The organism is Lentibacillus salicampi, assembly GCF_004565465.1.
GTDB lineage: Bacteria > Bacillota > Bacilli > Bacillales > Amphibacillaceae > Lentibacillus > Lentibacillus salicampi.
Map to the genome: position 1 here is coordinate 1 of NZ_SRHY01000006.1, position 57,671 is coordinate 57,671.

The 57,671-nt window shown below is 45.4% G+C and carries 56 protein-coding genes and 1 pseudogene; 10 read left to right on the plus strand and 47 right to left on the minus strand.

The window, feature by feature from the left end:
* Nucleotides 1–118 precede the first annotated feature (118 nt).
* The 26 genes from E4U82_RS06785 to E4U82_RS06910 form a co-directional block, all read right to left on the minus strand.
* A complete protein-coding gene (locus E4U82_RS06785; protein WP_342447722.1) occupies nucleotides 119–268 on the minus strand; it encodes a hypothetical protein in 150 nt (49 codons plus the stop codon).
* Between the two features lie 42 nt (nucleotides 269–310).
* Nucleotides 311–919: a low molecular weight protein arginine phosphatase gene (locus E4U82_RS06790; RefSeq protein WP_135109426.1), complete on the minus strand. Its 609-nt coding sequence runs from the start codon at nucleotides 917–919 to the stop codon at nucleotides 311–313.
* A gap of 193 nt (nucleotides 920–1,112) precedes the next feature.
* Nucleotides 1,113–1,667, minus strand: coding sequence for a manganese efflux pump MntP (locus E4U82_RS06795; RefSeq protein WP_135109428.1), 555 nt, complete (start codon nucleotides 1,665–1,667; stop codon nucleotides 1,113–1,115).
* A gap of 117 nt (nucleotides 1,668–1,784) precedes the next feature.
* Nucleotides 1,785–2,807 (minus strand): L-threonylcarbamoyladenylate synthase, encoded by a 1,023-nt coding sequence (locus tag E4U82_RS06800; RefSeq protein WP_135109430.1) that lies wholly within the window; start codon nucleotides 2,805–2,807, stop codon nucleotides 1,785–1,787.
* 481 nt (nucleotides 2,808–3,288) lie between these two features.
* Entirely contained in the window at nucleotides 3,289–3,690 is a 402-nt protein-coding gene (locus tag E4U82_RS06805; protein ID WP_135109432.1) for a GNAT family N-acetyltransferase, read from the minus strand.
* Nucleotides 3,691–3,778: 88 nt separating this feature from the next.
* Entirely contained in the window at nucleotides 3,779–4,402 is a 624-nt protein-coding gene (gene spoIIR / locus E4U82_RS06810) for a stage II sporulation protein R (RefSeq protein WP_135109434.1), read from the minus strand.
* Between the two features lie 101 nt (nucleotides 4,403–4,503).
* Nucleotides 4,504–5,379 carry a peptide chain release factor N(5)-glutamine methyltransferase gene (gene prmC / locus E4U82_RS06815; RefSeq protein WP_135109436.1) on the minus strand — a complete coding sequence of 292 codons (876 nt, stop codon included), beginning with the start codon at nucleotides 5,377–5,379 and terminating at the stop codon, nucleotides 4,504–4,506.
* Nucleotides 5,380–5,382: 3 nt separating this feature from the next.
* Nucleotides 5,383–6,453: a peptide chain release factor 1 gene (gene prfA / locus E4U82_RS06820; protein ID WP_135109438.1), complete on the minus strand. Its 1,071-nt coding sequence runs from the start codon at nucleotides 6,451–6,453 to the stop codon at nucleotides 5,383–5,385.
* Nucleotides 6,454–6,699: 246 nt separating this feature from the next.
* On the minus strand, nucleotides 6,700–7,323 hold the full coding sequence (locus E4U82_RS06825) for a thymidine kinase (protein WP_135109439.1): 624 nt from the start codon (nucleotides 7,321–7,323) through the stop codon (nucleotides 6,700–6,702).
* A gap of 312 nt (nucleotides 7,324–7,635) precedes the next feature.
* Nucleotides 7,636–7,881: a type B 50S ribosomal protein L31 gene (locus E4U82_RS06830; protein ID WP_135109441.1), complete on the minus strand. Its 246-nt coding sequence runs from the start codon at nucleotides 7,879–7,881 to the stop codon at nucleotides 7,636–7,638.
* 162 nt (nucleotides 7,882–8,043) lie between these two features.
* Nucleotides 8,044–9,321, minus strand: coding sequence for a transcription termination factor Rho (gene rho, locus E4U82_RS06835; protein WP_135109443.1), 1,278 nt, complete (start codon nucleotides 9,319–9,321; stop codon nucleotides 8,044–8,046).
* Between the two features lie 547 nt (nucleotides 9,322–9,868).
* The gene (gene glpX / locus E4U82_RS06840) at nucleotides 9,869–10,837 is read right to left on the minus strand and encodes a class II fructose-bisphosphatase (protein ID WP_135109445.1); all 969 of its coding nucleotides are present in this window, start codon (nucleotides 10,835–10,837) and stop codon (nucleotides 9,869–9,871) included.
* 114 nt (nucleotides 10,838–10,951) lie between these two features.
* Nucleotides 10,952–12,238, minus strand: coding sequence for a UDP-N-acetylglucosamine 1-carboxyvinyltransferase (locus E4U82_RS06845; RefSeq protein WP_135109447.1), 1,287 nt, complete (start codon nucleotides 12,236–12,238; stop codon nucleotides 10,952–10,954).
* Between the two features lie 247 nt (nucleotides 12,239–12,485).
* Nucleotides 12,486–13,130, minus strand: coding sequence for a fructose-6-phosphate aldolase (fsa, locus tag E4U82_RS06850; protein WP_135109449.1), 645 nt, complete (start codon nucleotides 13,128–13,130; stop codon nucleotides 12,486–12,488).
* Between the two features lie 301 nt (nucleotides 13,131–13,431).
* Nucleotides 13,432–13,791: a response regulator gene (locus E4U82_RS06855; RefSeq protein WP_135109450.1), complete on the minus strand. Its 360-nt coding sequence runs from the start codon at nucleotides 13,789–13,791 to the stop codon at nucleotides 13,432–13,434.
* Nucleotides 13,792–14,168: 377 nt separating this feature from the next.
* On the minus strand, nucleotides 14,169–15,776 hold the full coding sequence (locus E4U82_RS06860) for a CTP synthase (RefSeq protein ID WP_135109454.1): 1,608 nt from the start codon (nucleotides 15,774–15,776) through the stop codon (nucleotides 14,169–14,171).
* Between the two features lie 442 nt (nucleotides 15,777–16,218).
* Nucleotides 16,219–16,776 carry a DNA-directed RNA polymerase subunit delta gene (gene rpoE, locus E4U82_RS06865; protein WP_135109456.1) on the minus strand — a complete coding sequence of 186 codons (558 nt, stop codon included), beginning with the start codon at nucleotides 16,774–16,776 and terminating at the stop codon, nucleotides 16,219–16,221.
* A gap of 434 nt (nucleotides 16,777–17,210) precedes the next feature.
* Nucleotides 17,211–20,450, minus strand: coding sequence for a fused isobutyryl-CoA mutase/GTPase IcmF (gene icmF / locus E4U82_RS06870; RefSeq protein ID WP_135109458.1), 3,240 nt, complete (start codon nucleotides 20,448–20,450; stop codon nucleotides 17,211–17,213).
* 45 nt (nucleotides 20,451–20,495) lie between these two features.
* Nucleotides 20,496–21,116 (minus strand): TetR/AcrR family transcriptional regulator, encoded by a 621-nt coding sequence (locus E4U82_RS06875; protein WP_135109460.1) that lies wholly within the window; start codon nucleotides 21,114–21,116, stop codon nucleotides 20,496–20,498.
* A gap of 177 nt (nucleotides 21,117–21,293) precedes the next feature.
* Entirely contained in the window at nucleotides 21,294–22,433 is a 1,140-nt protein-coding gene (locus tag E4U82_RS06880; protein ID WP_135109462.1) for an acyl-CoA dehydrogenase, read from the minus strand.
* Between the two features lie 85 nt (nucleotides 22,434–22,518).
* Nucleotides 22,519–23,658, minus strand: coding sequence for an acyl-CoA dehydrogenase (locus tag E4U82_RS06885; RefSeq protein WP_135109464.1), 1,140 nt, complete (start codon nucleotides 23,656–23,658; stop codon nucleotides 22,519–22,521).
* 111 nt (nucleotides 23,659–23,769) lie between these two features.
* On the minus strand, nucleotides 23,770–24,621 hold the full coding sequence (locus tag E4U82_RS06890) for a 3-hydroxybutyryl-CoA dehydrogenase (protein ID WP_135109466.1): 852 nt from the start codon (nucleotides 24,619–24,621) through the stop codon (nucleotides 23,770–23,772).
* A 161-nt stretch (nucleotides 24,622–24,782) separates the two neighbouring features.
* On the minus strand, nucleotides 24,783–25,970 hold the full coding sequence (locus tag E4U82_RS06895) for an acetyl-CoA C-acetyltransferase (protein WP_135109468.1): 1,188 nt from the start codon (nucleotides 25,968–25,970) through the stop codon (nucleotides 24,783–24,785).
* 149 nt (nucleotides 25,971–26,119) lie between these two features.
* Nucleotides 26,120–28,225, minus strand: a complete 2,106-nt coding sequence (locus E4U82_RS06900; protein ID WP_135109556.1) for a (Fe-S)-binding protein — start codon at nucleotides 28,223–28,225, stop codon at nucleotides 26,120–26,122.
* A gap of 595 nt (nucleotides 28,226–28,820) precedes the next feature.
* Nucleotides 28,821–30,494 carry an arginine--tRNA ligase gene (gene argS / locus E4U82_RS06905; RefSeq protein WP_135109470.1) on the minus strand — a complete coding sequence of 558 codons (1,674 nt, stop codon included), beginning with the start codon at nucleotides 30,492–30,494 and terminating at the stop codon, nucleotides 28,821–28,823.
* Nucleotides 30,491–30,934, minus strand: a complete 444-nt coding sequence (locus E4U82_RS06910; RefSeq protein WP_135109472.1) for a YwiB family protein — start codon at nucleotides 30,932–30,934, stop codon at nucleotides 30,491–30,493. The genes argS and E4U82_RS06910 overlap by 4 nt, the downstream gene beginning before the upstream one ends.
* 156 nt (nucleotides 30,935–31,090) lie before the next feature.
* On the opposite strand from E4U82_RS06910, the gene mntA reads away from it, so the two are divergent.
* The 3 genes from mntA (at nucleotide 31,091) to E4U82_RS06925 (ending at nucleotide 34,273) form a co-directional block, all read left to right on the plus strand.
* Nucleotides 31,091–31,498 (plus strand): type VII toxin-antitoxin system MntA family adenylyltransferase antitoxin, encoded by a 408-nt coding sequence (mntA, locus tag E4U82_RS06915; protein WP_135109474.1) that lies wholly within the window; start codon nucleotides 31,091–31,093, stop codon nucleotides 31,496–31,498.
* Nucleotides 31,488–31,898, plus strand: coding sequence for a type VII toxin-antitoxin system HepT family RNase toxin (hepT, locus tag E4U82_RS06920; RefSeq protein ID WP_135109476.1), 411 nt, complete (start codon nucleotides 31,488–31,490; stop codon nucleotides 31,896–31,898). Before mntA ends, hepT begins: the two co-directional genes overlap by 11 nt.
* 311 nt (nucleotides 31,899–32,209) lie before the next feature.
* A complete protein-coding gene (locus E4U82_RS06925; protein WP_135109477.1) occupies nucleotides 32,210–34,273 on the plus strand; it encodes a transglycosylase domain-containing protein in 2,064 nt (687 codons plus the stop codon).
* Between the two features lie 461 nt (nucleotides 34,274–34,734).
* Here E4U82_RS06925 and E4U82_RS06930 read toward each other — a convergent pair whose 3' ends face one another.
* The 3 genes from E4U82_RS06930 to E4U82_RS06940 all read right to left on the minus strand — a co-directional run bounded on the left by E4U82_RS06930 (nucleotide 34,735) and on the right by E4U82_RS06940 (nucleotide 37,148).
* Nucleotides 34,735–35,256 carry a YwhD family protein gene (locus tag E4U82_RS06930; protein WP_135109478.1) on the minus strand — a complete coding sequence of 174 codons (522 nt, stop codon included), beginning with the start codon at nucleotides 35,254–35,256 and terminating at the stop codon, nucleotides 34,735–34,737.
* Nucleotides 35,257–35,326: 70 nt separating this feature from the next.
* Nucleotides 35,327–35,827: a YwgA family protein gene (locus E4U82_RS06935; RefSeq protein ID WP_135109479.1), complete on the minus strand. Its 501-nt coding sequence runs from the start codon at nucleotides 35,825–35,827 to the stop codon at nucleotides 35,327–35,329.
* The gene (locus E4U82_RS06940) at nucleotides 35,817–37,148 is read right to left on the minus strand and encodes an HD domain-containing protein (protein ID WP_135109480.1); all 1,332 of its coding nucleotides are present in this window, start codon (nucleotides 37,146–37,148) and stop codon (nucleotides 35,817–35,819) included. The genes E4U82_RS06935 and E4U82_RS06940 overlap by 11 nt, the downstream gene beginning before the upstream one ends.
* Before the next feature lie 90 nt (nucleotides 37,149–37,238).
* On the opposite strand from E4U82_RS06940, the gene E4U82_RS06945 reads away from it, so the two are divergent.
* Nucleotides 37,239–38,084, plus strand: coding sequence for a lipoate--protein ligase family protein (locus tag E4U82_RS06945; RefSeq protein WP_135109481.1), 846 nt, complete (start codon nucleotides 37,239–37,241; stop codon nucleotides 38,082–38,084).
* A 215-nt stretch (nucleotides 38,085–38,299) separates the two neighbouring features.
* Here the strand turns inward: E4U82_RS06945 and E4U82_RS20245 are convergent, their stop codons facing one another.
* The 8 genes from E4U82_RS20245 to pta all read right to left on the minus strand — a co-directional run bounded on the left by E4U82_RS20245 (nucleotide 38,300) and on the right by pta (nucleotide 43,570).
* Nucleotides 38,300–38,608, minus strand: coding sequence for a hypothetical protein (locus E4U82_RS20245; protein WP_245183530.1), 309 nt, complete (start codon nucleotides 38,606–38,608; stop codon nucleotides 38,300–38,302).
* The gene (locus E4U82_RS06955) at nucleotides 38,608–38,808 is read right to left on the minus strand and encodes a helix-turn-helix transcriptional regulator (RefSeq protein ID WP_135109482.1); all 201 of its coding nucleotides are present in this window, start codon (nucleotides 38,806–38,808) and stop codon (nucleotides 38,608–38,610) included. Before E4U82_RS06955 ends, E4U82_RS20245 begins: the two co-directional genes overlap by 1 nt.
* A 178-nt stretch (nucleotides 38,809–38,986) precedes the next feature.
* On the minus strand, nucleotides 38,987–39,505 hold the full coding sequence (locus E4U82_RS06960; RefSeq protein WP_135109483.1) for a DinB family protein: 519 nt from the start codon (nucleotides 39,503–39,505) through the stop codon (nucleotides 38,987–38,989).
* A 752-nt stretch (nucleotides 39,506–40,257) separates the two neighbouring features.
* The gene (locus E4U82_RS06965; RefSeq protein WP_135109484.1) at nucleotides 40,258–41,016 is read right to left on the minus strand and encodes an HAAS domain-containing protein; all 759 of its coding nucleotides are present in this window, start codon (nucleotides 41,014–41,016) and stop codon (nucleotides 40,258–40,260) included.
* A 4-nt stretch (nucleotides 41,017–41,020) separates the two neighbouring features.
* A complete protein-coding gene (locus E4U82_RS06970) occupies nucleotides 41,021–41,371 on the minus strand; it encodes a PadR family transcriptional regulator (protein WP_209300543.1) in 351 nt (116 codons plus the stop codon).
* 135 nt (nucleotides 41,372–41,506) lie between these two features.
* Complete coding sequence (locus E4U82_RS19820; RefSeq protein WP_167751351.1) at nucleotides 41,507–41,668, minus strand: hypothetical protein; 162 nt, start codon at nucleotides 41,666–41,668, stop codon at nucleotides 41,507–41,509.
* Between the two features lie 22 nt (nucleotides 41,669–41,690).
* Nucleotides 41,691–42,482 (minus strand): SDR family NAD(P)-dependent oxidoreductase, encoded by a 792-nt coding sequence (locus E4U82_RS06975; RefSeq protein ID WP_135109485.1) that lies wholly within the window; start codon nucleotides 42,480–42,482, stop codon nucleotides 41,691–41,693.
* Nucleotides 42,483–42,601: 119 nt separating this feature from the next.
* The gene (gene pta / locus E4U82_RS06980) at nucleotides 42,602–43,570 is read right to left on the minus strand and encodes a phosphate acetyltransferase (RefSeq protein WP_135109486.1); all 969 of its coding nucleotides are present in this window, start codon (nucleotides 43,568–43,570) and stop codon (nucleotides 42,602–42,604) included.
* Between the two features lie 314 nt (nucleotides 43,571–43,884).
* On the opposite strand from pta, the gene hemQ reads away from it, so the two are divergent.
* On the plus strand, nucleotides 43,885–44,625 hold the full coding sequence (gene hemQ / locus E4U82_RS06985) for a hydrogen peroxide-dependent heme synthase (RefSeq protein ID WP_135109487.1): 741 nt from the start codon (nucleotides 43,885–43,887) through the stop codon (nucleotides 44,623–44,625).
* A gap of 296 nt (nucleotides 44,626–44,921) precedes the next feature.
* Here the strand turns inward: hemQ and E4U82_RS06990 are convergent, their stop codons facing one another.
* Together E4U82_RS06990 and E4U82_RS06995 are read right to left on the minus strand one after the other, a co-directional pair.
* A complete protein-coding gene (locus E4U82_RS06990) occupies nucleotides 44,922–46,064 on the minus strand; it encodes an anti-sigma factor (protein ID WP_135109488.1) in 1,143 nt (380 codons plus the stop codon).
* Complete coding sequence (locus E4U82_RS06995; protein WP_135109489.1) at nucleotides 46,061–46,555, minus strand: sigma-70 family RNA polymerase sigma factor; 495 nt, start codon at nucleotides 46,553–46,555, stop codon at nucleotides 46,061–46,063. Before E4U82_RS06995 ends, E4U82_RS06990 begins: the two co-directional genes overlap by 4 nt.
* Nucleotides 46,556–46,822: 267 nt before the next feature.
* On the opposite strand from E4U82_RS06995, the pseudogene E4U82_RS07000 reads away from it, so the two are divergent.
* From E4U82_RS07000 to E4U82_RS07010, 3 genes and pseudogenes are all read left to right on the plus strand, one after another.
* A pseudogene (locus E4U82_RS07000) lies at nucleotides 46,823–47,241 on the plus strand (cell wall hydrolase).
* A gap of 21 nt (nucleotides 47,242–47,262) precedes the next feature.
* The gene (gene gerQ, locus E4U82_RS07005; RefSeq protein WP_135109490.1) at nucleotides 47,263–47,709 is read left to right on the plus strand and encodes a spore coat protein GerQ; all 447 of its coding nucleotides are present in this window, start codon (nucleotides 47,263–47,265) and stop codon (nucleotides 47,707–47,709) included.
* A 111-nt stretch (nucleotides 47,710–47,820) separates the two neighbouring features.
* Nucleotides 47,821–48,072 carry a hypothetical protein gene (locus tag E4U82_RS07010; RefSeq protein ID WP_135109491.1) on the plus strand — a complete coding sequence of 84 codons (252 nt, stop codon included), beginning with the start codon at nucleotides 47,821–47,823 and terminating at the stop codon, nucleotides 48,070–48,072.
* Nucleotides 48,073–48,120: 48 nt separating this feature from the next.
* Here E4U82_RS07010 and E4U82_RS07015 read toward each other — a convergent pair whose 3' ends face one another.
* The 4 genes from E4U82_RS07015 to E4U82_RS07025 form a co-directional block, all read right to left on the minus strand.
* Nucleotides 48,121–48,489, minus strand: coding sequence for a DUF423 domain-containing protein (locus tag E4U82_RS07015; protein ID WP_135109492.1), 369 nt, complete (start codon nucleotides 48,487–48,489; stop codon nucleotides 48,121–48,123).
* A 28-nt stretch (nucleotides 48,490–48,517) separates the two neighbouring features.
* Nucleotides 48,518–48,802: a DUF5327 family protein gene (locus E4U82_RS07020; protein ID WP_135109493.1), complete on the minus strand. Its 285-nt coding sequence runs from the start codon at nucleotides 48,800–48,802 to the stop codon at nucleotides 48,518–48,520.
* A 147-nt stretch (nucleotides 48,803–48,949) separates the two neighbouring features.
* A complete protein-coding gene (locus tag E4U82_RS19825) occupies nucleotides 48,950–49,090 on the minus strand; it encodes a hypothetical protein (protein WP_167751352.1) in 141 nt (46 codons plus the stop codon).
* A 133-nt stretch (nucleotides 49,091–49,223) separates the two neighbouring features.
* Entirely contained in the window at nucleotides 49,224–49,538 is a 315-nt protein-coding gene (locus tag E4U82_RS07025) for a phasin family protein (RefSeq protein ID WP_135109494.1), read from the minus strand.
* Nucleotides 49,539–49,800: 262 nt separating this feature from the next.
* Between E4U82_RS07025 and E4U82_RS07030 the strand changes: the two genes are divergently transcribed.
* Nucleotides 49,801–51,150 carry a YjiH family protein gene (locus E4U82_RS07030; protein WP_135109495.1) on the plus strand — a complete coding sequence of 450 codons (1,350 nt, stop codon included), beginning with the start codon at nucleotides 49,801–49,803 and terminating at the stop codon, nucleotides 51,148–51,150.
* 113 nt (nucleotides 51,151–51,263) lie between these two features.
* On the opposite strand, the gene E4U82_RS07035 is transcribed toward E4U82_RS07030, so the two are convergent.
* The 3 genes from E4U82_RS07035 to ku form a co-directional block, all read right to left on the minus strand.
* Nucleotides 51,264–52,094: a sugar nucleotide-binding protein gene (locus E4U82_RS07035; RefSeq protein WP_135109496.1), complete on the minus strand. Its 831-nt coding sequence runs from the start codon at nucleotides 52,092–52,094 to the stop codon at nucleotides 51,264–51,266.
* Nucleotides 52,095–52,124: 30 nt separating this feature from the next.
* Nucleotides 52,125–53,138 carry an acyltransferase family protein gene (locus E4U82_RS07040; RefSeq protein ID WP_135109497.1) on the minus strand — a complete coding sequence of 338 codons (1,014 nt, stop codon included), beginning with the start codon at nucleotides 53,136–53,138 and terminating at the stop codon, nucleotides 52,125–52,127.
* A gap of 133 nt (nucleotides 53,139–53,271) precedes the next feature.
* Entirely contained in the window at nucleotides 53,272–54,114 is an 843-nt protein-coding gene (gene ku, locus E4U82_RS07045) for a non-homologous end joining protein Ku (protein ID WP_135109498.1), read from the minus strand.
* Between the two features lie 99 nt (nucleotides 54,115–54,213).
* Here ku and E4U82_RS07050 point away from each other — a divergent pair, with 99 nt between their 5' ends.
* On the plus strand, nucleotides 54,214–56,007 hold the full coding sequence (locus E4U82_RS07050; RefSeq protein ID WP_342447724.1) for a DNA ligase D: 1,794 nt from the start codon (nucleotides 54,214–54,216) through the stop codon (nucleotides 56,005–56,007).
* A 153-nt stretch (nucleotides 56,008–56,160) separates the two neighbouring features.
* Here the strand turns inward: E4U82_RS07050 and E4U82_RS07055 are convergent, their stop codons facing one another.
* Nucleotides 56,161–57,555, minus strand: coding sequence for an L-cystine transporter (locus E4U82_RS07055; protein WP_135109500.1), 1,395 nt, complete (start codon nucleotides 57,553–57,555; stop codon nucleotides 56,161–56,163).
* Nucleotides 57,556–57,671 lie beyond the last annotated feature (116 nt).

Consider the following 57,671-nt stretch of genomic DNA (forward strand, 5'->3'; position numbering starts at 1 on the left):
ATATATTTCCATATCCCCGCCAAATGGATCCGAGATATCATAATTAATCAGACTGGATTCAAGTTTTTGAATTTTTTCCCAGTCATCCTGCAAATAGTCATGAAGTTGCTTTTCGAGTTCATGAGACATGCCAACGCCAGCGGATATATCTCCGTTTCCGGGAACAACCCGTATCCTCGTATTCAATAGCCAGTTCGTCAAGCAGTTTTTTTACCTCGTTTCGAATGCCATTGCCTGCGTGATCCCCTGTTATCATCACTTTCATCATGCGCCACCTCCTGATCAAAAACATCACTCATTTGATAAACCATCACGTGCCATTCAGCTCTTTAGCCAATTCGTTAATATGCTGTTTCAATTCTTTTAATGTTTTCCAATATATTTCCATATCCCCGCCAAATGGATCCGAGATATCATAATTAATCAGACTGGATTCAAGTTTTTGAATTTTTTCCCAGTCATCCTGCAAATAGTCATGAAGTTGCTTTTCGAGTTCATGAGACCCCATTTTGCCCTGATTGTGGTGAATAAACCGGGACCGCTTTTCCTCATAATCGGCATACTGCTTTTTCAAATCGTTCCAAATTTTCTTGTCGTTATTCGAAACATATTCCTTTAACGTATAATACTTTTCCTGAAAATCGGGATATTCGAGAATCAGTGACTGTTTGTGTTGCGTTGTCATCGTCAGCACCAGGTCCGCCCACTGCAGCAGTTTGCCCGTTACCGGCTGAGATGTGGAATCAAGCACGACGCCATCTTGTTGCAAGGCGTCCACCGCATGATCGTTCGGACGCTGATTGTTCACAGCAAAAATCCCCGCCGACTGCACTTCAGCCCCAGGTACTTTATGTTTTAATAATGCTTCTGCCATCGGGCTTCTACACGTATTTCCCGTACAAACAAACAATATCTTCATTGGTGACCCTCCGCATTCCGTGGGGGGGATATATTTACCCTAACTCAAATAATATCATAGAATGGTATGGTTGTCAGAAAAAATCAGAATATAAGTTGCAGAAAACAGCTGAGATGCCTTCTCCTTTGGTAAGTCGGTCCATTTCACAATTAAAAGACCCTCCACCGCCGGCAGAGAGTCTCCCAGTTTTTCATCATCCGAACAATATATTTAATCCAAACCCGCAAAGGATGCTGCCGCCCAATATTTCACTATAAACGCCGAGTAACCCGCGCATTTTCCGTCCTAAAATCATCCCTGCCCAAGTCAACATCATACTGGCTGCCCCAAATAACAAGAGGGCGATAACCGTCTTCACCTGCGACAGCCCAAGACTGAGGCCGACTGAAAAGCTGTCAAGGCTAACACTCAGCGCGAAAAAGATCAACCCGAATCCGACCGGCTCGGCCAAACGTTTCGCCTCATGATTAAACGCGGAAAAAACCATCTGTGCCCCAATCCCTACGAGCAAAAGCCCCCCTGTAAGTAATGCATATTGCCCGATTTGTTCAGAGATTGCTTGTCCCAGCAAAATACCAATAAACGGCATAATCATATGGAATAATCCGATTACGGCGCCCACAATGGCAATCCGCTTCAGCCTGAGGCGCTGCATCCCCATACCAAGACTGACGGAAAATGCATCCATCCCTAATGCTATTGCCATAAATACAAGTGATACAATTTCCCCGATCTGATAAACCGACATCCACAATCCCCCTCGGACATGCTATTAGACTATATGTTTGTCCAGGGGTGAATATGCAAGTCTTTCAGCAGAGATATGGAGGGGAATCAGGTTATCCACAACTACAAATTCAATACATCAATTATCCACATAAGCTGTCGCTGCTTTTTTCAGTCGGTTCATAATGGCCTGCCCAATGTCTATCTGTGGAAAAGTCTCGCACACAATCAGATCGACATCCCCATTTTTAAAAATACGTAAGGCATCGTACAGGCTCGCTGCAATTTCACGCAGATCTGAACCAAGTGGGATGATCTGGTCGGCCTGAAGTTTATCAGCCGTTTCCGTACTGGCCATGACCCCGACACGCTTCCGATTGTCTCGCTCTTTATCGATAACACCTTGGATTTTCTCAAGAGCTCCTTCCACTAGCCACATAGGAACTTCAGGTGCATAATGAGTGTATTTCATACCGGGTGCCTTTGGGCGATCAGCCGTATTTGCCAGTGCCGGGTCAACCATCACAGATCCGACTGCCGCTTGGAGCTGCTCCTTCGTGATGCCGCCGGGTCTGAGAACGACCGGTATATCCTGTGTACAATCGATGACAGTTGACTCCACACCAACGCCTGTCGGGCCGCCATCAACAAGACCGGCGATTTTTCCCTGCAAATCCGCCCATACATGATCTGCAGTTGTCGGGCTTGGTTTACCGGAAATGTTCGCGCTTGGGGCGGCAATCGGGAGACCACACGTTTTCAATAGTTTCCGAGCCACCGGATGTTCCGGAATCCGCACGCCAATTGTGGATAACCGGGCTGTTACATTATCAGCGCACACACCATTGCTTGGCAAAACAATGGTTAATGGCCCAGGCGTAAATAATTCCAGCAGCTTTTCAGCGACAGCCGGCAGCGTGCTGACCAAACCACGCAGCTGTTCTTTCGTGGCAACATGGGCGATCAGCGGATTATCTTCCGGCCTCCCCTTTGCTTTAAAAATGCCCGAAACAGCCCTCGCGTCGGTTGCATCCGCTCCCAGTCCGTAAACCGTTTCAGTCGGAAATGCCACCGTATGGCCATTCTGCAGCAATTCCGCCGCTTCCTGAATTGCCTGATGATCAGGCTGTTCCCTTTGTATGTTCCATCGTTTCGTCTGCATTGCAGTTATCCCTCTTTTCTATCGTATATCCCTTATCTAATGGACCGTAATCCCCGGATCATAAACGGGAGATAACTGTTCGTAAATGGCCGAATAAGTCCGGTTCTGCAGAACGCAGGTCCCGGGAGACATCGTTCGTGCTCTTAGCTTTGTTATTTATATCAACAGAAAAAAGCATCCCACTGCATGAAGTTTAATCGAACAGCGATTTATACGCAAAAAAATAAGCCTGATGGAACCTTTTCCACAGGCCATCCACAAGGTGAAAGGTGATATCAATGCTCCGAAACCGAAACATTTGTTCTATTCCTTTTAAGAAAGGCCGAATTTCGGGAACATCCTGCCATGACAGCAAAAGCGTGAACTTTTTGATAACTATTTTTACACAGCTTTTCCACAAGTATGTGTATAATTCGTGCTGTTATCCAGCTGTTTTAAACAAGTTACCCACAACATGGTGTGCATAACTGTTGATAAGTGTTTAAGAAACGTTATACGTCCACCAATTACCTTTATTATTCGGATAATTGGTCACAAATGTATTTTCTTTTTGTGGGTAAAACTGCAGTGCTTCAAGCAGCACATCAACCATTGGCTGGTGACTGTGGACAAATAATTGCTTCGCCTGTTTTTCTTTGGCCAACGTCAGTATGGATTCCAATAAAACGGGCAATGATGACGCGGCATTCTTGGTCACGTAAAGCTGTTTCAGCCAGTAATGATCCTGATCAACGGTATCAATGACAAAACAGCCCTCAATTGTTGCATTTAATTCAACAACATAACCTTTTTCCAGCAATATATTCCGTTTGACATCTTTGTTGCTTTCCAAAAAACGCTCCAGCTTCTCTTCTGTCACATGATTCGCTGCGATCAGCTCCATTTTTTCTCACCTCTATGTTTTCGGGTTAGGGTTCAAATTTCTGAACAACCTTTCTAGTACGTTATGCAGAAACTATAAAGTCTATGACCTAACTAAACCATTCAAAGAGAAAAAATTTGACCTCGGCCTCTTCCGTTTCTTCCTCATTTTCATCTTCCTGCGTTTCCTCATCTGCTTTATCCTCTTCCGCTTCTGCAACACTGGTTCCGTTCGAAAAATCAAGAAAGCAAAGCGGCGGGAAGAGCACACACCACCAGTTGGCCCCCTGGCCTTCTCCAAGGGTGATGAGTACCGCTTCATATTCACCTGGGGGATACAGGTAGGAACCGTATAATTTGGCGGGAAACGTAATGTTTTTTCCATATTCAACTTCAAGGGACTGCTGCTCACTTTCCTCTTCCAAAACATCTTCCGCAACAGCGCGGATTTTCGGAATGTTGGCTTCTATTAATTTTCGGGCTTCGTCGATATCGGTTAAATCCTCGACCCAATCAGTGATGACAGCATTCACCTCATCACGGACCTTGCGTTTTAAATCCTGATCATCCGGTTGATCACTGTTAGCCAGAATGCGCAGACGGATTGCTTCATCCGGAATCACCTGTATATCGGACTGGGAGCTGCTTGATTCAGCCTCTTCACTCATAATTTGAATCGGCATTGCTAGTATAATCATCATCAATATAATTGCAGAAATCATAAGCCGCTGCATCGAATAAAACCCCTCTCCAACCTGATTTATCAATCAGTATGGACGAGGGGGATCCTTTTCATACTATGAATCTATTAATTTTTCGGGTCACCGGGTTAAGCTCACTTTTCCGGAGTCGGCGCCTGTTTCAATACCCCACTGACGATGCGGTCTTTTCCATTGATATCCGGGATGATGGCCACGTCACTTTTCGGAAATACGTTTTGCAGCAGTGATTTGACCGCCTCTCCCTGCTGATGCCCAATTTCGAAAACAACCGACCCCTCCTGTTTGATCACATTTGGCAGCCGGGAAATGATCTGTTTGTATGCACCCAGTCCATGGTCGCCTGCAAACAGCGCGCGTTCCGGATCGAAGTTTTTGACCGTATCAGCCAGCCATAACTTCTCATCAGGTGCGATATACGGCGGATTGGAAACCACCATATCCGCTTGAATACGCTGTTCAATCAGCGGCTCCAGGTAATCTCCCTGCAGGAAAATAACCTTTGCACCCAGTTGCTCTGCATTTTGACGGGCGACATCAAGTGCTTCCTGTGAAATATCGGTTGCATAAACGGTCGCACTCGGAAACAGAAGCGCAAGTGTTACAGCGATAATGCCGCTCCCAGTTCCAATATCCACAATGGTCTGCGGCTCTTTGGGGACTGTCTGGTAAATATGTTGAATAAGTTCCTCTGTTTCCGGGCGTGGTATCAGGGTATGCGCATTGACGTGAAATTCCCTGCCGTAAAAGTAAGCGTGACCTGTTAAATGTTCAACCGGAACGCCGGTTTCCGCATGCTGCTTGATTGCCTGATGAAACGGCGTTAACACCGTTTCGGGGACAGGGTCGCGCATCATCATGAAAAACGTTGACCGTGACACGTCTAAATAATGCTGCAGAAGTAATTCCGCCACTTTGGCCTCGCGATTATTTTTTTCCAAAAAAAGCGAAGCCCGACGCAGGACTTCGTGTTGTTTCGGTTCATTTTCCATTGACTATTCACCAATTTCCTCGAGTTTCTTCGTTTGTTCTTCCAGCAATAGGGCATCAATGAACTCATCCAATTTTCCTTCCATGACCTGGTCAAGCTTTTGCAGTGTCAGGCCAATCCGATGATCGGTCACACGGGTCTGGGGAAAATTATACGTGCGGATGCGCTCAGAGCGATCCCCGGTTCCGACTGCAGATTTGCGGTTCTCATCAATTTCAGCCTGAGCCTCCTGCTGGAATTTATCGTAAATACGTGCACGGAGCACTTTCATCGCTTTTTCCTTATTTTTGATCTGTGACTTTTCATCCTGACAGGAAACAACAATCCCGGTCGGCTCGTGGGTCAGCCGCACCGCGGACATGGTCGTGTTCACACTCTGACCCCCGGGGCCGCTGGAGGCAAATGTATCCACACGAATGTCTTTTTCGTTCACATCAACTTCCACTTCTTCCGCCTCAGGCAAAACGGCTACCGTTGCAGTCGATGTATGAATACGGCCGCCGGATTCCGTCTCGGGGACACGCTGCACGCGGTGTGCGCCGTTTTCATACTTCAGTTTGGAGTAAGCCCCTGTGCCATTGACCATGAAAATAATTTCCTTATACCCGCCGACACCGGTTGACGTCGCTTCGATGACATCAATTTTCCAGCCCTGTGACTCAGCATATTTGCTGTACATGCGGTAAAGGTCACCAGCAAATAAAGCCGCTTCATCGCCGCCCGCTGCACCGCGGATTTCCATAAAGACGTTTTTATCGTCATTCGGATCTTTCGGCAGGAGTAGTATTCTTAAATTCTCTTCAAGCTCATGCTCTTTTTCGGAAAGCTCCTCCATTTCAGCTTTGGCCATTTCCTGCATATCATCATCTGATTCATCTTCCAGCATTTCTTTCGCATCTTTCAGTTGTTGTTCGATATCTTTATACGTTCGGTAGGCCTGCACAACCTGCTCAAGGTCAGACTGCTCCTTGGAGTACTCGCGCAGTTTTTTCGTATCACTTATAACTTCAGGATCACTTAGCAACTCGTTCAATTTATCATATCGGTCTTCCAGAGACTCTAAACGCTCTAACACAACGGTCACCTCATTTCGATTAACAGTGTAATTATAATATACTCGGTGGGGGAGGTCAAAGTTCGGTCGTGAGCATTGTGTCAACTTTTTTCGCGATATCGCCTTGGCATCAAAAGTCGCTCTAGTTTTTGGTCGCTTTTCTTGCCTGCCCGCGCTGCCGATTTTTGAATTATGCCAATGCGTGTTACCACGATTGAATCACACACTCCTCTTTGAAAATAAAAAAAGAGCGCCGCAACACTCTTTTCATTCTGAGAATTCAGTTATAGCTTGTTTGCTTTTATGACCGGGTTTACCCGGTACTTCATGATGATGGCGGCATCTGGGCTCATACGACTCCGAAGCCCCGACCAGGATAACCGGATCATTGAAGGAGGCAGGCTTGCCATCAATCAAACGCTGGGTCCGATTGGCTGGCGAGCCGCAGATCGGACAGATCGCATTCAGTTTCGAGATCGATTCGCTTTGAGCCATCATTCTTGGCATTGGCCCGAACGGTTCTCCGCGAAAGTCCGTATCAAGACCCGCAGCGATAACACGAATTCCTTTATTTGCAAGCTCATTCGCAACTGAAACGATGTTGTCATCAAAAAATTGAACTTCATCAATCCCGACCACATCGATATGATGATGCTGGAGATGTTCCAATATTTTATCCGAATTTTTGACAGAACGCGCGATGATCGAAGTCCCGTTATGGGAAACAACGGATTCATCGGAATACCTGTCATCAATAATCGGTTTAAACACACGAACCGACAGATTGCCGTAAGTCGCCCGTCGAACACGTCGTATCAGTTCCTCGGACTTTCCAGAAAACATGCTGCCGCAGATTACTTCAAGCCATCCGCTCTGGTTCATCACGTACATCAGCGGAAACTCCCTTCAAGGTTGTATCTCTATTATGTATGTTTTCATTAAACATTATTTTGGTCAAAAGTGGAAACATATCACGTATTAAAGTGAAAAAACAGGCAACGTGTAAATGAATTGCCTGTTTTCCATATGAATGAGGTATTGTCCCCTCAGCTAAATCCAGTCCAGCCTCCCAGGTGCTAATGGACTTCCTTCCCTTCCTTACAATAAGTCAACATCGATTCACTTACGCTCATCATGTTTCCTTTATCTCATACAGGTCAGTCCTGTCCATACGCCCCTAACCGGTCGGCTTCGCTTTTTAATTTATTTCATATTATATTTTTTCTTGAAGCGGTCTACGCGTCCGCCGACTTTATCAGCTTTTTGTTTACCGGTGTAGAATGGGTGTGAAGCTGAACTGATTTCAACACGGATAAGCGGATAGGTATTGCCATCTTCCCATTCAATTGTTTCTTCAGATGTCTGTGTTGAACCACTCAGGAATTTATAATCTGAGCTCGTATCTAAGAAAACAACTTTTTTGTATTCCGGATGAATGTCTTGTTTCATGTCTTTCCACTCCTTTTTGCCCTGAATCCTTATGCATTCAGAGTTAGTGTAAGAGCCGTTACAGGTCTCAAACGTCATTTGATTATCTTTAATCACACAGAAAGATTATAACAGCGTCCGGTTATGATTGCAATAGCCAATCATTACCATGCACCGTCATGACTACTTTGTCCCTTTTCGCTTCATTTCATCGTCCATCTGCTGGAAAAATTCTTCATTGTTTTCCGTTGACCGGAGCCGTTTCAGGAAGCGGTCAAGAAAATTATGGGAGTCCTGCATCGTTTTGCGGATTGCCCAAATTTTATCAAGATGGCTTTTAGAAACAAGCAATTCCTCCTTGCGTGTGCCGGATTTCAATATGTCTATTGAAGGGAAAATCCGTCGTTCGGCAAGGCTTCGGTCAAGGTGCAGTTCCATATTGCCTGTCCCTTTGAATTCTTCATAAATCACATCGTCCATCCGTGAACCTGTATCAACCAGCGATGTCGCCAATATGGTAAAGCTGCCGCCTTCTTCAATATTCCTGGCTGCCCCAAAGAAGCGCTTCGGACGGTGGAACGCAGCAGGATCGATCCCGCCGGAAAGGGTCCGGCCGCTTGGCGGTATGACCAGGTTATAGGCACGTGTCAGTCTGGTGATGCTATCCATCAGGACGATGACGTCACGTTTGTGTTCAACAAGACGCATCGCACGTTCCAGTACAAGCTCTGATACTTTAATATGGTTTTCCGGCACTTCATCAAATGTGGAGCTGACGACATCCACATCTTCATGGACCGAACGCTCGATGTCAGTTACTTCTTCCGGGCGCTCGTCCACCAATAAAATAATTAGTTTGGACTCCGGATGATTCGCTGAAATGCTATTGGCAATTTCCTTCAGGAGAACCGTTTTCCCGGCTTTTGGCGGTGCAACGATTAATCCGCGCTGGCCAAAGCCGACCGGTGTCATCAAATCAATAATGCGCGTGGACAAATTTTTGGTGTCACGCTCAAGTTTCATGAACCGATCAGGGTGCAGAGCAGTGAGTGCCGGGAAGTGAACCCGTTCTTTTGACGTTTCCGGGTCTTCCCCGTTTACCGCATCCACATGCAGCAAGCCGTAATAACGTTCGTTTTCTTTCGGCGGCCGCACTTTACCGGATACTTTGTCACCATTTCTTAAATCAAAGCGGCGGATTTGTGATGCGGAAATATAGATATCTTCTGCACTCGGGGAATAATTAATTGGACGAAGAAAGCCAAATCCTTCCGACGGGATAATTTCCAGAATCCCATCCATAAATAAGTAGCCGTCTTTTTCCGCTTGTGCTTTCAAAATAGCAAATATGAGTTCTTTTTTTGTTAGTTTCGAATAATACGATACTTTGTATTCCCGGGCCTGAGCATAAATATCTTTTAACGTTAATGTCTCAAGCTGGGAAATTGTTAATGATGCCATTAAATCACCACACCTATTCATTTTTAAAGGTTGTATGTTTTTGCATTGTGAAATCTGTGAATTATTTCTCTTTCTATGAATGGTTAGTATGAAACGATAGGAAGAGTTTGCAGGAAGCTAGAATGGAAGTTTTTCCAGTTAATAATTATCATTACCAAGTTCTCCTATTCATAAACATCTTTATCATACCTTTTTATCGTTCATTATTCAATACTATTCCGGAATATTTTTATCTACTGAATGGAATGTGTATGATAATAGTCTATGTTCAAAAAGAGGGATGAAAAAGACCGGCAGGCTATGCTATCGGGTGACAATCGCCAACACCTGTCCTCACACATCAATCGCGTCAAAGTTCGAAGCATCACAAGTCCCAGAGCACGGGCTTCTCGCGTGTCGCGGCACGTATTGCAGCTGGCGACTACTGTTTTAGCAGAACATTCTATCCCGACATGTCATTTTCAACAGTCTTTTTGAATAACCTCTAATAGTGAAGGAAGCCAAACGTTCATTTGGCTTCCTATATATTATTTATGATGAAGATCCGTTACGGCTGTATGACGAGATTGGGCTTTTTCTGCAGGCTGTGTTCGCCGTCAATAAAGCGGACTGTACCACTTTTGGCTCGCATGACGACTGTCTGTGTGGTTGCCTTTGCACCTTTGAATTGGACACCTTGCAGTAATTCGCCGTCGGTTACGCCGGTTGCGGCAAAAATCGCATCGTCACCGCCACAAAAATCTTCCATATAGTATACTTTTTCCAGATCCGCTATGCCCATTTTATGACAACGTTCAATTTCGTTATCATTAGACGGGACAAGCTTCCCCTGGATTTCCCCGCCAAGACATTTTAATGCTGCTGCGCTAAGGACACCCTCGGGCGCTCCGCCAATTCCCAGTAAAATATCGACACCAGTATCATCGAAAGCCGTATTAATGGCTGCGGCCACATCGCCATCCGGGATTAACTTGATCCGAGCCCCGGTAGCGCGGACTTCCTCAATTAATGCTGCATGACGCGGGCGATCCAGCACAATCACCACGAGATCCTCAACCGCTTTATTTTTGGCTTCTGCGACGGCTTTTAAATTATCCAGTGTCGAGGCGTTAATATCGACCTTCCCCACTGCCTCAGGCCCTACTGCAATTTTTTTCATGTACATATCCGGCGCATGCAGCAATGCTCCACCATCAGCTATGGCAATTACGGCCAGCGCATTCCACGTGCCTTGTGCAACGATATTGGTGCCTTCCAGTGGGTCAACAGCGACATCCACTTGCGGGCCGGCACCTGTGCCAAGCTCTTCACCAATATAGAGCATGGGTGCTTCGTCTATTTCACCTTCACCGATGACAACAGTTCCCTGCATCGGAATTGTATCAAAAACAGCGCGCATCGCTGAGGTCGCGGCGTCATCTGCTTCATTCTTTTTGCCACGGCCCATCCAGCGTGCAGATGATTGCGCTGCAGCCTCTGTGACGCGGACAATTTCCATCGTTAAGCTTCTTTCCATGTTCCCCTCTCCTTTTTTAAAAAATATCCTCATCCCAAAAGGATTTACATATAAAGGGGGTTCTTCTCTCTTTATCTCATTTCTCTTTAACTAAGCTATTGTCATCCGTTTTTGTTACGAATTCTGAAATTGCTCGATTTCGTGCTGGTTCATTTCTTCCCGCCACACATTGGCGCCGAGACTGTTTAATTTTTCGGTGATTTTTTCGTACCCGCGGTCAATATGTTCCACACCTGTTATTTCAGTAATCCCATTTGCCATCAAGCCGGCAATAATGAGTGATGCTCCGGCGCGCAAATCACTGGCCTTCACACGTGCGCCTTCCAGCTGGACGGGGCCGTTGACAATCACTGAACCGCCTTCAACCTTAATCATAGCATTCATCCGCCGTAATTCGTCAATATGTTTCAAACGGGCTGAATAGATCGTATCCGTTACAACGCCTGTATTCACGGCTTTTGTCAATAATGTTGTAAAAGGCTGCTGAAGATCAGTCGGGAACCCCGGGTAAACCAGTGTTTTCACATCGACACTTTTAAGCGGCTGCTTCGGTGCGATATATAATTGTTCATCGCCCTGTTCAATCTTAACACCCATTTCCTCCAGTTTGGCCAGGACAGACTCCAAATGCTGCGGAATCACATTGTCAATAATGACTTCGTTGCCTTGCGCTGCGGAAGCAATGGCATAGGTTCCTGCTTCGATCCGGTCCGGAATAATGGTATGCTGGCAGCCACTTAATGATGGGACACCTTCAATCCGAATGACATCCGTTCCGACACCTTTAATCTTAGCTCCCATGTTTGTCAAAAGTGTGGCAACATCAATGATTTCCGGCTCTTTGGCAGCATTTTCGATGATCGTCTTTCCTTTTGCTTTAACGGCGGCAAGCATGATATTAATGGTAGCACCAACACTGACAACATCGAGGTAAATTCTGGCGCCATGCAGCTGTTTGGCCCGGATATAGATGGCGCCCTGTTCATTGGTTACTTCTGCTCCCAGAGCTTCAAACCCTTTAATATGCTGATCAATCGGACGCGGCCCCAAGTGGCATCCGCCCGGCAGTCCAATGACCGCCTGATTGAATTTGCCAAGCATCGCACCCATAAAATAATAGGATGCTCTAAGCTTTTTGACTTTTCCATTTGGCAGCGGCATGGATACCATATTTTCCGGATCGATATGTACCGTCTGCTCATCCCAGCTCACGTTTCCGCCAATTTCCTCCAGCAATCCGCCAAGTGTATAGACATCTGATATGTTCGGCAGTCCCTCAATGGTAACATGTGAATCGGCCAGAAGTGCGGCAGGCAACAAGGCAACAGCGCTGTTTTTTGCCCCGTTGATCCGTACCTTGCCGTTTAATAAATGACCGCCTTCAATTAAAACCTTTTGCAAATGCAGCACCCCGCTTCCAGACGTTGAACAGTTTTGTCGTCAAACAGTCGTCTGCGCTTTTCTTTGGCTAGCTCCGGCTCCCAGCGACTAGCGCGACTTCCCTCACCTCCGTACGATAAGTCAACATCGATTCGCTCACGCTCATCGTGTTTCCTTTATCTCCTGCGGTTCAGTCCAGTCCGTACGTCGCTGATCAGTCGCCTTCGCTTTTCTTCTTATATTACACATTTTTTCCAGTTTTATGCGTTTAGTTTTTTTGTTTATTCCAATCGGCAAGGAATTTTTCGATTCCCTGATCTGTCAGTGGGTGTTTAACCAGTTGTCCGAGCACTTTATATGGGAGTGTTGCAATGTGCGCGCCATTCATTGCTGCATCCGTTACATGCAATGGATGTCTGATTGACGCGGCAATGATCTCGGCCTTTATATCGTGACGATCAAATATGGCGGAAATCGTAGCAATGAGGTCCATGCCATCTTGACCAATATCGTCCAGCCGTCCCAGGAACGGTGATACGTAGGAAGCACCAGCACGGGCTGCCAACAGTGCCTGGTTTGCATTGAAAATCAATGTCACGTTGGTTTTAATGTTCAAATCGCTGAAAATCTTTACGGCTTTCAAACCTTCCAGCGTCATCGGAACTTTCACCGTAATATTCGGTGCAATGGCCGCGAGTTCCTTCCCCTCTTTCACCATACCTTCTGCGTCTTCAGCTATAACTTCGGCACTGACCGATCCGGATACCTCATCCGTAATTTCCTTTAACCTGTCAAAAAACGAAACGCCTTCTTTTGAAACAAGACTCGGGTTTGTGGTGACACCGGCCAGGATGCCAAGTTCGTTTGCCGAGCGAATATCATCAATGCTTGCAGAATCCAGGAAAAATTTCATTTGCCAACCCCTCGCTTTCATGAATTTATGATTCGTACAGGAAAATTATCCGGATGACCAAGCACGCGCCATTCTCAGGATACCGTTTTTCATGCAGTCCATGGACCGGTATCAGCATTATGGGAGTTACAGCTTGAGCAATCCGATTTTCCCCATTAACTTTAAATTAACCACAGTATAAGAATACCAACTAGAACGTAAAGTCGCAAGCCAGGAATGAAGCTGCCCTGGGGCCATTTTAAAAATACAGCATAAGCGCATCACGCCTGCTGCACTGTTAACCTGTTCCATTATGAGAGCTTCAATCCAAAATACTTTTGACAAAGCGGCTGACTTCCTGAATATTGAACGGTTTAGCAAATACCTTCCGGACGATACTGAATTGTTTTATCTCCTTTTTGATATCCTCCGCCAGTCCACTCATAACAATGGCCGGAACATTGAACTCGTCGCGCTCCATCTGCTTTAACACGTCCGCACCATCGACAAGGGGTAATTTATAATCCAGCATAAGCAAATCAAATGAACGGGCATAAAGCTTTTCCAGTGCTTCTTTACCGGTTTCAGCTGTTGTTATATTGTACCCCTCATCGGTGAAAAGCTCCTGCAACAGCATACGGATCCCCGGCTGGTCATCTACCACCAATATTTCTTTTTTCATAAGCTTGACCACCCCACTACCTCATTTCTATGTGCTTTTCACTGGTTATTATTCTACAAAATTTCCTAAAAACCTTCTTTTTAAAGAACAAAAATCGATTTTAATTCAGCAATTCTATGGAAATAATGCCTGTTTCAAAGTGAATATTCCCTAAATGAGTCGAATATACGTTCTTTATCCCGCATACAACTTTGCAAGTTCCACATTTTAGAAAAACTCGGCATTCGCCTCGTCTTATAGCGAGTGCCGAAGTTTTTCTTATAAGGTCAACCATCATTTATACTTTCTGACGTTGCTAAAAAACCCTGCTTCCTCTCGGTAAAAGACTAGAGGAAAAGCAGGGCAGCTCCTATTTGGATTTTTCGTATGCATCAAGCCTAATCTGTACGGTTATGGCATGCCGCTCCAATAAACCCATGAAACAGTGCCTGTGGGTGGTTCGGGCGTGATTTGAATTCAGGATGGAACTGACAGGCTACAAACCACGGGTGATCAGCAATTTCGATTGTTTCAACCAGCCGGTCATCAGGACTCTTTCCGGAAAGAATCATGCCGTTGTGATAAAATTGCTCGCGGTAGTCGTTATTGAATTCATACCGATGGCGATGCCGTTCATATACCAGATCGTCGTTGCCATAAGCCTGTTTCGTTTTCGTGCCATCCATCAGCTTGCATGGATAGCTGCCGAGCCGTAACGTTCCGCCTAATTCTGAAATATTTTTCTGCTCAGGCAATAAGTCAATAATCGGATGTGGTGTGGCCGGATCTATTTCAGCAGAATGCGCGTGTTCAAGTCCCAGAACATTCCGGGCAAACTCGACCGTCGCAAGCTGCATCCCCAGGCAAATGCCCAAAAACGGTTTATTATGTTCACGGGCATAGCGAATGGCTGCAATTTTCCCTTCGATTCCGCGATCGCCGAAACCGCCTGGGACCAACACACCATCGACCGTTTCCAGTTCACTTGCAATGGATTCATTATCCAGCTTTTCCGAGTTAATCCATTTGACCTCAATCGTCGTATCATAAGCGAACCCGGCATGCTTCAACGCTTCGACAACTGACAAGTACGCATCCGGTAGCTCCACGTATTTCCCGACAAGCCCGATAACCGTGGTGTTGGATAAATTCCGCACACTTCTTATCAGCTGTTCCCACTCCTGCATGTCAGCCTCACTAAGCCTGAGTCCCAGATGATCACATGTCAGTTGATCAAGGTGCTGGTCTTGTAGAGAAATCGGGACCTGGTACAATGTATCCGCATCAAGCATCTCAATAACCGCTTCTTTGTCGGTATCACAGAACAACGCAATTTTTTCCTTCATTTCCTGACTGATCGGCAACTCTGAGCGTAATACGATCGCGTCAGGCTGGATACCCAATGAACGCAATTCCTTCACACTATGCTGGGTTGGTTTTGTCTTGATCTCACCAGCCGCTTTAATGTACGGCACAAGCGTGCAGTGAATATACATGACATGTTCCCGTCCAATGTCACTCTTGATTTGCCGGATGGCTTCCAGAAACGGCAATGATTCAATATCCCCGACAGTCCCGCCGATTTCGGTAATGACGACATCTGCCTTGGTAGCCTGTCCCGCACGGAAAACCTGTTCCTTAATTTCATTGGTAATATGCGGAATCACCTGCACCGTTCCGCCAAGATAATCCCCGCGGCGTTCTTTCTTAATAACACTCGAGTACACTTTTCCGGTTGTAATATTGCTGTACTTATTTAAATTAATATCAATGAACCGCTCATAATGTCCCAGATCGAGATCCGTTTCCGCCCCGTCCTCAGTCACAAACACCTCTCCATGCTGGTATGGGCTCATCGTGCCGGGGTCAACGTTAATGTATGGGTCAAACTTCTGAATCGTCACCTTCAATCCCCGATTTTTCAAAAGCCTGCCAAGTGATGCCGCTGTGATCCCTTTGCCAAGCGACGACACAACACCACCAGTCACAAAAATATATTTCGTCAATGATGATCCCTCTTCTTTCTGTATGATTTTGTTGTATTCGTTCATAACTTCTGTGATTAGGATATATCTTTCGTTAAAAGTTAAACACCGGGAATCGAGTTTACCAAACAATAAAAAGCGCTCCCCCTTTATGCACAGGGGGAGCGCTTTTTATTTATACGTTTAGCGAGCCCAATAAAAATTGTACGCATCGGCATCTAAAAAGTCAAGCAGCTTTTTAAAAAGATAAGTTTTTGGCTATATTCATCTCTGTCAACAATAGCCATGTCCAGCTTCGACGTACAGGACGTACTAGTGCCGGCGTTGGCACAGGACGTGCCGAACTTAGCCGGCCAGCATCTACCCCCTCGAGGTCTTACGCAATCATTTTACGTAGCAAAACCCGCCACTACAAATGCTTGCTTAAGCTTTTCAGGGGCGAACAAGACGCCCTGCGCTTTTCTTAATTTTTATTGTCCTCTTCATCATCACTATCATCGAGCTCCTCATCGTCCTCATCAGCATCGAAGTCGTCATCAGCTTCATCAAGTTCATCGTCAAAGCCCTCATTATCGTCAATGTCGTCACTTTCATCCGGTGCATCATCTTCAAATTTATTGGTCAGGATTTCAACATTATCGTCAACTATGTCCAAGTCCCCTTCCTCAGGCTGTTCACGCGGGACTTCTTCTTTTTTCTTTTTTGCTTTTGCCTTCGTCTTTTTCTTTTTCTTTGGTGCTTCTGCAGTGACGATTTCATCCATTTGTTCGACTGGATACCACCGCTTCAGCCCCCATACACCAGATTCTATTGTCAGAAACCTGCCGTCTATTGTTAGATCCGTGTAAAATTGCGCCATAAATTCCTGCTTCTGTTCCTCTGTGAAGTCTTTCATTTCAGCTATTCTGTTGTACAAATCATTAAAATTCTGTGCTTTCTTTTCCTCATGTAAAATTTCATTGGCCAGCTCAATCATTGAGGTGACTTCAAGTTCCTCGCGGCTGTAATTTTTCAGACTCACGATACCGCACTCCCTTTTTTCGTATATTTCATGATCAAGGCAATCACGCCTTATCGTTAACGTTTTTGTACAGATTCACTTAAATCATACCATTCATTATAAACAAAAATGGGTAGAATATGCCAGCAGAAACAATAAGTTCATTGAAAACAAACCTTTTGCAGGGGCTTCACGGAGGTCGATCTATAAAAGGAATCGGTTCATGACGCCGATTCCTTTCAATGAAAGATAAGAATGTATAAAATTTCTGGCTATATTAAGTCATGTCCAGCTTCGACGTACAGGACGTACTAGTGCCGGCGTTGGCACAGGACGTGCCGAACTTAGCCGGCCAGCATCTACCCCCTCGAGGTCTTAAGCAATTATTTTACGTGGCAAAACCCGCGATCACAAATTCTTGCTTAAGATGAACAAGGCACCCTGCGCTATTCTTATTACATATTCCGCCGATACTGGCCGCCGACTTCGTAGAGTGCATTGGTGATTTGACCAAGACTGGCCACTTTCACGGTTTCCATCAGTTCGGCAAAAATGTTGCCGCCGGATGCCGCCACGTTCTTCAGCTTTTCCAGTGCCGTTTCCGTATGTTCCTTGTGCGTATCCTGAAATGTGTGCAGTTCACTAATCTGATGCTCCTTTTCCTCTGTAGAGGCGCGAGCAAGTTCCATCGAGTCAATTTTCTCAGCTGATGGCGGGTTCGGATTCATGTACGTGTTCACCCCGACAATCGGAAGCTCCCCGGAATGTTTTTTCCCTTCATAGTACAGCGATTCTTCCTGGATTTTGCCGCGCTGGTATTGCCGTTCCATTGCCCCGAGCACACCGCCACGGTCATTCATTTTTTCAAATTCCTGCAGGACAGCCTCCTCCACAAGATCAGTCAGTTCTTCGACAATAAATGACCCCTGCAGCGAATTCTCATTTTTGGTCAAGCCAAACTCTTTATTAATAATCATCTGAATGGCCATCGCACGTCGCACAGATTCCTCCGTTGGTGTCGTAATCGCTTCATCATAGGCGTTCGTATGCAGCGAGTTCGTGTTGTCCTGAATGGCGAGCAACGCCTGCAGGGTGGTGCGGATATCGTTAAAATCAATTTCCTGAGCATGCAGGGAGCGGCCCGACGTCTGAACATGGTATTTCAGTTTCTGACTTCGCTCCTCCGCGCCGTATTTGTCCCGCATTGTAACCGCCCAAATGCGGCGGGCTACCCGGCCGATGACGGTATATTCCGGGTCCAGTCCATTGGAAAAGAAGAACGATAGATTTTGCGCAAATTTATTCACATCCATGCCACGGCTTAAGTAATACTCCACATACGTAAACCCGTTTGCCAATGTAAAGGCTAGCTGGGTGATCGGATTCGCCCCAGCTTCAGCGATATGATAGCCAGAGATGGACACCGAATAATAATTACGCACATGTTTGTCGATGAAATACTGCTGAATATCCCCCATCATTCTGAGTGCAAATTCCGTTGAGAAGATGCATGTATTTTGGCCTTGATCTTCTTTTAAAATATCTGCTTGCACCGTTCCACGCACAACGGATATCGTCTCATCCTTAATCGTTTCATATTCTTCACGATTTGGTTGCCGGCCGTTTTCTTCCTTGAATTTCGCCAACTGCTGATCGATCGCTGTATTAAAAAACATGGCCAGAATGATCGGTGCCGGCCCGTTGATCGTCATCGAAACAGACGTCCTCGGATCGGTCAAATCAAATCCATCGTACAGTTTTTTCATGTCAGCCAATGTACAAATGCTTACACCGCTCTCCCCGACTTTCCCGTAAATATCCGGGCGCGGTGCCGGGTCTTCGCCGTAAAGCGTCACGGAATCAAAAGCGGTGGACAACCGTTTTGCCTCACTGTCTTTCGATAAATAATGGAAGCGGCGATTCGTCCGTTCCGGTGTGCCTTCACCGGCGAACTGGCGTGTCGGGTCTTCCCCTTTGCGTTTGAATGGAAAGACACCTGCCGTGAACGGGAACGCCCCCGGAACATTTTCCTTCATCAGCCATTTTAAGCGGTCCCCCCAGTCCATGTATTTCGGCAGCAGGACTTTTGGGATTTTTAGCCCGGAAATGGATTCAGTTGTTAGATCCATTTCCACCTCTTTGTTACGAATAGAAAACGTCATTTTGTCCTGACTGTATTTTTCTTTCGTTTCGTCCCAGTTTTTCAGCATGTTTTCCGAACGGTGATCCAGCTTTTCTTTGTATGTCTGAATGGCCTGGTCAATCATTTCAATACTTGCGTCATCATCCAGCACGTCTTTTGCGCCTTCAAGCTGGTAAAGTTTCCGGGCGATGTTCGTTTGCTGTTCTGTTTTTTGATGGTAGTCCCGAATATGCACAGCAATCTCACGTAAATAATGACGCCGCTCATTCGTAATGATCATGTTTTGCTTTTCAGCAATCGTATGTCGCTCAAAATCGACGGTATTTTCCCAGCCGAATTGTTCATTCAGCGTGTCAACCATGGAAGCAAACAGGGCGTTCGTCCCCGCATCATTAAACTGGCTGGCGATAGTACCGAAAACAGGGTATTTTTCCTTGTCTCCGCCAAACAGCAAATGACTGCGTTCGTATTGTTTCCGGACCTGATTCAGCGCATCTTCAGACCCCTTTTGTTCATACTTGTTAATGACAACAAAATCAGCAAAGTCAATCATATCGATTTTTTCAAGCTGTGACGGCGCGCCAAATTCGGCTGTCATCACATACATGGACAAATCGGTGATATCCGTGATCGCCGCGTCCCCCTGACCAATCCCACTCGTTTCAACAATAATAAAATCATAATTTGCGGCACGCAGAACATCGAGAATATCCTGAAGTGCCTGTGACAGCTCGGTTCGTGATCCCCGTGTGGCGAGTGACCGCATATAAACACGATCCGTAAAAATCGCATTCATCCGGATACGGTCCCCCAGCAGTGCGCCACCAGTTTTCTTTTTCGTCGGATCAATGGAAACGATGGCAATTTTTTTGTCAGGTATTTCATTGATGAAGCGGCGAATCAATTCATCGGTCAGCGAACTTTTCCCCGCACCACCTGTACCGGTGATGCCCAGCACTGGTGCGTTGTTCGACTGTGACCGCAATTGATCCATGGCGGCCTGTTTCGCTTCATCATCGTCATCGTAGTTTTCGATATAGGTAATCAAACGGGCTACCGCTTGCCGCTCACCTGTCGGCAATCCTTCCAGAGCCGCTTTCATATCAGTTGGCGGCAGAACATCACACTCCTCCAGCATGTTGTTGATCATGCCCTGCAGCCCCATTTCCCGTCCATTGTCCGGTGAAAAAATGCTTGAAACACCATAATCCTCCAGTTCTTTAATCTCCCGGGGGATGATGGTACCACCGCCACCGCCATATACATTAATGTGACTGGCTCCCAATTCATTGAGCAGGTCGATCATGTATTTGAAATACTCCACATGCCCGCCCTGATAGGATGAGATCGCAATTCCCTGGGCATCCTCCTGAATCGCCGCATAGACGACCTCTTCCACTGACCGGTTATGCCCGAGGTGCACAACCTCTGCTCCGCTCGACTGCAGAATCCGGCGCATAATGTTGATCGATGCATCATGCCCGTCATATAAACTTGATGCCGTAACAAACCGGACAGGATTCACCGGTTTATAGGTCTGAACTTGTTCCATGTAACCCCTCCTGTTTAAAGTTCCGGATCAGTGTGTCTCATTGCACTAAACCTTGTCGATTGCCAGGGATTGCAGCAGAAAATGCATTTGACGTTCAATATATGCTTCCAGTGTGAATTGTTTCTGCAGCATCCACCTTCTGAATGCCCACATTTGTCCCTGAACAAAAATATTATTGGCGATAAGCGCTGCATCCTGTTTGGCAATGGCTTGCGGCAGGCTTGCGCGAATCATTTTGTCAAGCATGGCCACCATATCCCGTTCCTTATTTAGGACATACTCTTTCGTCTTTTTTTTGAGTGACTTAACTTCCTGATACATGATGATGATTTCTTCCTGCATGTCATCCATCAGTCGAAAAAATGATTCAACGACCTTTTCCAAATTGGCAACGGATGGATTCTGCCAGTCAGCGGACGCTTCCAGGCGGTCCCTGACCTGGTCATAGATCGCGTCACAGACAAGGAAGAGCACATCTTCCTTCGTCCGGATATATTCATACAACGTTCCGATACTGAATCCCGACTCTCTGGCAATTTCTCTTGTTGTTGTGCGGTGAAAGCCTTTCTCCTTAAATAAAGCAATCGCGCCCTTAATCATCTGGTTGCGCCGCTTCTCAACCAGACCGGTATCTTTAACAGAAGAAACGACTTGGTTATTGGACATGCAGCAGTCCCCCTTTCTATTGAATGGTGTTTGCACGTTTTTGTTGCTGCGCTCGCTCGACTTTCCGCTGTGCTCGCTCGAATTCCCGATGCACTCGCTCGATTTTCCGCCGCACTCGATCGTTTTTCTGCTGCGCTCGCTCGAATTTTGGATTTTGAGCCAACTAAGCTTAATACTCTACTTTGTCAGCATCCTGCCAATAACCAGACGCTGGATTTCGTTTGTACCCTCATAAATTTGCGTGATTTTGGCATCACGCATGTAGCGCTCGACTGGGTAGTCCTTCGTGTAGCCATACCCACCAAATACCTGCACTGCTTCAGTTGTTGTACGCATAGCGGTATCGCCTGCAAATAATTTTGACATGGCAGATGCTTTTCCATATGGTTCGCCTTCTGATTCAAGCCATGCTGCCTGATAGGTTAATAGACGGGATGCCTCTACCTCCGTCGCCATATCCGCCAGTTTGAACGAGATGCCCTGGTTGGCTGCGATCGGTTTGCCGAACTGTTCTCGTTCTTTCGCATAATCTGCAGCAGCATCCAGCGCGCCTTGAGCAATCCCAAGTGCCTGGGCAGCGATTCCGTTGCGTCCGCCATCCAGTGTTGACATGGCAATTTTGAAGCCTTGTCCTTCTTCACCAAGCAGATTTTCCTTTGGTACGCGGCAATTGTCAAAAATCAGTTCTGTCGTCGGGGATGATCGGATACCGAGTTTCTTTTCTTTCTTGCCGGTGGTAAACCCTTCCATATCTTTTTCTACAATAAAAGCACTGATGCCTTTATTCCCACGCTCGGGGTCCGTGAGGGCAAAAACGATATAAATGTCAGCCACACCGCCATTGGTGATCCAAACTTTATTGCCGTTTAGAATGTAATCATCACCGTCTTGTTTGGCTACGGTCTTCATGCCTGCCGCATCACTGCCGGACCCTGGCTCAGAAAGCGCATAAGCGCCCAGTGCTTCACCCGTTGCCAGCTGGTACAGGAATGTTTTCTTCTGTTCTTCGTTCCCATATTTGTAAATCGGCCAGCTTGCCAATGACAGGTGCGCTGACAAGGTTACGCCAGTTGAAGCGCAGACGCGTGATAGCTCTTCTATGGCAATCACATAACTGACAAAATCCGCCTCAATGCCGCCGTATTCTTCCGGCCAGGGAATTCCTGTCAGGCCAAGTTCAGCCATTTTATCGAAAATCACGCGGTCAAAGCGTTCCTCTTCATCACGTTCAGCTGCGGTTGGCTCCACATCTTTTTTGGCAAAATCACGAACCATCTTACGCAGCATTTCCTGTTCTTCGGTCAATTGAAAATTCATAGTACGTTTACCCCCTTCAAGATCTATGCATCCAAAACTGCCCGTCTGGTCCCGGAGAATCAGCCAAATTCGCTTGCCCGAGTTTTTAGCCAAGCAGATTTTTTGCTATGACGATATGCTGGATTTCATTTGTTCCCTCATAAATTTCCGTTACTTTGGCATCACGGAAAAGCCGTTCAACCGGATAATCTTCTGTGTAACCATAACCGCCATAAACCTGGACAGCTTCAATGGCTGCCTTTCGTGCTGTTTTCGCGGCATACATTTTGGCCATCGATGCTTCTTTACCGGATTCAACCCCACGTTCAACCAATGCTGCAGCCTGATAGACCAGTAGTTTGGCAGCCTCGATCTCAGTCGCCATATCCGCAAGCTTAAACGCGACTCCTTGATTTTCAGCGATTGGTTGGCCGAATTGTTGCCGCTCCTTAGCATAAGCCGTGGCGTGCTCAAGGGCCGCTTCGCCGATACCCAAAGCCTGAGCAGCAATGCCGATGCGCCCGATATTCAAATTAGCCATCGCAATTTTGAAACCATCGCCCTCTTCACCAAGAAGCTGTTCTTTTGAAACGACACAGTGATCAAAGTTCACCTGAACGGTGCTCGACCCGTGCAGCCCCATCTTTTTTTCAGGTTTCCCGATTTCCAGGCCCGGTGTGCCTTGTTCAACAATAAAAGCGCTGATTCCTTTCGATCCCGTTTCATCACTTGTCCGGGCAAAAGTGACATATGTACCCGCATACCCGCCATTGGTAATAAACATTTTAGATCCCTTAAGAATATAGTGATCACCGTCTTTCACGGCTCGTGTTGTCATATTCGCAACATCCGATCCAGCTCCGGGTTCCGTTAAGGCAAACGCTCCCAGGTATTCACCCGTGGCCAGTTTAGGCAGGTATTTGTTTTTCTGATCCTCATTGCCAAAATACAAAATCGGATTAGTACCGACCGATGTATGAACCGATAGGATAACCCCAAGTGTTGCACTTACTTTCGCCAGCTCATGAATGGCGATAATATATGACGTATAGTCCATGCCGCTTCCACCATACGTTTCCGGAACCGGAACCCCCATCAGCCCGAGTTCCCCCATTTTTTGGATAAGCTCAGTGGGAAAACGGTCCTCCCGTTCCATTCGCTCAACTTCTGGCTGTACGTCTTTTACGGCAAAGTCCCGGACCATTTTACGCATCATGTTCTGTTCTTCCGTTAAGTGAAGGTTCATGTGCCATGCCCTCCTTTCGGTAATTCATGATTGTCATACCTGTCAATTCGGTTGCTTTACTGGTCAACTCCAGAAAACACCGATGTTTTTACTGCCGGCGGTGAATTTCGATTAACCGTACTGGTAAAAACCTCTGCCTGATTTTTTACCGTACCAACCGGCGTTGACATATTTTTTTAAGAGCGGGCATGGGCGGTATTTGCTGTCGCCAAACCCATCATGCAGTACTTCCATGATGTAAAGACACGTATCCAGTCCGATAAAATCAGCCAATGTCAGCGGCCCCATCGGATGGTTCATGCCGAGTTTCATCACCGTGTCAATGTCTTCAACTGAAGCCACGCCTTCATGCAATGTGTAAATGGCTTCATTGATCATCGGCATTAAAATTCGGTTGGCCGCAAACCCAGGGTAGTCATTCACTTCAACAGCTGTTTTCGAAAGACTTTTTGCCATATCAGCCACTGCCTGATACGTTTCATCACTTGTCTGCAGCCCACGGATGACTTCGACCAATTTCATGACCGGAACCGGATTCATAAAATGCATCCCGATCACCTGCCTCGGGCGATTTGTTAATGCTGCAATTTCTGTAATGGGAAGTGATGAGGTATTACTCGCCAGAATCGCATGTTTCGATGCGTATTCATCCAGTTCACGAAATACGTTTGCTTTCACGTTCCTATTTTCGACAATCGCTTCAACTGTCATGTCGCAATCTTTAACTTCCTGTATAGTGGTCGTCGATTGCAGGCGGGAAAGCGTATCGTTTTTCTCCTCTTCGCTGATCCGTTCCTTCTGGACAGACCTTGTCAGAAGTCCTTCGATACGTTGCATTCCTTTTTGAAGTGCTTGTTCATTCACGTCATTCAATAAAACATCATAACCGGATTGAGCGCAGACCTGGGCGATACCTGAGCCCATCTGGCCTGCCCCAATTACCATAACTTTTTGGATTATCATATTTATTGCCCCCTTGGAATTGAGTCACTTTGCTTCAACATTCCTGCCTGGAACACGTTTATCATCTTGCGGTGGCGATAAACTTTGGTGACTTTGCCCTAACTGTAACGTTTTAACCGTTACTTTGACGAACCGGCTGCAATTCAGCGACCGCTATCCCATTATTGCTTCGGCACTTCCAAAAGCATCGCATCACCCTGGCCACCGCCGCTGCAGATGGCCGCAATGCCACGTCCACCACCGCGTCGTTTTAATTCATGAATCAATGTCAAAATAATCCGTGCACCGCTCGCGCCGATTGGATGGCCCAATGCGACCGCACCACCATTTACGTTGATTTTTCCGGCATCGATACCTGCGATTTTTCCGCTGGCCAGCGATACCGCTGCGAATGCCTCATTAATCTCGAACAAGTCAATATCATCTTGAGAATAGCCGGTTTTCTCAAGCAACTTATTGATGACCAGCCCTGGAGTTTTTGGAAAGTCTTTGGATTCAACGGCCACTTCCGCATGACCATGAATGACGGCCAGCGGTGTTTTGTTCAACTGTTCTGCTGTTTCGTCAGACATGACTACAAACGCGCCGGCACCGTCGTTCACTCCAGGGGCATTTCCCGCTGTAATCGTACCGTCACGGTCAAACGCCGGCCGCAATTTTGCCAGAACATCCAAACTGGTATCTTTACGTGGAGCCTCATCCGTATCAACCACAATCGGATCCCCTTTTCGCTGCGGGACTTCCAGTGATACGATTTCTTCAGCAAATTTCCCGTCCTCAATCGCTTCGACTGCCCGCTGGTGACTGCGGTACGACCATTCATCCTGTGCTTCTCTTGTTAGGCCGTATTCCTCGGCCGTGCTGTTGCCGTAAGTGCCCATATGAACACCTGCAAATGAACAAGTCAGTCCATCGTGAACCATCATATCGACTACCTTTTTGTCGCCCATCCGGTTTCCCCAGCGGGTGTCAGGCAAAATATATGGTGCATTGCTCATACTTTCCATTCCACCGGAAACGATAATATCCTCATCGCCAAGACGAATCAGCTGATCAGCAAGCGTGACACTACGCAGCCCTGATGCACACACCTTGTTGATGGTTTCAGTTTTGACTTCCCATGGGATACCGGCTTCGCGCGCCGCCTGTCGGGAAGGGATCTGTCCCTGCCCACCCTGGAGGACGTTTCCGATAATGACCTCATCAACTTTCTCGCCGTCCAGTCCTGCCCGTTCCAACGCTTCTTTAATGGCTGCACCGCCCAGCTGTGACGCTGAAAAAGGCTTCAGCGCTCCCCCGAATTTTCCGAATGGTGTCCGTGCACCGGATACAATAACCGTCTTTCGCATACAATCGACATCCTTTCATGAACTAGATTTGTAGATTCATAACTACTTCCCCTTTGCACCTAAGTGGATTCATCTCTTTTGACCGAACGCTCACTCAGCGTAAACCCAAAATGGAGAGGGGCGCTTCTGGCTGCCCCTCTTCAGTTCAGTTAAGCCGTCTTCTGTTCGTCTTCTGTCAATACGGATAATGCCAGGATTTCAGCAACATCCATGGTGCTAATATCTTCTTCAACTTCTTTCGCTTTCGTGCCGTCACTCAGCATCGTCAGGCAAAATGGACATGCACTGGAAATCATGGTTGATTCCGTCTCCATTGCCTGTTCGGTGCGGGCCACGTTAATCCGATTCCCGGTCGTGTCTTCCGTCCACATCAGACCACCGCCAGCACCACAGCACATGCCGTTTTCCCTGCTCCGGTCCATCTCGACCAGATCGAGCCCCGGAATCGATTTCAGTATCTCCCTCGGCGGATCATAAACACCATTGTATCGTCCCAGGTAACAGGAATCATGATAGGTCAGGCGCTGATTAATTTCGCGCTGCGGTTTCAACTTACCGTTCATCACGAAATCATACAGCAGTTGTGTATGGTGATAAACTTCCGCTTCAAACCCGAAATCAGGGTATTCATTTTTAAAAATGTTATAGGCATGCGGATCAATCGTCACAATCTTCTTCACGTCATGTTTTTCAAATTCTTTGATATTTTTCTCGGCGATTTCCTGAAATAAAAACTCATTCCCAATGCGACGCGCTGTGTCACCGGAATTTTGTTCTTTATTCCCAAGGATGGCAAAGCTGATGCCTGCCTGATTCATCAATTTGGCAAATGCAAGGGCGATTTTTTGACTGCGGTTGTCAAAGGATCCCATTGAACTGACCCAGAAAAGGTATTCGAAATCTTTATCTTCTTTTTTCAGTTCTTTGACGGTTGGAATATAAGCATCTTCATCCTGTTCACGCCATTTGATGCGGTCTTTTTTGGAAAGGCCCCATGGGTTGCCCTGTCGTTCGATGTTCATAACCGCACGCTGGGCATCCGGATCCATTTTCCCTTCTGTCATCACCAGATAGCGGCGCATATCAATAATCGTGCCAACGTGTTCGTTATTGACCGGGCAGGCATCTTCACAATTGCGGCAAGTCGTGCAGCCTGCAAGCTCCTCCTGGGTAATCACATCACCGATCAGGCTGACGTTTTCCATACCGGCAGCTGCTTCGTTTGCACCTCGTGCTGCCAAATTGCCTTTTGTATTGGAAAAGGCATATTCCGGGACCCAGGCTGACTTCCCTGTAACGGCCGCGCCTTTTTCCGTTAAATGATCCCGTACTTTGATCATAATATCCATTGGCGACAGCATTTTGCCGGTGCCTGAAGCTGGGCAGACGTCAGTACAGCGCCCGCATTCGACACACGCGTAAAAGTCAATCATCTGGTGCTGTTCGAAGTCTTCCACTTTGCCGACACCAAATGAAATGTCCTCTTCATTTTCTTCCTCATCAATATCAAAATCGATCGGCTTCAGTTTGCCTGGCACACGCTTACTCAAAAACACGTTGACAGGTGCGGCGATTAAGTGTGCGTGTTTGGATTGTGGTACATAAACCAAGAATGCCAGAATCGTTACCGTGTGAATCCACCAGAATACATAGAACAGAACGGCAGCTGCTGTTTGCGGCAGCCAGCTGAACGCGGCCGCTATTAAACTGGCAACCGGTTCTGTCCAGGTTAAGGCCCCGCCGTGCCAGACAATGGTCATCCCATTTCCAAACAGCACAGAAAGCATCAATGTCCCAATGAACAACAGGACAAGCCCTGCTTTAAACCCCCGCTTCAAACGAACAAGCTTTTCAATATAGCGGCGGTAGAACGCCCACACAACTGCCACCAGAATCATTAACGTCACAAGTTCCTGGAAAAATGTGAATCCCGGATAAAATATCCCGAACGGCAAATGATTGCCCGGTGCCAGCCCTTTCACAAACATGTCAATCGCACCAAACTGTACGAGTAAAAAGCCATAGAACATCATGACATGAATTGTGCCGGATTTCTTATCCTTTAGCAGCTTGGACTGGCCAAACACAATTTTGCCGATGCGGCGGAACCGCTCTTTAAAGTCACGGTCAAACTCGGATTTTTTCCCCAGTTTTATGTAGGAAACCCGCGTGGCGACGACTTTGGCGAATAAGTATATGCCATAGGCGACAATTGCGATAAATGCCAGCCAGTTGATCAATAACAATGTGTTCATCATTCGCTTCCCCCTTGAGTTTAGTATAACGGAAAATGTTAGCGATTGCATTATTTTGAAAATAAAATACATCCTGCGATCTTTACCCACTAATATTGTGGAACAAGGCAAAATATGCAGCATCGGGGTGGGAGGCTGTCCGCTAATCAGACTAAAAGATGCAAGCACGTTATTTAATGTTGTTACCATTACTTTATATGATGAATGAGCATTCAGTCAATAGATTTATGGCAAATTAAGAAATACGGCTCACCCCTATAATCGAGACTAAACGGCAAAAAGGGGGCATTACTTTTTATACATTTTTTGCCCCCTTTCAGGAAATTCTTTCGATTATAGGAGTGAAAAAGGGGGGGTAACATGCGAGGACATCATTGTTTGTGTTCCAGCTGCGTTTTCCGGTTTTAAAGTGCTATAAGGATTTTTGTATAACCTTTGGAGACCAGGTATTGGGTAGATAATTATTTTGTCGTGCAGTTTGATGTGGTGAGTTACGTCTCATCAATATCAAGTACGCGCTTAAAACAAAACACTTCATCCGAGTATGTATAACAAAAACCGTGCAGAGGCACCTGATCCCCTGCACGGTTTATCCTTACATTTTCACCGGCGCACTGATGCCGAGCAGCCTGAGACCATTGGCGATCGTGGTCCGCACGGCTTTCATTAGCGCGATACGGGCTTTAGTCAATTCTGGATTATCCGAATCAAGCACTTTTTCCGCATTATAGAAGCTATGCAGCAGCGAAGCCAGGTCAAAAACATATTGTGTCACTTTATGCGGGGCATGTTTTTCAGCGGATTCAGCAACGGTCTGCGGGAATTCGCCCAATTTTTTCAATAGATCTGTTTCTTTCTCAGCTGTTAACAGATCTCCGTTAAATGTGCCTTCAACAGCAAATCCTTTCGTTTCAGCCTGTTTCAGCATCGTGCAGATCCGGGCGTGAGCGTACTGAACATAATAAATCGGATTGTCATTTGATTGGGAACGGGCTAAATCCAGATTGAAATCAAACTGAGTGTCGTTCGAGCGCATGACAAAGAAGTAACGGGTGGCGTCAACTCCGACTTCCTCCATCAAGTCGCGCAACGCTACAGCATTACCGGTTCGCTTACTCATGCGCACCTTTTCGCCCCCTTCAAACAAGTTAACTGTTTGAATGATTTTTACGTCAAATTTTTCAGCCGGGTAGCCAAGGGCCTGAATCGCTGCACGCATCCGGGAAATGTAGCCATGGTGGTCAGATCCCCATACGTTGATGATTTGATCAAATCCGCGTTCAAGCTTGTCTTTATGATACGCAATATCCGGGGTCAGGTACGTATAATGACCATCCTGCTTGATGAGTACACGGTCTTTATCATCACCGAAATCGGTTGAGCGGAACCATGTCGCACCATCACTCTCATAGACATAACCGCCATCGCGCAATGTCTGAACGGCTTCTGTCACTTTGTCGTTATCATACAAGGACTGTTCGGAAAACCAGTTGTCAAATTGAACGCGAAAATCGGCCAGGTCTTTTTTCAAATTGTCGAGTTCAATGTGCAGACCGTATTCCTTGAAAAATGCCAGTCGCTCCTGTCTGTCCGTATTGACCCATTTCTCGCCGTATTCATCAGCCAGTGTTTTCCCGATACTGACAATATCATCACCGCGGTAGCCATCCTCAGGCATATCGGCTTCATAGCCCAGTGCCTCCAAATAACGGGTTTCAACCGATAGTGCTAATTTATCAATTTGATTACCGGCATCGTTAATGTAATATTCACGCTGCACCTCATAGCCCGCCGCTTTCAGGACATTGCAGAACACATCACCATAAGCTGCACCGCGGGCATGGCCCAGATGCAGATCGCCTGTCGGATTGACTGAAACAAATTCCACCTGGACGCTTTGACCTTTCCCGAAATCTGTCCGGCCATAGACATCACCAGCGTCCAAAATCGTCGGAATCAACCCGCCGAGAAAGTCATTTTTCATGAAAAAATTAATGAACCCAGGACCAGCAATTTCCATCTTGTCAACGGAAGCTTTTGACGCATCGAAATTTGCCGTAATATCGTCTGCGATGTGGCGCGGTGCCTTTTTGGCGATCCGAGCCAGCTGCATGGCAATATTCGTTGCGAAATCACCGTGCGCTTTCTCTTTTGGTTTTTCGAGAATGACTTCCGGCAGTTCGTCCTCCCCGGCCAGTTCTGCTTTCAGGACGGCAGCCGCAATCTCCTGTTTAAGTGTATCTTCTGTTTGGGATAATATATTGCTCATTGAAAATCCTCCTTAGGTCGAATCATTAGCGTCAATTGGTGGCTGCGTTCATCCTGTCCGTTCAGCCTGACAGTATAGTCAATCCTCAGCGATCCATGCTGCTCTTCCGTTAGCTTTTTGTAGTTAATCGCTTCTGTAAATGTTTCCATATGTATATTCCCGTGCGGATGCTGGAACACGTTTTCCGATATTTTTTGCTCGCGGAATGTTTGTTGCATCCGGACCGCTCCCGTGCGTTTCACACTCACTTTTCCTGTATGGATTGTCATCATATTGCTGATCACCGAACCATCTTCGGTCGTTTCATGATACGTCAGTACATCCATGTTCGCTTTTTGATAGAGATGTCCTGTTTCCTTGACCGTATGGTTTTCCTTCAGGCCGTTATCATCAATGACTGTCTTAAGTTCGAGTGCAACTTGTTTCGAATTCCCTTCCATCAAAATCGCTCCTGCTGATATGATTACCTATTATAGCCGTAAATGCGGGTTCATTTCAATTCAAAGACTGATAAGCTTTTTTAAAATAGTCAAATCCCTAAACTTACGGTCAAATTATTGATATAATGGTCATACTTTAACATGGGAGGTATTCCTATGCACGACGGAAAAATCGAAATAGCAAAAGATTTTCTCGTTCCAAAGCTTGATCCGGTCTTTCTTATCTTATTCGGCTCACAAGCTAAGGGAACTGAGCATCGTGAAAGTGATATTGATCTTGCCTTTTATTGTAAAAACAACGCACCCTCCGCATATGAAACGTTTATGCTGGCACAGGAACTTGCTGCCGAGCTGAATATGGACGTTGACCTTGTCAATATCCGTGAAGCCACCACTGTTTTCCAGGCACAAATCTTTTCCACCGGCCGTGTCATTTATTCAAAAGATGACATTCTTAGGGCAAAAGTACAAATGACCGTCATGAGTATGTACGCCAGACTGAACGAAGAAAGACAGGTTATTTTGGACAAAATCCGTGAAAGAGGTTCGATTTATGACGAATGACGTTATTTTAGACAAAGTGAGTATCATAGAGCGATGTGTCCGTCGAATTGAAGAAGTTTATGATAACGACCCGGCCAGCCTTGATGACTTCACAAAGCTGGATAGTATTACCCTAAATATTCAGCGAGCTTGTGAAGCAGCAATCGACCTGTCGATGCACATTGTTGCTGAAAAAAAGCTTGGACTGCCGCAAAAAAGCCGGGAAGCATTTGATCTGCTTCAAGATACCGGGGTTATTAGTGGATCCACTGCTGCACGCATGAAAGCGATGGTCGGATTCCGAAATATCGCAGTCCATAGCTACCAGGATATTGATCATGATATCTTGAAAAAAATTGTTAACGATCACATCGATGACTTTAAAACGTTCACCCGACAAGTACTTCATAATGTTGGCTAAGAAATAAAATTTAATAATTCATAATAAAGATCGATCATTTGGAATAAAGTTTGATTAAATTTCTCAATCATCATTGGGAAATGTTTATTTATTTTTAACATATGAGTCATACGGAGAGAATTTTAGATGAAAAGAAGAAAAGTAGGCATTTTACTTTATGATTTTGTGGATATACTGAAACAACCCGCCTGGATGTGTTCAATCTATCCAGGTGCTTTTTATTATTGAGTGCATTTACCCCGGGTTTAATTCCGCCTGTTTTTTCCCATAATGAAACTAACGAAGACGTCGCATAAACGGGGCTAAATGATATGGATACATTTTTGCGTTTAAACGGAAAAAAATACCGGCTGTTTTATCTCATACCATTCGGGATATTGGCATTCGGGCTGTTTCTCCTGATTGGGGTCTATTTTGTCAGTTTTCTATTGGGGCCGCCTCAGCTCACCAATGATCAAAACACGATTTATTACAGCAGTGACGGGGAAAAGATTGGTGAAGAAAGTGGTGCGGAAAACCGATACTGGGTCGATCTGGAGGATATGTCGCCACAATTGATTGCGGCAACTCTGGCAATAGAGGATCAGTATTTTTATGAGCATAATGGGTTTGATTTGCAGCGTATAGCTGGTGCTGTCTTATCCGATATAAAAAGTCTGTCACTTCAAGAGGGAGCAAGTACCCTGACCCAACAATATGCCCGAAATCTGTTTTTATCCCATGAAAAAACATGGCTGCGCAAACTGAAAGAAGCATTTTATACAGTAAGATTGGAAATGTACTACTCGAAAGACGAGCTGCTCGAAGGTTATTTGAATACCATTTACTACGGACATGGCGCATACGGCGTAGAAGCAGCTAGTCGGCACTTTTTTGATAAATCTGCGAGTGACCTTTCATTAGCGGAGTCCGCCATGCTTGCTGCCATTCCGAAAGGGCCGTCGTACTATTCACCGTTCAATCACCGGGAAAATGCGAAGAACCGTCAGCAGCAGATTTTGGGATTAATGCTGGATAATGACCGGATAACGGAACAGGAGCATTTCCTGGCTATCAGAGAGAATTTAGCCTTCACCAAACCGACAGAACGGGAAAAAATATCCGTCGCTCCTTATTTTCAGGATTCAGCATTGAAAGAGGCAGCAGACATTTTGGAGCTTAAGGCCGAAAAAGTCCGCTCCGGCGGCTACAAAATTTACACGACACTCGATACCCGGCTCCAAAAACAGCTGAAGGAAAATACAGGGAGTGAAATCCGTCCCGGGAGTGACATTGAACTTGGTGCCATGGCCATGAATCCGGACACCGGGGGAATCCGTGCTTTAATTGGCGGCAAGGATTATACAAAAAGTCCATTCAACAGGGCAGTTGACGCCGAACGCATGCCAGGATCCGCTTTCAAGCCATTTTTATATTACACGGCACTAAACAATGGCTATACACCGACAACCATGCTGATGAGCAAACCGACCGCTTTCAAACTTGAGGACGGTGAAGTCTATCAGCCGAGCAACTACAACGGGTATTACGCAAACGAACCAATCACGCTCGCTCAAGCGTTGGCGCTGTCCGATAACGTGTATGCCGTTAAAACCAATTTGTCTGTCGGGCCGGAACAACTGGTCAACACAGCTGAAAAGTTTGGAATTGAAAGTGATCTGCCAGCTGTCCCGTCTCTCGCACTCGGAACCGCGTCGGTAACACTGAAAAATATGGTCACCGGCTATGGGATGCTCGCGAACGGCGGCTACGATATCAAAGGTCATACGATAGCGAAAATCATTGACAGGCATGGCAATACGGTATTTGAAAGGAAGCAGGAAGAAAAGGAGCCTGTATTAGATCCGCAATCGGCCTTTGTTTTAACACAATTGATGACCGGGATGTTTGATCGGTCGTTGGATGGTTATATGTCAGTGACCGGTTCAACGATTGTTGATGAGCTCAGCCGAACGTATGCCGGGAAATCCGGTACCACCAACACCGACAGCTGGATGATCGGCTACAGCCCACAACTTGTCACCGGCATTTGGACTGGCTATGACAATAACGCACCGATTACCAAAACAGCTGAAGAGACATTGGCGAAAAATATATGGGCGTCATTTATGGAAGATGCCCATGAAGGTGCCCGCATGCAACAGTTTGAAGCACCGCCCGGGGTTGTCGGCGTTGCCATCGACCCCGAGAGCGGCAAACGAGCGACCCCTTACTGTGACACAAGCCGGATTATGTATTTTAAAAAAGGGACCGAACCCGAGGAACACTGTACGGTGCATATGCCGGGTGACAAACCGCAAATTGAGGACAACGAAAAACAATCAGATAAGGAAGACAATAGCTTATTTGAGAAACTGTTTGATATAATCTCATGATGGCACCTGCTTTAACATGTTTTACAATTGAAGTGGAGAACAAAATGCTGTTCCCCACTTCAATTAGTTAGTTAAAGAAAATATCAATAGCTTCCCAGCGAGTCCCCTTATTCCATCTCCATAGTTTTTTAATGAATTTTCATACTTATAACATTTTATTATAAATTTATCATAGACCTAAGAGAAATACTATAGTACATAAAGACTATTTCCTCGACATGATAGGTTGATTTTTGACATAAGAGAAATGTAATGACTGAAGAACGTAAAAATTTGCCACAGCAAAAAGAGCTGACTCTCCGTGAAAGAGTCAGCTCCTTTTGTGTCCTAGTAATACATGAGTTAGCCCATGTATACATATTCTACAAATTTGTGGATTAAGATACAAGTTGTTCAGCGATTGTTCATAAATCCGTCATAAAATGTTCACGAATTCCAAACGAATGATGAACAATCGCCCATTATGCAGCCAGAGCGTTTTTTAGCTCATCAGTCGAATTCTTCCACATGTCGCCGCCTTCAAAATCAGCAAGGAAATCCCGCAGCAATTGTTTGGAATGATTATCCATATGTTCAACCATAATATTCCCTTTCAAGGATTTCTCCATATGTTTGACATGCTCAGGCATAGACTTGTATGCCCGCTTAATTTTCCGGTCGACTACAATTTCGCTGCCTGCCACACCGGCAAAGTATGGGCCAATTTCACCTTTTTCCACTGTCACCCAGACGATCCAGTACGATTTGCCGTCTTTGACAACGTCCGGGTCATTTTGGAACTTCACGCGGCGTTCAACCTCACTGCGCGCATGCATCGCCCCCATATCGACAAAGGCACGGTCCTCATTCGGATCGATAATAACAGATGACATATTTTCAAGACTGATCGATCCGATGCCATAGCCGTCATGCCCGTCGTTCGGATCGTCTTTTATAATGGTAAATTGGTTCGTCTTCTTTTGATTGGAAGATTGATCTGACATTTCAAAAACCCTCCTGAATGGTTATTGATTCCAATTGTAGCATATCCCAGAAACATTTTTCATTCAATGGTTACTGAACCGGGTTAATCTCCCTGATGAATCGGAATGCTTCGTCGATTTCCCAGTCCGTATACTTTTGCTTCGGCTTGACGGTATGTATTTTTCGCACTATATCGTCTTCTGGCAGCCCGTCAAAATAATACATCGTTGATACCAGCTCAAGAAAACGTGAACTTTTGCGCTGCAGGAGGGTAATGTGTTCCGTCATATCCGGCATGTCCATATGGAATTGATTCAGAAAATCGACCCCGTCACCAGTAATCTGGTAATGGTATTGCACATAATTGCTTTTTGTTTCCTTTTCCTCGGTAATGAACCCGAGATTGCACAGCTCCTCAACTCTCAATGAAAGTTCTTCTGAATAAGGTCCATAGAAATGAAATTCGTATTTCTCTTCAAATGGCATATTACAATGTTGCAGGATATAGATCATTTTCTGCAGTTTTTTCCGTCCGGTTATCTCATTGGCAGCAGCAAAAAACTGCATTAATCTGGCATGGTTAGTCAGCATGTTCTCCCTCTCCTTCCAGGGGTTGTTCAAAATTCAATAAGTCCATAATCCGTTGCTTCACTGGGATATCATCGCTGAGTCTTTTCAAAAAGTCAGCCGGAAAATACAGCTTATGATCTGTGCGCTTTTTTCCCGAAATGGATTCGACAATGTCCGAGTTGCGGGAAAGCTCCTTCAGGCTCCCGTCCGGCATCAACAGATTAATCGGCAAGCGTTCGTCATCCTCGCCCGGGCGGTAAAAGTCATATGGCAAGTCTGATGATGAATCGACTTCCAAATAATAGTCCGGATTGATGCCTGCCTCCTGAAACAGTTTATAGAGTTCCATCCATTCATTCATCTGCTGGTTTGGATTAAATTCAATATATTTAAAAAGCCGGCGGTTGATGAAACGTTCGCACAGATCTTTTAATATAGCATCGTCTTCTTCCTGCCACAGCTGAAAATAATAGAAAACAATTGATTCATCCAGTTTTAAGTAATCGCTAAGTCCAACATTCTCATTAAAAAATGAAATAAAATGAAATGGTTGCAATTTGAATGTATAGTTGGTTTCAAACAAATACTTAGCCCGATGCAGAATCTTGGACAAGATCACCTCAGCACTTCTCGTGACCGGGTGAAAATAAACCTGCCAGTACATCTGATAGCGGCTCATGATATAGTCTTCAACCGCGTGCATGCCGCTTGATTTAATGACGAGTTGGTCCTCCAACGGCCGCATCACCCTTAAGATCCGCTCCATATCGAAATGGCCATAGCTGACACCCGTGAAATAAGCATCACGCTGCAAATAGTCCATCCGATCGGCATCGATCTGGCTGGAGATGAGGCTGACGACAAGCTTGTCCTCGTACGTCTTGTCAATCACATCAGCAACTTTTTGGGAAAAGCCCGGCTCCACCCGTTCGAGAATCGTATGTATGGTTGTTTCACCAAGAATAATCTGTTGCGTGAAATGTTCATGGTCCAGTTTGAAGACTTTTTCAAACGAATGGGAAAACGGCCCATGCCCCAGGTCATGCAAAAGTGCAGCACACAGACATAGCAATCGCTCATCATTGTTCCAGTCATCGCGGTTTTCAAAATTGCCGATGATACGCCGGACAATTTCATAAACCCCCAGCGAATGACTGAAACGGCTGTGCTCAGCGCCGTGAAATGTCAGGTATGATGTGCCAAGCTGCTTAATCCGTCGCAGCCGCTGAAACTCTGGTGTGGCGATCAAATCCCAGATCACCCGGTCTTGAACATGGACATAGCGGTGCACCGGATCTTTGAAGACTTTTTCCTCGTGTAATTGTTTGTCTTTATATGGCAATGATTTCAACCCGTTTCTGTTCGACAATGTTATCATATATTATATAATAGTTACCCGGATGATAAAAGGTTTAATCAAAGGAGCCAGCTTATGAAAAATTGGGAAGATGTCGTTTCACACAGGCAGTTTCGTTATCTCGATCACACAAGAAAAAAATTTTTTCACGGAAAACCCAATACGGCTCTAACATCGTTTGCCGTTGACGACGTGCTCGCGCTATTTGTGAGTGGCACTGACCCGGCAGTGCGTCTCTGGGTGCATTCCGACACGGTTGTGCTTGGCATTCCCGATACAAGGCTGCCGTATTTAGCGGAAGGTGTCAGGCTTTTGTCAGAACGCGGGTATCAAGCGGTCGTCCGGAATTCCGGCGGACTGGCGGTTGCACTGGATGACGGGGTTTTGAACATATCACTCGTCCTGCCTGATGTTCGGGGGGTTTCCATTTATGACTGCTATGAGGCGATGGTGAGCTTTATCCGATATACACTGCACGACCTCACGGATGGGATAGAGGCATATGAAATTGTCGGCTCGTATTGCCCCGGTGATTATGACTTGAGCATCGGTGGACGAAAATTTGCCGGCATCTCACAGCGGCGAGTGAGGGACGGGGCAGCGATTCAGATTTATATGGACGTCGAAGGAAAAGGCCAGGAGCGCGCGCAACTAGTACGGGATTTTTACGATGCAGCGCGAAAAGGCGTGGAAACTAAATTTAATTATCCCGATGTGGAGCCAGATGTGATGGCCTCGCTGTCGGAACTGCTCGGTATAGAATTAACCGTTGAGGCAATGAAACAGCGGGTGCTCGCTGCACTGGAAGATGTAAGCGAGCAGATTGTCACGGACGACTTTTCAGATGACGAGCTCGTACAATTTGCGAAGCGGTATGCGCAGATGGTGAAGCGGAACGAAGATGTAGCCGGAATGCAGTGATGGTACTGTTGATGCGGACGGCAAGCGGGATGAGGCAGATGCGAGGAATCGGGGCGAATAATTAAGGCGCCATTCAAAAACAATGGCAGCGCATGCTTTCCGTTAAATGGCCCTAAAAAGCAGTAGTGGACGCATTTTTTTATTCCGCGAATGCGCCCGATGATTGAATAAACTATGTTCTGCTATTAGCTGGTGTTGATGAACTATCCAGATCGTTAAGAAAAGTATTTAATTATGCCAATAATAGACAGAAGAACAACGAGATAAAAGAGTGTCCACAATATTGCATTTGATGGCGTTTTTGTTTTCCCTTCTGTTTCGGTTCTCTTGTACAAAACTACTCTTGACCACCAAAATATTCCTGTTCCCAGTAAAAGAATTGTCATTTGCCAGCCCATTTCACCAGTAGCTATAAAATCATAAATGGCCCATATTAATAATGCTAATGAATAAAACATAAAGCCATTTCTTCCAGCTTTTAAATTATGACTTTGCTCCATTTCATCTGGCTTACTTAATTTCACTAATCTCCCTCCTCAAAAATAAATAAGTGATCCACTGTAGTATAAAGGTTTTTTGACAATGTAAATGCTAAACTTAAAGTGGGGTCATATTTATTATTTTCAATAGCATTAATGGTTTGCCTGGTAACATTACACCTTTGTGCAAGTTCCTCTTGAGAAATTTTCATTCCTTTCCTAATTTGCCTAATGTTATTTTCCATTTTACACACCTCTAAATGTAAAAAACATTTTACATTTATCATTATAATAACACCGCATATAAATGTCAAAAGGTTTTTACGTTTATATGCGGTGTTATTCAACAAAATGGCCCTGCAATGGCAATGTGGGTACCTTACTTTATTCCGAAAATGCGCTCGTTTCCGGAACAATCTAAACTTATATTAGCTGGTATTGTTTTAAATATTGGTAAAGACCGTAATCTGTTGGCACAGAAGCATAACCCAACTGTCTTAACATAGCTGTGATGTTACCACGGTGATAGGTTCCATGGTTAACAACATGGGGGACTTGCTCAAATACACTCGTTTCCATGAGGTCACCGTTCGGATTCTTAATAACGAGGGGTTTATCTGAATCCTCCAATTGGCTAAACAACAACTTATATCGTTCTGATAGTTTAAGAAACATCGCTTCCATTTCCTCTAATTCCTTTGACTCTGTTTCCTCTTTTAATTGCTCTTGTAACATCAAAGCATGCTCCATATCCTTACCAGAAAAGACCTCTATCCAACCGAGATCAGAAAGATAAACATGGGCTAAAACACGAGATATCGAGGAAAATACACTTTGGATTTCTTTACGATAAACATCCTTTGGAAGCTCTTTGATTCGATTAAAAATTTGTCCATTTGCCCATTCGTTATAATCATACAACTGTAATTCAAGCCGTGCCATTTGAAATTCTTCCTTTCATGTTTAATATAACGCTAATCCAATTGTACACTACCTTTTTTATTATTTAATAACATCAAAATGGTTTTATTTTTCTTCCATCTAATCATTCTTTTTACTTTTTAACTTAATTACAATCCTTTTGAGTTCTCTTCATTTTCACATTTTCACAATAAGTATAGCTATTATGTATACGGAACAGGCGCCAATTCTTATTTCCAGAAGTGCGCCCGATCGTATTGCGGTACAGTGTTTTCCGATATTGGTTGGTATTGAGAAAAAAATCATTTCAAAGGCTTGTATTAATTGAAAGATCCCTCTCAGCCAACTCCAATAAATATTATAATTAAACCAGCAATCTGATGTAATTAAATAAAGGCGGTGATTCTTATGTTAGACCAACAAAACCATGAATCCAAACGAAAAGACGACTGGATCGACAAATGGGTTAAGATGACCGGCGAGCGGGCAAGAATTGATGCTAAAGCATTTCAATAGGATTAACTGTCGGACAATAACCAAAACCTGTTCCCTTATTGCGGATAATCGGTTTTTTATTGTATAAATTTCAACTTCCCCAAATATTATTTATTCCGCACACGCGCCCTTCGGAATACTCTGTTATATTATTTTTACCATAAAAACACCCTTTGGACAATACAAACTCAAAGGGCAAAATGGTACAATTTTTCATAAATGGTGATGCTTATTTTAACAACATTGTTCAGAAAGCACTTGATTTTTTCAAAACACCTTTACACTGCCCTCTCCGCTCTATTGACGATAAAAAGATAAATACCAATTCCGCCAAAACTGATCAATGTACTTAATACCAGCACCGTTTGCTGATCTAAAGCAGTCAGTCCAAGCAAGTATTCGGGCAGCACCAATAGTGTTAAAATAATCGGCAGCACCCAGGTCTTCGCCCACCAGGAGATGCCAACAATGAACACGACGATAGCCATTGCTGTCAAAATAGTACCAGCCACCCCGAAATGAATTACGGGGGTTTCAACAGCCCGATTAAAATAAATCAACCCGACAAAAAAGCCGATTGGAACAAGTGTCAATACAGACAAAACACCGATCTCTTTCCACTTTGAAAGCTGATTTCCTGAGATATACTTAAACGCAGTTAGAGTACCAACTATAAAAATACCACCTATGACAACATGACCTGCCAATTCAAGCAGTGAATAGGAAAGCGGGCCCTCCATCAAATCATTAGCCAGTGTAAAAGAAAATGAGCCAAAGATGATGATTACAATATACTTAAACCATGATTTGAAATCAGCAGGCATTTCATCTGACAACTGTTCCATATAGGCCTTTGGCGAGTGGCCGACAATTTTTTCCACTGATTTTCCCTTTTGCTCTGCCTCCATTAAATGAACTTCCAATTCCTCGACGATTTCGTCAATTTCGTCCGAATGCTTGCCACTGGAAAATAAATATACCCGCAAGTCTTCCAGGAATTTTCTGCTTTTAGCGGACAGTTCGGTTTCTGCATACATACTATCAACCCCTCCCCTGAGATTCATCAGATGCTGTTTCATGTTTCAGTACCCGATTAACGTTCGTCTGCAAGTATTCCCAACGCCCGATGAAATGTTCCAGCTCCTGTTCTCCTTTTGCAGTCAGGGAATAGTACTTTCGTTTCGGTCCAGCCGTTGACTTTTTTCGGGTGGATGTTACCAGTTCCTCTTTCTGCATCCTTAGCAAGAGCGGATAAATCGTCCCTTCACTTAACGCATCGAAGCCATACAATTCCAGCTGTTCAGCCAGCTCATAGCCATATACTTCACGATCCTTAATGATTGCCAGTAAGCAGCCATCCAGAATCCCTTTCATCATCTGCGTTGTGGACAAAGGTATCTCACCTCACTTGTATGTCTTGTATTGCAAGGTATACAAGGTATTATAACTGTTAATACCTTGTAAAGCAAGACTTTGTGAAAAAAAGTCTTTCAGAAGTCAGAGGTTAGGAGCAGAAGTGTTGACCCGTCAAAACACAAAGAAAATGGAAATGCCACGCCATGGGTTCGGTTTGGCGTTGCTGTTTTCTTTGGCCTCTTCATCATGCTCAATGCGCTCCCCATCCTTTACTTTTCCCCAATATACGTACCCGGAATTATTGGAAAGGTAGTTATCCAGATTACCTTTCATCGCTGTTTCAATAACCTTATCTTCACCTTAAAACACTTCCCCCGGATATTTTCACGGATTCGCCCACAATGTTCGCCGCTGCATCTGTTAGCAAAAAGGCGATGGTGTTGGCCACCTCATCCGGTTTTGTCATGCGCCCCGACGGAATCGAATCCTTCACCACTTCTGAAAGCGAACGATTTTGCCGCTCCGCTTTTTTCTGAGCAGAAGCCCGTCCCATTTCCGTGTCAACAAATCCCGGGCTGACGGCATTGACCCGGATACCATGCTCAATTGCTTCCAGTGCCAGCGAATGGGTGAAACCAGTCATGGCGAATTTTGAGCCAGCATATGCTGTTCCGCCATACGTACCGCGCAAGCCGGACAGTGATGTTACATTAACAATGGCTCCTTTTTTCTGCTGCTTCATTGACTGATAAACCACTTGGGTCAACAAGACAGCTGATGTGTAATTCACATGCATCACCCGTTCCAGATCATCTTGTTCAAGCTGTTCAACAGGTCCTCCACCTGAGATCCCGGCATTGTTGACCAGTAATGAAATCGGCCCGCACGCCTTCTCAGCACTTTGCACAAGTTCATGGCGTTCCTCGTCATTCCCGAGATCTGCCGCATAAGTATAGACATGAGCAAAAGGAGTCGATTCATGAATTTCCGCGGTCAGCTGCTTTAGTTTATGTTTGCGTCTTCCTGTCAGGGTAACAGATGCGCCCATTCCAGCAAGGACTTTCGCGGTTTCAGAGCCAATCCCGCCCGTTGCGCCGGTGACCAGGACGTGCTCTCCTTTCAAAGCATCATGTGCAAAAACAGCCATTTCTATCTCCTCCCTCAAATTTCCAAAAGTGTACTTGATTGACCTGTCGTTCCACCCCGCCGGCACGAGACGCTGACCTATAAACAAAGCGCACAGCCCCACGCTGCACGCTTCCTTCACTACGCCTGTGCTGCTGTGATCAGCGCCAGGTTATAAACATCCTCAGCACTGCAGCCGCGCGACAGGTCATTAACCGGTTTGTTCAGGCCCTGCAAAATCGGTCCGACCGCTTCAAACTCACCCAGCCGCTGGGCGATTTTATATCCAATGTTGCCCGCTTCAAGGCTTGGGAAAATAAAGACGTTTGCATCGCCTCTGATTTCAGAGTCCGGTGCTTTTTTCTTAGCCACACTCGGAACAAATGCAGCGTCAAACTGAAACTCGCCATCGATGATAAGTGATGGATTTTTTTCCTTTGCGAGCTCCAAAGCATTGACCACTTTCTCGGTTTCTTCCGACTGTGCTGAGCCTTTTGTGGAAAAGCTGAGCATGGCAATCCGCGGATCAACATCAAACAGTTCAGCAGTATTGGCGCTTTCCGCCGCAATTTCGGCTAAGTCCTGGCTGTCTGGGTTCATGTTAATCGCGCAATCGGCGAACACATACTTTTCATCGTTGCGGACCATGATAAATACACCGGATGTTTTCTGAATACCATCCTTCGTTTTAATGATCTGCAGCGCCGGTCGTACAGTGTCGGCGGTTGAATGTGTCGCACCACTGACAAGACCGTCCGCCTTATCCAAATAAACAAGCATCGTTCCGAAATAATTTTTATCCAGCAATGCCTGCCGTGCCTGATCAGTGGTTACTTTGCCTTTCCGCCGTTCGACAAACGCGTCAACCATCGCATCAAATTCCGGAAAATTATGCGGATCCAACAATTCGCACGCCGAAACATCAATCTCTGCAGATTCAGCCTTTTGCCTGATTTCGTGTTCGTCACCCAGCAATATCGGTGTCACAATTCCCGCAGCACCGAGCTGACTGGCAGCTGTCAATATACGTTCATCGCGCCCCTCGGGGAAAACAATTTTTTTAGTGGTATTTTTTAAGCGAACCTTTATTTGCTCAAAAAGATTACTCATGACAAGCACCTCCTGTAGCCTATCATATCGTGAAACAGTTAATCCTGAAAACAAATGACACCCGATTGTCATTCATTTTTGACAGTAACATGACAAGCATCCTATTTTCATGCTTATCGTACCCTAAATATGATATAGTTAAAACACATGGGAAACAACCTGACGATTCGGCATATTTTCATTTGAAATTGAAGATCGGATGACAAGATGCATGGTAAACAATCAGATGATAAAGTGAAACTTCATTCAGTGGGGGTTTTACTGCCCGTTAAGGCGGGGTAAATAGTGTAAACGAGTAAAGGAGCGATTTTTTTATGGCAGCTGAAGCAGTTAAAACATTGGATGGCTGGTATTGCCTGCATGACATGCGGACGATCGACTGGACGTCATGGAAAATGGCAGACTCACACGAACGCCAAAAAGCAATTGATGAATTCAAAAACCTCCTGGCGAAATGGGAAGAAGTCGAAGCAGCAGAAAACGGCAGTCATGTTCTCTATAAAATCGTCGGCCAGAAAGCTGACATCATGTTCATGTTTTTGCGGCCAACGATGAATGAGCTGACGGATATTGAAACGGAATTCAATAAATCAAAATTTGCGGAGTTCCTGCGTCCGGCACATTCCTATGTCTCTGTTGTAGAGATTTCACAATACAGCGGCAGAGCTTCTGCGGATGATCCAAAGACACGGGAACGACTCTACCCGATATTGCCGAAATGGGAACATGTATCGTTTTACCCGATGGACAAACGGCGCAAGGGTGAGGAAAACTGGTACGCACTTGATTTCAAGGAACGGGCCAAACTGCTTTATGAACATTCGAAAACCGGCCGCCAATACGCCGGCGAAGTAAAGCAGATCATTACCGGGTCATTCGGCTTTGATGACTGGGAGTGGGGCGTCACCCTGTTTGCCCATGACCCCCTGCAGTTGAAAAAAATCGTCTACGAAATGCGCTTTGACGAAGTGAGTGCCCTCTATGGCGAGTTTGGAGAATTCTTCGTCGGCAACCACCTTGCAAAAGAAGACATTGATACTTACCTGCACGTTTAAACTATTTAAAGAACGGCCTCTGAAGCACACTGGACATTGTAAGAATAGACATTAATTAAGGCAAAGAAAAATCCGAACGTTGATTTAAATCCCAGACTACGAATCAACGTTTGGATTTTTTAGTGAAATGGAGCGCCGCGTTGGCTTGCAGTAGAGTCGCGCGAAATAAGAGGGTTATCGCGCGATATTCAAAGAATGCCGCGCGATTTTATAACATCCTTGCGCGATATCCAGCCTGTGCCGCGCGATTTTGGGACACCTTCGCGCGAAACTCTATTTTTCCAGTCTCAAATCGTTTAATCCCAATTCCAGAACTCAACTTCGTCCACTTTCAACTCTTTAATCAACTGTTCGTTTTGCAGTTTCAATATTTCTTTTGTGGGCCCGGTGATAACGGCTCCGTAGTGCTGTATACCGTTACTTTTGAGAAAGTTAATGCTTTCTTCAAGCCGCAAGTCTCCAAAGGTTAGTTGATTCGCTTTTTTCTCATGGTCTTGCAGAAAACGTAATGTTTTCATAAACTGGTCATGAAGCATATTCTGATCTCCTTCAGTGTATGCTGGTGATGAAGCACTTTCCGAAACCGTTGTGCTACCAAACAATCCCTCTTCCTCTTCGTGTGATTGTGTAATCATGTCATCTTCATGCCATATTGGGTGACTCGGAAAACCGATGGGATTAGAAATGACGTCGTTATTCCCGGATGATTCCATGCCGGTATCAACAGCAAGCCATAAAAGATTCATCTGCTTACCTGAAAATAGTTGTTCTACGTCCTTTGATTCCAATAATTCATCAAATGATACATAGGCGGAAACGACCGTTCCTTCCGGGAGTTTTTCTAATTGATCCCAATCTGAGTTAAAGCTTTCGTCAGATTCGGGGTGGAAAAAAAAGGCGGATTGGTTTTGTGATTTGTTTCCCATGTATGATCGTTCCGGAAAAGTCATAGAGGAGAAAAGAAAATTCACTTCTAAGTCACCAACTTTTATGGTTTCATTTCCGATTTGTTTTTTAATATCTCTTGTTGCTTCTAAACCAAAATAGGGTTTCGTAATTGTGCTTGTTCCTCCGAGATAACCATAAGGATCTGTAACAGTCAGCGTGTGATCAATTACCTCTCTGAGTTCATCCACTCGATCTGGATTGCCCCACGAATAATATACCGCGGTTAACACAGAAGACAAAATTATAATTAGCATAAATATCCCTAAGGCAGTAAGCGCTGTTTGAAATCGTGCTTTCCATTTGCCTTTTCGGACAATTCTTCGCTGCTTTTTGTTACTTATAGCAGATTCTGGTTGCTCATCCGGCTTATTTTCCAACGTTTCCTGGTAACTTTCCAGTTTTTCCAATTCTTTTTCAAACGCTTCTAATTCCTGGTCAGTAAGCTCTCCTTTTTCATAAGCTTCCAGTTTTCGGTTAAACTCATCGTTCACTTTTCTCCCGCCTTTCTATTTCTGATTCGCTGTCTGCCACGGAACAGCAGCACTTTAAAATAAGGTTGCCTAACATTCATGACAAGAGCTGCTTCACGATAGGACAATCCGTGAAAATCATGTAAGAGTACAGCATATTGATATTTCTCGGGTAAATCTTTCAGCATCTCAATAATTCCCCGTATCTCATCATGAATGACAACCGTTTCTTCTGTTGCTTTCTTTCTGTCAAACAGAGTTGAGAAGAAACTTTGTTCTTTGACAGCCGTCCGCTTATGCTTTCGGTAATGATCAATGAAAGCATTATGTGCGACAGTAAAAAGCCATGTTTTTATGTTTGTCGCTTCGTAGTTTTCAATATTGAGGTGGGCGCGAAAGAAGGTTTCCTGTACCAAATCCTCTGCTGTATGATGGTTGTGACACAGGGAAAGAAGAAAGCGATATATATCATGAAAATACATTTTATAAATGTCGTCTAAATTATTTGTCACGCTGTTACTTCCCCCCCTCTGCACATAACACGTATCAGCCATAAAAAAGTTACAGGATTCGTTTGAATTTTGTTTGCATCAGAACCATTCAGTCGGTCTGTCCGTTAAGGCGGGATAAATAGATCGGCAATTCACTTCATCTGAAACACCAAGCACCATTTATAAATTTTTTCTCCGCTCCTGTCATCATTTCCATTCCCCTTTCATATATATATCCAGAAGACCAAACAGCTTGAGTATGAACTTAACAGACACGAGGTATTTCGTATGGCAGTCATCCCAGCCACCGAAAAGGTGTCAAATTGCTGGCACGATTCATGCGTGCTGAAGGTGATGGCCGGCTCGCTATGCTGATGGTCGGCAATACCGGTGTGAACCGTGTCCGTACCGATTGTCTCGATTTTACAACTATCAATAATCTCAATGACATGGTGTTCCTGAGCCCGGGCTGATCTGAGGCAACACAACACAAAAAGGGTGTTTTCACCAATGCATACAGGAGCAAGATACACAGCCTGCACAAAGAGTCATTAATGGTGAACGATTCCACCGGCCACCCATTCATTGTGGTTTTTCCGAGCCCAGGGAAGCTGCCCGGCACTATGGTTTGGGCAATGGAATACCAGCAGATATAAGTCACATCGCTTTATACACCAATTGAGGCTGAATGCCCAAGAGTCTATTAATCTGTTACAGGAGGTTTTTTCATGAGTGAGCAAGATCACAATGGCAACTATCCGTACGGCAGCTACTATCAGGCATATCCCTACTTCTATTATCCGCAGTCATCACCGGCGTACTATCCCGTTTACGACCCCCGACAGGATATGCAGAACCAGCCGCCGCAGCAGCAAGCTGGCCAGGGGATGTTGCCCGAGGAACAATCTTACATTGAGAATATTTTACGATTAAATGAGGGAAAACAGGCGACGGTTTATATGACATTTGAAAACAATGCGGAATGGAATGCCAAAGTATTCCGAGGGGTTATTGAGGCAGCCGGCCGGGATCATATCATTCTTCGTGATCCACAATCAGGCAAACGATATCTGCTTCTGATGATTTATCTGGATTATATCACCTTTGATGAAGAACTGAACTATCAATATCCATACGGTAATGACGCGCAAATGGCGCAATATCCGCCAAGGTAAAAGCAGGATAAACCAATACATGCATGGAAGCCGCCTTTCTTCACGAACATAAAGCGCCCGACATTCATCGGGCGCTTGGATTTGTTATGACACACACAAGGGGCAATTGGGATGCGAAACCCTTATGAAAAATACATCCGCATAGAATTGCTAACACTTGCACTGGCTGTTGTAATTGGGATGATCGCTATTGTGCAGGGGTATCTGCTCATCATGTTGTTTTGTGTGTATTTGCTGGCCTTCAGCATGTTCTGTGAGGGTTTTCTTCACATCAATACCAATCATGCTGTTGATGGCTTCAAACAGTTTGTTAAAGCCGGAATGTTGATACTTATCGTGACGGTCCTTTTTTTCTCCATATGAAAGGACGTTCAAACCCGATAGCTTCCTTCCAGACCACTACTGTACGCATCACAAATATTTAATCACAGCGTATCCTAACAATACCCAGCCGATTAAAAAGGCAACCCCGCCAAACGGTGTAATCATTGCAAACGTCTTGACGCCGCTGACTGAATAAATATACAGACTGCCGGAAAACAAAACAATACCAATAAAAAACAGCCAGCCGGCCCAGACCATCCCGCCGCTTTGCCATTTCGCCATCAGTAATCCCGTCACCAACAATGCCATCGTGTGGAACATTTGATAATTGACCGCTTTATCCCATGTACCGAGTGCCTTTTCAGATAACTTCCCTTCAAGCCCGTGTGCCCCGAATGCACCCAAGGCAACTGCCAGGAAACCATTAATGGCTCCCAGCATCAAAAATAATTTCATAGCTATAACACCTCTCACTCTTCAACTGTTAAAAATCGAATAGCGACTTTCCGTTTGCTTCGTCATGGTCAATCGGATCATGCGCCTGCTTCGACTGCCGTTCAGCGACTTCATTTCCCATCATCGCCTTCATCTCACGAGCTGTCATGGCGTGTTCAGCATCCGGGGAAGGCTCTTCTTCCAATAATAGCTCACAGAGAAGCCTGATATTGGCCACATGTTTAGTCATCGCAGCAACATCCGCGGACTTTTGATGCGCCTCCGCTAACTCCTGCTTCATTTTTTTCAAAATCGTATCTGTCGCGACTGCCATCATGACCTCTCCTTTGTCACGTTTTCATACACCATCACTGGCTCTTGGAATCTCCCAAACGTGCCTGTCATAAAAGAGTATCACATGTACCTTTTTTCAGCCATACAAAAAGCCTTGGCTCATCCAAGACTTTCGGCATTCCCCATCTTATTGACTGATGTTCACCCGCTGCTGCTGTTCTTGTGTATAGCGCGTATAAACCCATTGCAAAAAAGCAAGTTCTTTTACCTGAAGTTTTCTGTCAAGCTGTTCTTCCGTACTTTTTCTCATCTGCAAAAAGCTCTTCATAACGCTACTATCCTCCTAAGCGAAGTACACAGCTATGATTCTAATGTTTATTGTACTTCTAAATCTCAAGAGAATCAATACTAAAATTCAAATATACAAAATATACAGACAAACGACAAAACTCTACATTTTTTTACGATTCCTGGCGCCTTTGTTCATCCAATTGACTTTCTAAATCTGAAATCCGGGCACGCAGTTCATTTATATCTTCTTTTGTTGCAAGACCGAGGTCCTTGGCCATCTGCTGGGTCTGTTCATATTGTTTGGTGTTCCATTCATCCGTCTTCATTTCACCTTTATCCACAAAATTACGCATGACCGTTCGCGCCTGTTCCTGTGTCAGTTCATTTTTTTCAACCATATCCTTCAGCTTTTTATCCAATTTTTCTTTCCCAGTAACTGCTGCGCCAAGCCCCAGAAGAAATCCTTTTTTCAAAAAATCACTCATGATCAGCACTCCTTTTCATTTATTTCACCATAACGGTAAACGTCGGCAAAAGCAAGCTGGAGACGAACCGCTACAATATAATAGCTAAACTTCTTATAAATGTTTTCCCGCTATCCGTTTGCTTTAAACATGATTAGGCACTATATGTTATATTCGTGCCCCTTTTTAAATATGAATAGATCAAACCCTTAAAATTCCATCTGGTCAGCACACACTGCTTCCTATATAATGAGGAAAAGACAAGTTTGTGAGGGGGGAGAAGATGGAGAAAAGTGCATATGGAATTAGTCATCATTTAAAGTTCATTATCCCATCATTGATCGGGGTGTTCCTGTTTATGACACCTGTCAGCACGGGGGACGGGATGACCATTCCGATCGCTGTTTTTGCCGGTTGGGTACAAAGTGCATTGGCCGGACAGCTTTCTGCCATCATGATGATCATCATTGTCCTAACAGCGATTATGACGGTTATTGCCAAAATAAAGGGGTCGAACGCTTTTCAGAAAACACCTTTCTTTCATGAGTTGTTTTACAAAAGCACCTTTTGGACGATCACCCGTGTGGCAGCAGCTGTTTTTGCTGTCATGGTGTTTTTCCAGCTGGGTCCTGAAGCCATTCACGGTGCGGATACAGGCCAGACGCTTTTGGGGGACTTGCTGCACGTCCTGTTTGCGGTCTTTTTATTTGCCGGACTGTTTTTGCCTTTGCTGATGAATTTCGGCTTACTCGAATTGTTCGGCACCCTGATGACAAAAATTATGCGTCCACTGTTTAAACTTCCCGGGCGGTCATCGATTGATTCACTTGCCTCATGGATTGGCGATGGTACGATTGGGGTTCTTCTGACGAGTAAACAGTATGAGGATGGCTATTACACCAAGCGTGAGGCGGCGGTCATCGGTACAACGTTCTCGGTTGTTTCGATTACGTTTACGCTCGTTGTCGTGAGTGAAGTTGGTCTTGGCCATATGTTTGCACCTTTCTATTTGACTGTTATCGTTGCCGGATTTATCGCAGCACTGATCATGCCGCGAATTCCACCACTATCACGGAAAGCTGACACATACGTTTCCGATTCAGCCGACGGAACGAACGAGGCCATACCTGACGGGTACAACGTTTTTACATTTGGTTACAAAAAAGCACTGGACAGGGCCGGAAAAGAAACAAGTGTTTATAAGTTTTTTAAAGAAGGCGGGCAAAACATTCTCGACATGTGGATGGGCGTTGCACCGATTGTCATGGCATTCGGATTGGTAGCACTGGTCATTGCCGAGTATACACCAGTGTTCGGATGGCTCGGCCTGCCGTTTATCCCGCTTCTGGAAGTGATGCAGGTTCCATTTGCAGAGGAAGCATCCGAAACGATTTTAATCGGGTTTGCGGATATGTTTCTGCCGGCGGTTATCGGGGCCTCAATCGAAGCAGAGATCACCCGGTTTATTATTGCTGCATTGTCCGTTACCCAACTGATTTACATGTCAGAGGTTGGCGGGCTGCTGCTCGGATCCAAAGTTCCGGTTTCGCTGAAAGATCTGTTTGTCATATTTCTGCTCCGGACGATCATCACATTGCCGATCATTACGTTATTTGCCCATATGATATTTTAGAATCAAAAGTGGAAACCGTATTTATAAGTGGATATTGTTCTTACCTTTTATTCCTGCATTCAGTGAGGGGGCCCACTGAATGCAGTATTTAAGGGAGGAGTATCTTTCAAACGTTATGAACGGAAATCCTGTTTCACCACATGTTTGATGCCTTCCGTATTTAACGCGATATTTTTCGGAACTTCCTCATCCGCCTCTTCATGCTCAGACCCTTTTTCAACCAATTCCTGATGAAACCCGTACTGTTCAGCCGCCTGCTGCATAAATTCATAGAAACTCATGCTTCTGTCCGGGCCGGCATGATAGACGCCTGTTCTGGCATTTTGGACAAATTCTGTTATCGCCTTAGCCATATCCCCGACATGTACAAAAGTGCGAATCAGGTCATCGCGGTAAGCCACCGTATGTCCCAGCCGCAATTGATAGACGAGCTGATCGGTTCGGTCGTCCATTTTCCCAACCATATTTTCCCCGTAGATCGGGCCAGCACGTAATATGACATAATTGGTCAAATCCTGTGTGATGAAGTGTTCTGCTTTCACTTTCGCATTGGCATAAGTGCTTAATTTATGATCATCGGGCAGTTTGGACATCGAGTCATCTTCATTATATGGTCCGTTGCCATCTGCAAATACAAAATCTGATGACACATATACCAGTTTGGTTTCCGGCGTGACGTGGGTGTTTAAATGTCTCAAACCTTCCTGAATCAGGTTGTCCTCGTAAGGCCCGCTCATAACGGACCAGACGACGACATCCGGTTGGGTCTCTTTATAGAATTCGGAAAAAGACTCTGGCTGGTTAATATCCAATTTATACAAATCATCGAACACGGCCGGGTCTTTCAGGTAGGTGCCGACAACGTCTGTACCCGCTGTTTCCTTCAATAATTGATAAACCGATGCACCTAAATAGCCGCTTGCCCCAAATACACATACTTTCATTGGTTTCACCTTCCCCTTTAAATCTGATCGTTATGCGTTCGCGTGTTTCCGGTTGGGACGCTGCCTGAATTTGCTTTTCAAAATGGTCGTTCTGCCTTCAATGAGCGGCTGCCAGATTCCCTGAATCGGTCTGCTGGACAGGGCTAACACGATTAATGCTGACATAACCGCAAGACCTACTAGATCGATCACATGGTTGACGGCGAACAAATCGGCCTGCCGGAAAAATTGGATGAAAAATCCATGTAATAGATACACATAAAGTGTCCTGGTTCCTAAAACGGTTAGCCTGCTGCGCTTCTCGGGCATCCAGGCCAATATACTGGCAGCCATGAGCGCAGATGTGACATAAACCAGTAGCCTGGCAATGATGCCATACTCAGGCAACCCCAGCGTGCTGTATGATTTCGATGCCAGCAGCCAGCCTGTGTTAAATTCTGGTGCAACGTAAATCGCTATCCCTACGCCAACCATTACAACCAGGGCAGCTACCCGCAGCTGGATGCGTTTCAGCCACATGACCTGTTGTTGTGTCATCCAGTATCCCATCAGGAAAAATGGGAAAAAGACAAAAGTGCGCGACAGACTGAATGCATGGCCGACCTCACCGAAGTAGCCGACAATCAAGCCGATTCCAATTGAAATGGATATCCCCATCGCGGGTGACATTTTTTTAAACAGGATCAACAGTAAGTGCCAGCTGAATAAGCTGAATAGAAACCATAATGCCCAGTGCGGGTAGAACATTTCCAGTTGCCAGCCGTCTTTACCGATCAAAAAATAATAACCGGTATAGATAACTTGAAAAATCAAGTAAGGTACAAATAATTTTTTGGCTAATTTTGTTATATATTTCATATTCCCTGATCCCTTTGCAAAGAAACCGGACAGAAAGATAAATGCCGGCATGTGGAATGTGTAAATCCAGAGATATAGAGTATTTACGCCCGAAGATCCGTCCACAAAGGGCTGGATAACGTGACCAAACACGACAAGGAATATCAACATCAATTTGGCATTATCAAAATAAGCATTGCGTTCCATCTTTTCATCCCTTTACGTTTAAAGTACTGACGTCTCATACACCATTATACCCTCTCTTAATCAAAAGTACGTCGGGTACATATCATTTTTATGGGATTGTTATAGGAACGTAAATGGAATGCAATCACTGACATTATTTTGCCACTTTCTTCTTCTCTTTGGGGGCTGTGGTGGTTTTTCGTTTGGTTTTCGGTTTCTTGTCTTTTTGGGCGCGATTAAGGGATTCCTGGAGTGCATCCATCAGGTTGGTGACATTATCTGGCTTTGGTGTTTCCTCTGCTGTTGTCACCTCATCACCATTTTTCTTCGCCTCGATCAGTTCCATCAAGGCTGTCCGGTATTCATCCTGATACTTTTCGGGATCAAATTCGGCTGATAGCTGATCGACTAGCATTTTCGCCGTTTCCAGTTCTTTTTCCTCTGTATTGTTTTCTTCTGGAACGTTTGGTACATCTTTGACGTCCCGCACTTCATCCGGGTAATGAATGGTTTCCACCACAAGTGTATTCTGATAAATCCGGATGACGGCGAGCTGCTCTTTTGACCGAATCATCATTTTAGCAATCCCGATTTTCCCGGTATCCTCGAGAGCCGAGCGTAGCAGTCCATATGACTTCGCCCCGCCTTCATTTGGTGAAAGATAATAGCTTTTCTCAAAATAAATGGGATCAATCTCGTCCAAATTGACAAAATCCATAATTTCAACTGCCTTATCCGCCTGTTCCTTCTTTAAATTTTCCAGTTCTTCATCATCGAGCACCACAAATTTATTTTTGGTATATTCGTACGCTTTGACGATTTCATCATTTTCCACTTCCCTGTCACAGTTCGGGCATACTCTCTGATATTTAACCGGCGTTCGGCACTCTTTGTGGAGATTCCTTAATTTGACGTCCTTGTTTTCCGTTGCTGCATGCATCTTCACCGGAATGTTGACTAGTCCGAAGCTGATTGTTCCTTTCCACATCGTATGCATTAAAAAAGCCTCCTTTTTTCGTATAGTTTGGCTTTTGACGCATGAATTTATCCTTAATGATGGGGCACTTTAAAGAGAGAGGTGGTTGACGTGAAATTAATGAAGCCGATTGCCAGAAGCGATATCCCTAGTGAAGCGGGGTGGGCTTACGAGGTGAAATATGATGGCTTCCGCTGTGTGCTGGATTGGCAGGCGGATTTGGTCCGGTTGATCAGCAAGAGCGGGACAGATTTAAGCGAGAATTTTCCCGAGATTGTTGAAGCGTGTATGGCACAGCAGTCTCGAGTTAAGGATTACTTGCCGCTTAAAGTCGATGGTGAACTGGTTTTGCTGAACAACGCCTATCAGGCAAACTTTTCGCTGCTTCAGAAGCGAGGCCGCCTGAAGAAGCACGAGCTTATTTCGGAAACGGCAACAGCCCGTCCAGCCAGTTTTATGGCATTTGATTTGCTCATGTTCGAGGGCACTGAACTTATTAAAGAAACGTTTGAGCGACGAAAAAAGAAGCTTGAGCGTATCTTTGATCATGGCGATCAACTGGGGGAGCTCCTCCATTATGTCGAATGTGTGGATGATGCGGATTCGCTATGGCAGGTTATTTTTGACTATAAGGCAGAAGGGATGGTCGCTAAGCGCAAGGACAGCAGATATGCTCCCGGCAAAAAGCATCACGACTGGTTTAAGTTGAAAAACTGGCGGACGATCGAGGGGTTTCTGACCTTTTACGATCCGAAAAATGATTATTTCCTTGTTTGTGTGTACCGTGGGGATGAGGTGACGGAAATTGGCAAATGCAAACATGGGCTTGAGGAGGACTCGTTTAAAGCATTACGGGATTTATTTCTGTCCAGGGGTACGGAAGAAAACGGGGGCTATCGTCTTCCGCCAGCGGTTTGTGCGGAGATACATACATTGGATCTTCTCAGTGGTGAACTACGGGAGCCGGAATTCAGGCAGTTGCTTCCGGCTAAGACCCCGAGCGACTGTACATGGGAAAAAGTGCAGCTGGATCTCGCTATGCTGCCTAAAACTGTTGACGCATCGAATACGGATAAACTGTTTTGGCCATCGTATAGACAGACAAAAGGTGATCTGTTGGTATATATGCGAGAAATAGCACCGTATATGCTACCGTTTTTAAATGAGCGATTACTCACAATTATCCGTTGTCCGGACGGTGTGGAGGGGGAATCATTTTTCCAGAAACATCTCCCGGATTACGCCCCGGATTTTATTAAGAGTATCAAGCGCGGTGATGAGGTGCGTTTTGTCTGCAATAATTTGGACTCGCTGATGTGGTTCGCCAATCACGGGGCATTGGAATACCATATTCCGTTTCAAACAAGGGAGAGTAGCATGCCACGTGAAATTGTCTTTGATCTTGATCCGCCTGATCGGGAGCGGTTTTCGCTTGCGGTGAAAGCAGCGGGATTGCTGAGGCAGCTATTGGATGATCTCCGGCTCGTATCGTTTGTCAAAACATCCGGCGGAAAAGGAATCCAGATTCACATCCCCCTGCCGTCTGACAGCATCTCTTATGAGGAAACCAGTGTGTTCACCCAAGCGATTGCCTGGACGCTGGAAAAAGGCTTTCCGAATTTGTTTACGACGGAACGATTTAAAAAAAAGCGTGGCGATCGGCTCTACATCGATTATTTGCAGCACGGTGAAGGCAAGACAATTGTGGCTCCATATTCACCCAGGAAGCGAGAAGACGCCACGGTTGCCACGCCATTGTTTTGGGATGAAGTTGGGGAAGGTTTACACCCGGACATGTTCCGGATTGATCATGTTGTTGAGCGCGTGAAAACAGTTGGGTGCCCGTTTGCTGCGTATTTTACGGTTGGTGAGCAGCAAGTGCTGGACGACGTATTGGCAATGATTCGAAGTTGAGGATTTTCGGCCTGTGCCGAAAATCAACTGATTGAAGGGCCGTTCTTGTTTCGAGCGAGTTGCTCCGATTTTCGAGCGAGTTGCTCCCTCGTAAACTCGGCGCAAAACACACGAGGAGCCGCCCCGGATTCGGAGCGGCTCCTCACAACCTCATTAAATGGCTGTTTCATGTTCAATGGCCGTTTGATCGTTATACGTTTTCAGGTTAAGTTTTTTCATAATTCGGGCTGTCAGGGTGCCTGTAAGCATCGCATCGTTGACGTTCAACGCGGTGCGCCCCATGTCAATCAATGCTTCAATCGAAATCAGTAGTCCAGCCAGAGCGACAGGCAGCCCCATTGATGAGAGCACGATCAATGCAGCGAATGTTGCACCGCCGCCGACACCTGCGACACCAAACGAACTGATGCCAACAATCAGCACAAGTTGAATGATAAATTCTGGTGTGAGCGGATTAATCCCAACTGACGGTGCAATCATGACAGCCAGCATCGCCGGATAGATACCCGCACAGCCATTTTGCCCGATCGTTGCACCAAACGATGCCGACATATTGGCAATCCCCTGGTCAACACCCAGCGAGTTTTTCTGTGCCTGGATATTCAGCGGTATTGTACCGGCGCTCGAGCGTGATGTAAACGCAAATGTTAATACTGGTAATACTTTTTTCAAATAAATCATTGGATTCAAACCAAACACGCCAACCAACACGAGATGAATAATAAACATGACAATCAGAGCTGCATACGACGCAATCACAAATTTACCGAGTTCCAGAATTCCTGCGATATCTGTTGTTGCGACCGTCGTTGCCATCAATGCCATGATGCCAAATGGTGTCAGACGTAAAATCAAGGTCACAATCCGCATCACCACTGCAAACACGGCATTGACACCTTTCGTAAAGAGTGCTGCTTCATCAGGTTTTTTCCGGCGCAGTCCCAAAACAGCAATCCCGACGACCATCGAAAAGATGACAATTGCAATGACCGATGTTGGACGATCCTGGGTCATATCCTGAAATATATTAGACGGAATGAAACTTAGAATTTGCTCAGGTGTTGTCATATCCTCTACGTCACCAAGCTGCGTTTCCAACATTGAACCGCGTTCCTGCTCTTCCTGTCCAACTTCAATTTCACTAGCATCCAAATTAAATACCGTTGCACTACCGATCCCGACAAGCGCTGCCACCATAGCGGTCGAGACCAGTAACCCGATAATCCAGCCGGACATCTTTCCCAGATCGGATGATTTTTCCAGATTGATAATCGATTGAATGATGGATACCATCACAAGTGGTATAACAATCATCATCAATAGTTGTATATATCCTCTGCCGACAATATCATACCATGCATTCGTCTGTGTCATCACCTCTGAACCAGTGCCGTAGATTGCCTGCAAAGCCGCACCAAGTACAATGCCAAGGCCAAGCCCGGTAAAGACACGCTTTGTAAATGAATAGTGCTTTTGCTGCATACGGATTAGAAGCCCGACCAGCGCCGCCAGCACAACAACGTTTAAAACAATATAGACCGTTTCCATACCCATTTCCCCCTCTTGTTAGTCATTCTTAGCTTATGCAAGGGAACAAAAGGTGAAACCGTTCGACCTTTGATTTTCCCTACACATATAATATAATTCCTATAAGAATAGTTCAC

What these genes read in the sequence shown, in the direction of transcription:
- E4U82_RS06785 (WP_342447722.1), bottom strand. Translation starts at nt 268, where the DNA reads ATGATGAAAGTGATGATAACAGGGGATCACGCAGGCAATGGCATTCGA.
- E4U82_RS06790 (WP_135109426.1), bottom strand. Translation starts at nt 919, where the DNA reads ATGAAGATATTGTTTGTTTGTACGGGAAATACGTGTAGAAGCCCGATG.
- E4U82_RS06795 (WP_135109428.1), bottom strand. Translation starts at nt 1,667, where the DNA reads ATGTCGGTTTATCAGATCGGGGAAATTGTATCACTTGTATTTATGGCA.
- E4U82_RS06800 (WP_135109430.1), bottom strand. Translation starts at nt 2,807, where the DNA reads ATGCAGACGAAACGATGGAACATACAAAGGGAACAGCCTGATCATCAG.
- E4U82_RS06805 (WP_135109432.1), bottom strand. Translation starts at nt 3,690, where the DNA reads ATGGAGCTGATCGCAGCGAATCATGTGACAGAAGAGAAGCTGGAGCGT.
- spoIIR (WP_135109434.1), bottom strand. Translation starts at nt 4,402, where the DNA reads ATGCAGCGGCTTATGATTTCTGCAATTATATTGATGATGATTATACTA.
- prmC (WP_135109436.1), bottom strand. Translation starts at nt 5,379, where the DNA reads ATGGAAAATGAACCGAAACAACACGAAGTCCTGCGTCGGGCTTCGCTT.
- E4U82_RS06825 (WP_135109439.1), bottom strand. Translation starts at nt 7,323, where the DNA reads ATGTACGTGATGAACCAGAGCGGATGGCTTGAAGTAATCTGCGGCAGC.
- E4U82_RS06830 (WP_135109441.1), bottom strand. Translation starts at nt 7,881, where the DNA reads ATGAAACAAGACATTCATCCGGAATACAAAAAAGTTGTTTTCTTAGAT.
- rho (WP_135109443.1), bottom strand. Translation starts at nt 9,321, where the DNA reads ATGGCATCATTAACAATTTCCCAGCTTGAGACATTAACGTTAAAAGAT.
- glpX (WP_135109445.1), bottom strand. Translation starts at nt 10,837, where the DNA reads ATGGAAAGAAGCTTAACGATGGAAATTGTCCGCGTCACAGAGGCTGCA.
- fsa (WP_135109449.1), bottom strand. Translation starts at nt 13,130, where the DNA reads ATGAAATTTTTCCTGGATTCTGCAAGCATTGATGATATTCGCTCGGCA.
- E4U82_RS06855 (WP_135109450.1), bottom strand. Translation starts at nt 13,791, where the DNA reads ATGAAAAAAGAAATATTGGTGGTAGATGACCAGCCGGGGATCCGTATG.
- icmF (WP_135109458.1), bottom strand. Translation starts at nt 20,450, where the DNA reads ATGGAACAAGTTCAGACCTATAAACCGGTGAATCCTGTCCGGTTTGTT.
- E4U82_RS06875 (WP_135109460.1), bottom strand. Translation starts at nt 21,116, where the DNA reads ATGTCCAATAACCAAGTCGTTTCTTCTGTTAAAGATACCGGTCTGGTT.
- E4U82_RS06880 (WP_135109462.1), bottom strand. Translation starts at nt 22,433, where the DNA reads ATGAATTTTCAATTGACCGAAGAACAGGAAATGCTGCGTAAGATGGTT.
- E4U82_RS06885 (WP_135109464.1), bottom strand. Translation starts at nt 23,658, where the DNA reads ATGAACCTTCACTTAACGGAAGAACAGAACATGATGCGTAAAATGGTC.
- E4U82_RS06890 (WP_135109466.1), bottom strand. Translation starts at nt 24,621, where the DNA reads ATGATAATCCAAAAAGTTATGGTAATTGGGGCAGGCCAGATGGGCTCA.
- E4U82_RS06895 (WP_135109468.1), bottom strand. Translation starts at nt 25,970, where the DNA reads ATGCGAAAGACGGTTATTGTATCCGGTGCACGGACACCATTCGGAAAA.
- E4U82_RS06900 (WP_135109556.1), bottom strand. Translation starts at nt 28,225, where the DNA reads ATGAACACATTGTTATTGATCAACTGGCTGGCATTTATCGCAATTGTC.
- argS (WP_135109470.1), bottom strand. Translation starts at nt 30,494, where the DNA reads ATGAGCAATATATTATCCCAAACAGAAGATACACTTAAACAGGAGATT.
- E4U82_RS06910 (WP_135109472.1), bottom strand. Translation starts at nt 30,934, where the DNA reads ATGGAAGGGAATTCGAAACAAGTTGCACTCGAACTTAAGACAGTCATT.
- mntA (WP_135109474.1), top strand. Translation starts at nt 31,091, where the DNA reads ATGCACGACGGAAAAATCGAAATAGCAAAAGATTTTCTCGTTCCAAAG.
- hepT (WP_135109476.1), top strand. Translation starts at nt 31,488, where the DNA reads ATGACGAATGACGTTATTTTAGACAAAGTGAGTATCATAGAGCGATGT.
- E4U82_RS06925 (WP_135109477.1), top strand. Translation starts at nt 32,210, where the DNA reads ATGGATACATTTTTGCGTTTAAACGGAAAAAAATACCGGCTGTTTTAT.
- E4U82_RS06930 (WP_135109478.1), bottom strand. Translation starts at nt 35,256, where the DNA reads ATGTCAGATCAATCTTCCAATCAAAAGAAGACGAACCAATTTACCATT.
- E4U82_RS06935 (WP_135109479.1), bottom strand. Translation starts at nt 35,827, where the DNA reads ATGCTGACTAACCATGCCAGATTAATGCAGTTTTTTGCTGCTGCCAAT.
- E4U82_RS06945 (WP_135109481.1), top strand. Translation starts at nt 37,239, where the DNA reads ATGAAAAATTGGGAAGATGTCGTTTCACACAGGCAGTTTCGTTATCTC.
- E4U82_RS06955 (WP_135109482.1), bottom strand. Translation starts at nt 38,808, where the DNA reads ATGGAAAATAACATTAGGCAAATTAGGAAAGGAATGAAAATTTCTCAA.
- E4U82_RS06960 (WP_135109483.1), bottom strand. Translation starts at nt 39,505, where the DNA reads ATGGCACGGCTTGAATTACAGTTGTATGATTATAACGAATGGGCAAAT.
- E4U82_RS06965 (WP_135109484.1), bottom strand. Translation starts at nt 41,016, where the DNA reads ATGTATGCAGAAACCGAACTGTCCGCTAAAAGCAGAAAATTCCTGGAA.
- E4U82_RS19820 (WP_167751351.1), bottom strand. Translation starts at nt 41,668, where the DNA reads ATGAAAGGTAATCTGGATAACTACCTTTCCAATAATTCCGGGTACGTA.
- E4U82_RS06975 (WP_135109485.1), bottom strand. Translation starts at nt 42,482, where the DNA reads ATGGCTGTTTTTGCACATGATGCTTTGAAAGGAGAGCACGTCCTGGTC.
- pta (WP_135109486.1), bottom strand. Translation starts at nt 43,570, where the DNA reads ATGAGTAATCTTTTTGAGCAAATAAAGGTTCGCTTAAAAAATACCACT.
- hemQ (WP_135109487.1), top strand. Translation starts at nt 43,885, where the DNA reads ATGGCAGCTGAAGCAGTTAAAACATTGGATGGCTGGTATTGCCTGCAT.
- gerQ (WP_135109490.1), top strand. Translation starts at nt 47,263, where the DNA reads ATGAGTGAGCAAGATCACAATGGCAACTATCCGTACGGCAGCTACTAT.
- E4U82_RS07010 (WP_135109491.1), top strand. Translation starts at nt 47,821, where the DNA reads ATGCGAAACCCTTATGAAAAATACATCCGCATAGAATTGCTAACACTT.
- E4U82_RS07015 (WP_135109492.1), bottom strand. Translation starts at nt 48,489, where the DNA reads ATGAAATTATTTTTGATGCTGGGAGCCATTAATGGTTTCCTGGCAGTT.
- E4U82_RS07020 (WP_135109493.1), bottom strand. Translation starts at nt 48,802, where the DNA reads ATGGCAGTCGCGACAGATACGATTTTGAAAAAAATGAAGCAGGAGTTA.
- E4U82_RS19825 (WP_167751352.1), bottom strand. Translation starts at nt 49,090, where the DNA reads ATGAAGAGCTTTTTGCAGATGAGAAAAAGTACGGAAGAACAGCTTGAC.
- E4U82_RS07025 (WP_135109494.1), bottom strand. Translation starts at nt 49,538, where the DNA reads ATGAGTGATTTTTTGAAAAAAGGATTTCTTCTGGGGCTTGGCGCAGCA.
- E4U82_RS07030 (WP_135109495.1), top strand. Translation starts at nt 49,801, where the DNA reads ATGGAGAAAAGTGCATATGGAATTAGTCATCATTTAAAGTTCATTATC.
- E4U82_RS07035 (WP_135109496.1), bottom strand. Translation starts at nt 52,094, where the DNA reads ATGAAAGTATGTGTATTTGGGGCAAGCGGCTATTTAGGTGCATCGGTT.
- E4U82_RS07040 (WP_135109497.1), bottom strand. Translation starts at nt 53,138, where the DNA reads ATGGAACGCAATGCTTATTTTGATAATGCCAAATTGATGTTGATATTC.
- ku (WP_135109498.1), bottom strand. Translation starts at nt 54,114, where the DNA reads ATGCATACGATGTGGAAAGGAACAATCAGCTTCGGACTAGTCAACATT.
- E4U82_RS07050 (WP_342447724.1), top strand. Translation starts at nt 54,214, where the DNA reads ATGAAGCCGATTGCCAGAAGCGATATCCCTAGTGAAGCGGGGTGGGCT.
- E4U82_RS07055 (WP_135109500.1), bottom strand. Translation starts at nt 57,555, where the DNA reads ATGGAAACGGTCTATATTGTTTTAAACGTTGTTGTGCTGGCGGCGCTG.